The following is a 56,995-nucleotide window of genomic DNA, read 5'->3' as shown; positions in this document are numbered from 1 at the left end:
CAAGCCTTTCATAACTTTGCGAAAAATAACCGACTTTAACACGGTTGCCTGTTTGCGCTTTGCCTTTAAGCGGCGCTATTTCGCCAAGCACGGTTTTTAAAAGCGTTGATTTGCCGCTGCCGTTAGGCCCGATTAAAGCTGCTTTTTCGCCGCGGCGCAGCACAAGGCTGATATCCTTTACAAGCACATTATCCTTGTAGCCCACCGTTAAATCATCCAAAATCAGCACGCGCTCGGCCGATTCCGGAGCAGGCGGCAGTTTAAGCTCAAATTCTTCGTTATGCACCGGCGCTTCCATGCGTTCCAGCCTGTCAAGCTGCGACTGGCGACCACGTGCCATTTTGCTTTTTATGCCCGCCTTAAAACGGCGGATGTAGGCTTCCGTTCTGGCAATATAATCCTGCTGGGCAGCATAGGCAGCTTCCAGCGTCGCCGTCTGTATTTCTTTCTGCGCCATGTATTTGGTGTAATTGCCTTTAAACGACTGCAGATGCCCGCCTTCCATTTCCAAAATGCGGGTAGCGACATTATCCAAAAACTTTCTGTCATGGCTGACGATTAAAAGACCGCCCTTAAAATCCTGCAAATATTTTTCCAGCCATTCCGTCATTCGGATATCCAGATGGTTGGTCGGTTCGTCCAGAATCAGAAAATCCGGGCTTTTTACCAGCGCCGCAGCCAAAAGAATACGTGTTTTCTGCCCGCCGGAAAAATTCTGCGCCGGTTTATCCCATACTTCTTCCGTAAATCCAAGGCCGTTTAAAACTATTTTAATGCGTGTTTCGTAATTGTAACCGTCTATATATTCATAACGGCGCGTTACAGACGCATATTCATCAAGAACTTTATCAAGTTCTTCGCCCGGTTTTAAATCTGCGGCCTGTGCTTCCAGCTTTTGCAGGCGGCTGCGCATTTCAGGAATTTCAGGGCAGGAATTCATCATAAACTGCCACAGGCTGCCGCTGCCGATATTGCCGAAACCCTGCTCCACGTAACCGACGCGCGTGCCTGCTTCAAAGCGCACGCTGCCGCTGTCGCTGTATCCATTTTGCAGCAGGCAGTGCAAAAGTGTTGATTTGCCGCTGCCGTTAACACCGACAAGCCCGATTTTTTCACCTTTATCTATCATAAAGCTGACGTTTTTAAAAATTGTTTTTACGCCGAAGCTTTTTGCCAAATTATCAACAACAAGCTGCATAATACATCCTCTGTTTCCTTGTGTTCTCGAATTGCTATTATATCAAAAATTTACCTGCCTGCAAAGCAAAAAATAACACAAGCACCGTTAAGATGCCTGTGTTATGCAGGTAATTTTATTTAGCCGTTATAGCCGTACGGATGACTTTGATGCCACTTCCATGCCGATTTGATAATTTCTTCAACCGTGCTGTGCTGCGGCTGCCAGCCAAGTTCCGCTTTTATTTTGGCAGAACTTGCCACCAGAACGGCAGGGTCGCCGCTGCGGCGTGCTTCTTCAGTTACGGTAAAATCAACGCCGGTTACTTTTTTGGCAGTTTCAATAATCTCACGCACGCTGAAGCCTTCTTCGCTGCCAAGATTGTAAATTCTGCTTTCACCGCCGTTTACCAGATGCTTAAGCGCCAATACATGGGCAGTTGCCAAATCTTCCACATGAATGTAATCGCGCAGGCATGTTCCGTCCGGAGTCGGATAATCCGTGCCGAAAATCGCTACTTTGTCGCGCACACCCTGGGCAGTTTTTAAAATCAATGGAATTAAATGCGTTTCCGGATGATGGTCTTCGCCGATATCCGCCGTAAGCGATGCACCGGCAGCATTAAAATAACGCAGTGCAACGTAGCGCATATCATACGCCATGGCATAATCTTTCAGCATGCCTTCAATAACAAGTTTTGTGCGCCCGTAAACATTGGTAGGCTGAGTCGGAAAATCTTCGCAAATCGGCGTTTTTTCCGGTTCGCCGTACACCGCTGCCGTTGAAGAAAATACAATATAATCTACACCGGCTTCTTTCATGGCCTGCAATAAATGCAGCGAGCCTTCCACGTTGTTTACATAATATTTCGCCGGGTCGCTCATGCTTTCGCCAACAAGGCTGCTTGCCGCAAAATGAATAACGGCGTCAATTTCAAACTGCGCCATAATATGCTTTAAAAACTGCACATCACGGATATCGCCTTCCACAAGCTGCACGTCATCGCTTACGGCTTCCGGATGCCCGGTAGAAAAATTATCATATACTATGGGAGTAAACCCCTGTTCTTTTTTCAGTACATTAACAACATGCGAGCCGATATAACCGGCGCCGCCTGTAACCAAAACATTCATGCCGTTACTCCTTGTTTGCATCAACAATATGTTTTAAATATTCCAGCAGCTTGCCGCGCATTTCCGGGCGTTTAAGAGCATATTCAACAGTTGCTTCAATAAATCCCTGTTTGTCGCCTACATCATAACGGCGGCCCTCAAAATTATAAGCATACATCGGCTGCTGTTTTGCCAAAACGCGCAGTGCGTCCGTCAGCTGAATTTCATTTCCGCGTCCCGGAGGCGTATTTTCCAGAATGTCAAAAATTTCAGGAGTGATAATGTAACGCCCCAAAACCGCCAGGCGTGAAGGCGCTTCTTCCTGCGCAGGTTTTTCCACCATATCTTTTACGGTATAAGTGCGTGCTTCTTCCGTCGGCGCACCGTCAATAATGCCGTAGCTGGATACTTTTTCCGGCGCAACTTCCTGTACGCCCAAAACACTGAAGCCGCGGCGGTCATAAACATCTATAAGCTGTTTTAAGGCTGGTTTTTCGCTGTCAACAACATCGTCGCCCAAAAGCACCGCAAACGGCTCGTCGCCGATAAAACGGCGTGCGCATAAAATAGCGTGGCCAAGTCCGCGCGGCTCTTTCTGGCGGATATAATGCAGGTTAATTTCCGAAATACGGCGCACCATTTCCAGCTGTTCAAACTTGCCGGAGGCTTCAAGGCTCATTTCCAGTTCCATATTGCGGTCAAAATGGTCCTCAATGGCGCGTTTGCTCTTGCCGCTGATAATAATAATATCTTCAATGCCGGAAGCCAGTGCTTCTTCGATAATATACTGAATAGTCGGCTTATCAACTATCGGCAGCATTTCTTTCGGCGTGGCTTTGGTCGCCGGCAAAAAGCGTGTGCCAAGCCCGGCTGCCGGTATTACTGCCCTGCGTACAGGTTTAATTGTTGTCATTTTATTCGCTCCTTATGCTTCTTCTCCGCCGATAACGGCCAGAATTTCTTCGGTTTTTTCTTTCAAAAGCTCTTTGTCGCCGCGTGTTTCCACATTTAAGCGCATTACCGGTTCCGTGTTGGAAACCCTTACGTTAAAGCGCCAGTTGTCATATTCAATGCTGAGCCCGTCCAGTTTGTCAATTTTACCGTCGCCATATTTTTCTTCAATGGCGGCCAGTACGGCTTTGCTGTTTTCAACCTTGCGGTTAATTTCACCGCTGCACGGGAATTTTTCCATTCTCTCGCCGACAAGCTCCGAAAGTTTTTTGCCTTCGCAGCACATCAGCTCCGTTACCAGAAGCCACGGCAGCATGCCGCTGTCGCAGTACGAAAAATCACGGAAATAATGGTGGGCGCTCATTTCGCCGCCGTATACAACGTCATTTAAGCGCATGCACTCTTTCATAAAAGCATGCCCGCTCTTGCAGCGCACAGGCACGCCGCCTTTTTCGGCAATAATTTCTTCCGTGCTCCATGTCAGCCGCGGGTCATACATAATTTTGCTGCCCGGCAGTTTCTTCAAAAACGCCGCCGCCAAAAGGCCTACAATGTAATAGCCTTCTATAAATTCGCCCTTTTCGTCAAAAAAGAAGCAACGGTCAAAATCGCCGTCCCATGCAATGCCAAGGTCTGCTTTTTCTGCAACTACCTTATCGGCAGTAACGGCACGGTTATGCTCTAAAAGCGGGTTCGGCACGCCGTTGGGGAAACTTCCGTCCGGAGTTTCGTTTATTTTTATAAATTCAAACGGCAGATGTTCCGCCAGTTTGGCAAGCACCGGGCCAGCGCCGCCGTTGCCGGGATTGGCAACAATCTTTAACGGCTTAAGATTTTTTACATCAATATAGCTTAAAAGATGCTCAATATAATCGGGCATAATGTCTTTTTTTATCAGTTTGCCGCGTTCTTTGCCTGCAACAACAAGATGCGGAAACTCTCCTTCTTCCGTTGCCATTCTGCCGATATCCATCAGTCCGGTATCGGAAGAAACAGGCCTTGCTCCGCTGCGCACCAGCTTCATGCCGTTGTAATCAGCCGGGTTATGGCTGGCAGTTACCATAATACCGCCGTCGGTATTTAAATGCGCCGTAGCGTAATAAACCATCTCCGTACCGCACTCGCCGATATCATAAACGGTGCAGCCGCCGTCACGCAGACCATCTGCAACGGCATTGGCAAGCTCCGGCCCCGTCAGGCGGATGTCATGCCCAACAACGGCGGTTTCCGCAGCAAACATGGCTGCAAAAACACGGCCAACTCTGTAAGCCAGTTCGGCATTTACCTCACCCGGAACAATACCGCGTATATCATATGCTTTAAAAGCTTTTTTACTAAGTTCCATTTTATCTCTCCCCGTCAGCATATTTTCACGATTTATATATTTTCTATTTTTAAAACAAAAATCCTGCCTGTTGCAGCAGGATTTTATTAAATTGCATAACCGTATTTGCTTAAAACATTTTCCGCAGCCGGGCCTAAAAACCAGCGTATTAACGAAAAGAACGCCTGACAGTTGCCGCTATCGTCCGGCAGCAGGAAACTTTCTGCAAGCACATTTAAAAATTCTTCCATATCTTCGCCTGCCGCAAGGGCATTTTCTATTTCGTCCTCCAGCATCATTACGGCTTCGCGGCGCATACGCATTAAACGCGGTGCGTTAAGGTTCAGTTCGCGGATAGTATTTCGTGCCTTGCGCACCAGCTCCGGCGGGCAGGTATCTTCATCAACAATCATGCGCCCGGTATGCGCGGCATAACGGTAAATACGCACGTCCGCCGGTATTTCCAGCGGGTTTAAAATACGCTCGTTAATAGGCTTGCCGCCTTTCGGCACATCGCAGCTGCGGTCTATTTTGCGCTTCGAAAAACGTTCCTCCGCATCTTCCACATTCGGCTGGCTGCCGCCATGGCAAACCCCCAGCAAATTCTGCCAGTCAAGGTGGTAGTTATGCACGGCAAAATCCGTCTCGCTTTTGGGATAAAAATGCTCCACGCGGAAGTCGTCAACCTCGCCTTCCTCATCGGCAAAAGTAATATTAATTTCGCAGTAGGCGCAAAGCCCGTGCTGGTCTTTTAAAAGCTGTTTTTTTACTTCGCGGTAGCCGCGGCGGTTTGCACGGCGAAAGCGTTCCCATGTTTCATACGGGTTTTCTTCGGCAAACTTCCGCAGCCCTTCCGGTGCCTGCGGCGACTTAAATATTCTTTTCATGCTGCTTTCTCCTGAAGGAACGCATTCTTATATCCATATCCGCACGCAAAAGCGCCGGTTCGCGCCCTGCCGCCCATTTATCAAGGCTCTTGCGCAGTTCAAGCGCTTCGGGGCAGTCCCATTTGTCTTCCGACACCAAATCAAGATACCGTTTTAATTCTTTTACAACCGGCACGCACTGCGGCCTTGCATCTACATTCTGAATATCCTTCAGCAGCTGGTAGCTTGCCGCGCCAAGCGAAAAATCAGGCTGGTAAATATCTATCAAATCGTTGTTCCAGCGCAGCGCGCGGATTGATTGAGGCGGTACCGTTGTAAGCACCTGCGGGCTGTGCGTTGTAACAATGAACTGCACCAGCGGAAACGCCTTGCGCAAATCATATAAAACAGTCTGCTGCCAGGAAGGATGCAGGTGCATATCCACTTCGTCAATAAGCACGATGCCGGGAGTTTTTAAAACAGCATTAATGCCTAAATCAGGGTTCAGCCGCACCATGCGGTAGCTTAAATCGGCAACCATGCTGATAACGCTTCTTGCACCGTCGCTAAGTGCTTCTATCGGCAGAATGCCGCGCGTTTTATGTTTAAGCACCAGATTCTGCCTTACAAAGCTGTAGTCGATATCGGTCCAGCCCATGCTGCCTATACAGGTTACAATAGCCTGCTCTACGGCTTTAAAAACTTCGCGGTAAGGGTTTTTCTCCGTTAAATGTTTTTCGGCAATAATTCTTTCTATCTCTACCGCGCTCATAATGGCGTATTTTACCCAATGCCCAAAATTAGCGTAAGATGACGTCGATTCCAGGCAATCCATATAGCCGCTGCTGCGCTCCAAATCAATATTTTTAATAGTATTGCGCAGCTTGCTGTCCTTCCAGATACGCCCAGTTCCATAATAAGCAATTACCGGCAGCACAACTTCGTTGTCGTCTTTCGCGCGCAGGGCTTCCACCATACGTTTGCCATAACTGCTCAGCATTTTTGCATGCTGCATAGTGGTGCGCCCCTTGGCGTTGTTCAGCTCACGCTGCCATTTTATATGCCTGCCTTCAACATCGCCTTCTGCGCCAATAACAACCGGATACTGGCTTTTCATACGCAAAATTTCCAGCTGGCTTTTGCTTGCCGTTTCCACAGTCTGGCGCACGTCCGTTTCGTGAATATTACGCGCCTTACCGTCCGAAAAGCAGGACAAATACGGTCCCATAGCTATGGCAACCGCATCAAGAATAGCGGTTTTGCCCTGTCCGTTTTCGGCTACAATAACCGTAAGCTCTTTGTCAAAATCAATTTCAAATTTATCGTAACAGCGGAAATTTTCAAGATAAAGTTTGGTAATATACACTACTTTCACCCCGCAGCCTTTTATTATTTACTTTTATTGTACCACATCCGCGTAAAAAATTCCTTTTGGCAAAACAAATAAAAAATCCGCAGCTGCAAAGATTACAACTGCGGAAAACTTTAAGTTTTAATTTTTACCCGGTTTAACGGCCACACTGTACAAAATGCCAACCACCAGCCCGACAATTGAAGGAACAAACCAGCCAAAACCGGCGCTGTAAAACGGTATTACATCCTTAAAAAGCGCTTCTGCCGTTTTCATCGGCACACCTGCTGCATTCAGGCCGTCAATAATGGCAAAAACTATTGTAAACGCCAGCGTTGAACGGTACACGCAAGCACGCTTAACCGGCATAAAAGCCATCATTACCAGCACAATAACAATAGGATAAAGCAGGCACAGCACCGGCACCGACAAGGAAATTATTTTGGTTAAGCCAACATTGGATACCGCAAAGCTGAAGATGCAGATAATGGCAGCTATGCGCTGATACTGCATTTTGTATTTCAGCACCTGTTCCAGATAGGAACCTGCCGATACCGTAAGGCCAATGCTTGTTGTAAGGCAGGCAAAGAAAATCATCAGGCACAAAACCACATTGCCGGCAGTGCCCATATAATAATTGGCAATGCTCGAAAGCGCTATTGCGCCGTTATCGGATACGCCAAACACAGACACGCTTGTTGCGCCGGTATAAGTAAGCGAAACATAAATTGCCGCCAACAGCACAGCCGCAATAATGCCGGCCATAATGCAGGTACGGGTCAGCACGCTGCCTTCGGAAATGCCGCGCACCTTAATGGAATCAATAACAACCGTGCCGAACAGCATCGTTGCCAAAAGGTCCATTGTATAATAGCCTTCTTGGAAGCCCTTCAAGTACGGCATGGAAGCATAATAACCGCCGGCCTGCTGAGGTTCGCCCATAGGATTCATAAATACCTGCACAACCAGAATGGCAATGCTGATTAAAAGCAGCGGCGTTAAAATTTTGCCTACCCAGTCTACAATTTTGGAAGGATTAACGGAAAGAAAATACGTTACCACAAAAAAGAACAGAGAATATAATGCCAGTCCCAAATCATAATTTTCTGCGGAAATAAACGGCAAAATGCCTACATCAAAAGATACTGCGCCAGTACGCGGAATTGCAAAAAACGGTCCGATTGTAAGTACCGTTACAACAATAAGCGCCTTGGCAAATTTGGGATGTACCGGCAAAGCCAGTGCTTCCGGGTTAGAAGCGCGCAAAAGGCCAATGGCAATAATGCCCAAAAGCGGAATGCCTACGCCGGTTGTACAAAAACCGGCCGCTGCCGGCAAAAAGTTAACGCCTGCCGACTGTCCCAGCGCCGGCGGGAAAATTAAATTGCCGGCACCGAAGAACGAAGCAAAAAGCATCAGGCCGATTGGCAATATTTCCATAAAAGTAAGTTTTTGTTTCATAAGGTCTCCAAGTTTTCAAAAATTAAGGCTGCATTTTAAAGCAGCCTTAATTTATTTTATTGTCAAACTGCATCAATCAATAAGTAAACGGTAATATTTCTTTTTGCCTTTGCGTACCAAGAGGCTCTTATCGGCGTCAAACATTTCCGGGCTGAGCTGCATTTCCGCATCACTTACAGCAGTATCGCCAATATACAGGCCTCCCTGCTGCACCATCTGGCGTGCTTCGCGTTTGCTGGAAAATACCTTTGCTGCCGTAAGCACATCTATCAGTTTGGCATTTGCCTGTTCTGCCGTCAGGTTAACGGTAGGCACATCAGTCATGGCACCGCCGCCGCCGAACAACGCTTCAGCAGCCTGTTTGGCTTTTTCGGCTTCTTCTTCGCCATGAACAAGTTTGGTAACTTCATAAGCAAGAACTTTTTTAGCCTCGTTAATTGCAGAATCTTTCAGGCTGCCAAGGCGGCGTACTTCGTCCATGGGTAAAAATGTTAAAAGTGCGAGGCAGTTTTCCACGTCGCTGTCGTCAACATTACGCCAGTACTGGTAAAAATCATACGGAGATGTTTTTTCCGGGTCGAGCCATAAAGCGCCTTTTTCCGTTTTGCCCATTTTTCTGCCGTCGCTTGTAGTTAAAAGCTTGCAGGTCATGCAGAAAGCAGGTTTCTGTTCCTTGCGGCGGATAAGTTCCACACCGGCCAACATGTTGGACCACTGGTCATCGCCGCCCATTTCCATTATGCAGCCGTATTTTTTGTTCAGCGTCCAGAAATCATAAGCCTGCATAATCATATAGTTAAATTCAAAGAAGGACAACCCGCGCTCCAGGCGTTTTTTAAAACATTCTGCCGTCAGCATTCTGTTAACGGAAAAATGTACGCCAACTTCACGCAGAAGTTTAATGTAATTAAGGTCAAGCAGCCAGTCGGCATTATTAACCATTATTGCCTTATCATCCGAAAAATCAATAAAGCGTGACATTTGCTTTTTAAAGCAGGCAATGTTATGGGCAATAAATTCCGGCGTAAGCATTTTGCGCATTTCATCCTTACCGCTCGGGTCGCCAACCATGCCGGTACCGCCGCCCAAAAGCACAATCGGGCGGTGCCCTGCCTTCTGCATATGGCTCATTGCCATTAAAGCAATAAAGTGGCCGACATGCAGGCTGTCAGCTGTCGGGTCAAAGCCAATATAAAACGTGATTTTCTCCTTTTCAAGAAGTTCACGGATTTCTTCTTCATGCGAAACCTGTTTCAAAAAGCCGCGTTCAGCAAGAACGTCATAAACAGACATCAATCTACCTCCAGTCTAAATATATAAAAAATCGCATTAAGCCATAATATGTATTATACAACTTAATGCGGTTATTGGCAAATTTTATAAAGAAGAAGTACAGTGCGGGCAGCGGGTAGCGTCATCAGCCACGGGCTGGCGGCAGTATGGGCACAGGCGCGGAGCCGGTGACGGTGCGGCTTTGGGCCTGAAACGGTTAATTTGTTTTACAACGATGAAAACGGCCAAAGCAATTATTAAAAAGTTAATTACGGTATTAATAAATACACCGTACGAAAGAACGGCAGCGCCTGCGTCGGCCGCAGCTTTAAGCGAAGGATAATCCTTGCCGTCCAGCGCTATGAATAAATTGGAAAAATCTATCTTGCCGATAAGCATGCCGAGCGGCGGCATAATTATATTATTTACCAGCGAGGTGGTAATCTGCCCAAACGCTCCGCCTATTACAACACCTATTGCCATATCCATAACATTCCCGCGCATGGCAAAATCTTTAAACTCGTTCAAAAAACTCATTACATCAACTCCAGTTTTAAATTTTAGATGCAATATTTTATCTTGTTTCAGATAAATTTGTCAAATTCCATGCTCTTGACTACGTTAAAACAATAAACTATAATTAATTAGTAAAGCAAAAGGAGGAAGAACAATGAGAGATGATCTGGTAGTACCGGGCGAACATGAAGAAGATTTTGTTTTGGCAAGGGATGCCAAAGTTGTTACCGTTCCCTTTTCGCCTTTGGAATTACGTATGTCTAAAGAAAAACCGTACCTTATGGAAGGACTTGCCAAATTAAGGGAAAAGCTCGGCGAAGATGATTTTAAACGTCTTATCAGTAAGGTACACAATATAAACCTCAGCGGCGACAGAATTATGATTGTTGCCGAAAGCGAACTGCACCGCACGAACATTGAACGCGAATGCCTGCCGCATATTGCCGAAGCATTCAACGTAAAATTCATCCGCGTTGTAGTTGAAGGTTAAAAATTTTTAAAAAAAGTATTGACATTTTCTCACTTATTATCTATAATACATTTTGTTGCAGTAATTAGCACACTGTCGGGGCGTGGCGCAGTTTGGTAGCGCGCTTGTTTCGGGTACAAGAGGCCGTGAGTTCGAATCTCGCCGCCCCGACCAACTAAAAAATTTAGAGCCGTTTTATAACGGCTCTTTTTTATTTTATTAACTCTAATTATGTACTCATTCATTCTTCTTAATTACTTTATAAAATTAACATTTTAGACTTCAAATAATTTCACAAAAATATTGCATTAGCATACTTTAGTAGTATAATATTTTCAGGACTAAAAGTTTTTATTTAGGAGGGTCTTTTTTGAAGAATAAATTTAAAAAAATTGTTGCCGTACTGGCGGCGCTTGCAATTTTAACAAGCGGCTGGTATTTTTTTTACTGGCTGAAAACACCGCAGCATTCCATTGCGCTTATAGCCGATGCAGTACGCCAGCATGATTTAAAAACTTTTGAAAAGCATGTCGATATGGATAATCTGTACAGCAAAGCATATGACGATGTTGTTGCCGTTACCTTCGGTTCCGACAAAGATGCCAATCCTATTATCGTTGCCATTGTAAAGGGCATTAAAGGCCTGGCAGTTCCGCTTTTAACAAGCGAAACCCGCAGCTACATTATTCACGGCGACAAGCCTGAAGGCGACGCCGAAGTGCAGAAATCAATTCCCGCCGGCAACGAAAACGGAGCGGAAATTGTAGATAATTTAAAAAGCCGTACCGGTTTTGGCTCCTTAAAATATGAAGGTGTAGAAAATACCGATATCAACGACGGCAATGCCATTGTAAGCATTAAACTGCGCGATGAAAAATTAAGCAGGGATTTTATTTTAAAAATAAAAATGCAGCAGCTTGACGACGGTTTGTGGCGCTTGCAGGAAATAACCAATTTGCAAGATTTTATGAAAGAACGTGAAGAAGCCGTTAAGGCAAAGCTTGCAGAATTAAACAAGCCGATTGCCGGACAAATTGATGCCAACGTTAAACTTGATAAAAAACTGCTGCAAATTACTTCCGTACACTATTCAGCCATTATCCGCATGCTTGAAACCGAAGTAAACCTTACCAACACCTCCGACAAAAACGTTAATTATATAGCCGGTATGCTGGAGCTTTACGATGATGACGGCAAAATTTTTTACAGCGGCAGCTTTGCCAGCAATGCAGTTTTAAAAAACGGCAGCAGCAAATTATATAAATTCGATTTTGAACTTAACCCGTATGTAAAAGAAGACGCCACGGTTATCAGCAGCGATTTAAGCAAAGTAAAATGGAATGCTTATTTAACAAATGTAGCTTTTGACGACGGTTCATCGTTTGATTACTTAACTGAACTGCCAAAATAAACTAAAAACACGAAGCATTAATCTGCTTCGTGTTTTTTATTGCCTTTATTGCTTTATGCTTTTACTTCCGCAGGCATCGGTTCTCCGTTTAATCCTGCCAGAATATTTTCCGCTGCCAGCTTTGCCATAGCATCTCGCGTTTCAACTGTTGAACTTGCAATATGCGGCGTAACCGTAATATTATCAAGCGTCAGCAGTTTATGCGTACCGGGCAATGGTTCGGGGTCGGTAACGTCAAGCGCGGCATAAGCAATATGCCCGCTGCTCAGCGCATCATAAAGCGCTTCCGTATCCACAATTTTGCCTCTGGCAATATTAATAAAACGAGCACCCTGCTTCATGGCTTCAAACTGCTTTTTGCCAAACATGCCTTCCGTTTCCTTAGTAAGCGGCACGGTAACAAGTACAAAATCAGATGTTTGCAGCAGTTCTTCAAAGCTTACATATGCAGCCCCCAATGCGGCATCATCACTGCGGCGGTGCCGGTTATGGTAAATAACGCGCATATCGCTTGCCAAAGCACGTTTTACCACCCTGCTGCCTATATCGCCCATGCCTACAATACCCAAAGTTTTGCCTGCAAGGTCCACGCCAAAGCCAAGGCCCTTGCGCTCGCCCCATTTGCCGCTTGCAACATGCTGCCAACCGCGCGCTATTTTGCGCGCACTGTCAATTATAAGCCCGTAAGCCAAATCTGCCACGGCAGGAGAAAGAACGCGCGGAGTATTGCCAACACGTATGCCGCGGGCATTGCATTCCGCAACGTCAATATTATCGTAACCCACGGAAGCCTGTGCGATTACTTTTAAATTAGGCGCTTTGTCAAGCAATGCGCCGTTAATTTTTATATTGCCAATAGAATATAAAGCATCTGCCTGTGCCAGCCAGCCGTCAAAAACATCCGCCGGAGTGCGGCCGCTTTCCTTCCACGCCAAAAGATTGGTATTGGCGTCCAGCAGGTCATACGCCGTTTTACGCAGTTTGCCGCTGGTAACAACAGTCATGTTTTTTAATTCTGCCATACTTTCACGTCCCTTACTTATTTAAAGGCACAATCTCCAGCCAGTAGTTATCCGGGTCGGTAATAAAATAAATGCCCATTTCCGGATTTTCATAAACAATGCAGCCCATTTCTTTATGTTTGGCATGTGCAGCTTCGTAATCATCAACGCCAAAAGCGAGATGGAATTCGTTTTCGCCTAAGTTATAGGGTTCTTTGCGGTCACGCAGCCAGGTCAGTTCAAGCTGATGCGGAGTCTGCCCATCGCCAAGATACACAAGAATAAAGCTGCCGTCCTCTGCATTCATTCTTTTAACTTCTTTCAGCCCAAGCGCTTTTTCATAAAACTCCAGGCTTTTTTCTAAATCGAGCACGTTAAAATTATTGTGTATAAACTTAAAATTCATTATACCCTCCTTAAGTATTTAAAAAAATTTGTTTTACAAGCAGTATCGCCATTGCCGCTGCCGCAACAACCTTGCCTATAATCGCAATAAATTGCAGCTTTGCCGCCTTCCACGCCAGTTCAAACGCATCGTCGCAGTCCATCGTTTGCGAATACTCATAAACAAACGCCATTACAAACGAACCCATGGCGCCGCCAAGCACGCTGCCGAACACAGGGAATACGCCCGTGCCGAGCACTGCACCAATAAACGTGCCGATGCCGATAAGCCCTACCACGCTCCACGGCAATTTATGCCTGCGGATACCGAAAAACGATACTATAAATTCCCATAATTCACCAAAAACATAAATCAGCACCAATGCAGACAAAATACGTCCGTCAAAATATTTTGCTTCATCAAAACAGGCAAATCCTATCCCTGCCAAAAGCATCAGCGTATTGCCGGGCAGCCCAACCAGAGTTAAAAGCGGCCCCACGATAACGATAAAGGCTGCTGCCAATGCTTCCAAGAAATATTCCATACCCTGCCTCCTTATGTTAATTACTGCCAATATTATAACATAATCCGCACTGCTTTATTTGTAACTTTTGTGAATTATTGTTTTTAATCTGCCAAAATGATAAAATATTTATAAATAAACTTGTTAAAAGGAGCTTATATGGAACAAATTATTGAAATTTTAACGCCGTGGGCAAAGCCGTTTCTGGTTTTCTGCGGTTTTATGCTGATAAGATATCTTTACCGTACCGTAATTCTCCGTTTTTTGCAGCTTTTAAACAACAAAATGTCTTTTGAGTACGGCGGCGATATTTTAGACGCTTTCGCCAAACCAATACATATTTTTCTTTTTATCCTCGGCGTTTATGCTGCCTTAAACTGCTCGCCCATTACTTTTGTTACCGACCATCCTGCCATTGATAAATTCCTGCGCAGCAGCTTTATTATTGCCATCTTTTGGGGCATTTACAATATCAGCGACATTACGCACGGCATTGCACTGAAAATTTTAACACGCGCCGAAATTAATATCGAGGATTCTCTTGCCAACATTCTCTCCACAATGTTCCGCATTTTAATTGTTGTTATTGCCACCTTAATGATTGCCAAGGAATGGAATTACGACATGAGCGGCCTTCTGGCAAGTTTAAGTATCGGCTCTTTAGCACTTGCCTTTGCCGCCAAAGATGCTTTGGCAAACGTATTCGGCAGCTTTGTAATTATTGTTGACAAACCCTTTAAAGTAGGCGACTGGATTTCTGCCAACGGCGTGGAAGGCACCGTTGAAAAAATTACCTTCCGCAGCACCTGCATACGCACTTTTCCGCAGGAACTTGTGTATGTTCCAAACTCACTGCTTTCCAACACGCCAATTATTAACTACACCAAGCGCGAAAAACGCCGCATTGAGTTTTTGCTGGGTGTTACCTACGATACAACGCATGACCAGATGCAAAAACTGGTAGAAAATATACGCACCTACCTTACAAACAGTGAGCTTGTTTACAGCGACACGGTTATGGTTTACTTCCGCGATTATGCAGACAGCAGCCTGAACATTTTTATTGTATGTTACACCAAAGCCAGCGATACCAAAGGCTTTTTGGCTGCCCGCGAGCAGATTAACCTTGATATTATGAAAATACTGGAAGAAAACGGCGCTTCCTGTGCTTTCCCGAGCACCAGCGTTTATTTTGAAACGCCGCTTAAAACCGAAACCAAAAACAACTGAATACAAAAATAAAAAGGCAGCTTTTAAGGCTGCCTTTTTATTTTTGTGCGTCATTGCTTCTCTAAAACATTTAAAAATTATTTTAAGCGTATTTAAAATTAATTTTTATCGCTGAACAAGTCATTTTCATTTTGTTCCGGCATCTTCAAATCTGTTTCAAAACTTTCCGCTTCATAAAGTTTTTTATTAATTACACGGCTGCGGCGTTCAGCAGCTTCAATATGCCCGCTTGCTTCCTGCAATTTTTTGCGTGTTTTGTCAAGCAGCGCTGCAAACACGGCAAAATCCTGCTTAACTCCTGCAATAATGCGCCATACTTCACCGGTACGTTTTTCTATGGCCAAAGTGCGGAAACCAACCTGCAAGCTGTTTAAAAGTGCCGCCAGAGTTGTAGGCCCTGCAACACAGACACGGTATTTGCGCTGCAGTTCTTCCAGCAGCCCGGTAATGTTTACCGCTTCAGCAAAAAGCCCTTCTGTCGGCAGGTACATAACCGCAAAATCAGTGCTGTAAGGCGGGCAGATATATTTACTGTTAATATCGGCAGCTTCGCTTTTAAAGCGTTTTTCAAGCTGCTTTAACGCTGTTTCCGCCGCTGCGGCATCGGCATTTTCACGCGCCGCCAAAAGCCTCTGGTAATCTTCCTGCGGAAACTTGGCGTCTACCGGCAGCCATACGGTCTGTTCGCTTTTTCCCGGCAATTTAAGGGCAAATTCCACCCGCTCGGAAGCGCCCGGCTTTACGGCAACATTTTCGGCATACTGCTCCGGCGCCAGCATATCCTGCAAAAGTATTTTCAGCTGCATTTCGCCCCAGATGCCGCGGTTTTTAACATTGCTTAAAATGCGTTTTAAATCGCCTATTCCGCCGGCAAGGCTCTGCATTTCACCAAGCCCGCGGTGTACTTCTTCAAGCCTGCGGCTTACAAGGCTGAAACTTTCGCCAAGCCTGCGTTCCAAAGTAGAATTTAACTTTTCATCCACAATAATGCGTATCTGCTCTAAATTTTTTTCGGTACTCTCGCCTATTCTGTCAAACCGCTTGTCCAACTGTTCCGATAAGCGGTCTGCCGCAGACTGGTTTTCCATACGCGCTGCACGGGCAAGAGTTGCCTGTTCGCTGCGCAAATCGCGCAGGCCTTCATACATGCGCCGTTCGGTTGCTTCAAAATGCCGCACAAGTTCAGCAAGATCTTTTTCATCAACAGCACCGGCACGGCTGCGGTACAGCATAAAAATTATCGCCAGCTGTAAAATTATTATAAACACAAGTATTATTACAGTAAAATCCATAACGCACCTGCCTTTTTGCAATCTTAATTTATAATACACTATTTTATTACACTGTGCCAGCATAATTTCGCGGCCTGTTTTTACGCCAAAACTATTTTTTATCTTTTTTTACAAAATTTTATACTGTCCGGCAGGATTTTATATTTATTTAGCGAAGTTATAATCAATCAAACGATTGATTAATCTGATTCCATTTTCGGGAGGATTGTTATAAATGAAAAATTTTCTGGAAAACATGCACTTAACCAAAAAGCAGTGGTATTATCTTGGCGCAGTTTTGGGCATTTGTTTAATTTATTTTGCTTTTACCCATTTTAAAGGCAGCGAAGTTCCGCAAAAAACAATTCCTTATGTGCGCACAGTTACGGTAGGAACACAAACAGGCAGCAACTATGATGTTTACCCCGGAGAAGTACGCGGACGCTATGAAAGCAACCTTGCCTTTCAGGTTACCGGCAAAATAGTCAGGCGCCAGGCCAACCTTGGCGATACCGTAAAAGCCGGTGATGTTTTAATGGAAATCGACCCGCGCGACGTTAACGAAAGTGTTAATTCCGCAAGAGCTGCCGTAAGCGCCGCTTCGGCAAACTTTCTGCTTGCTTCTGATAACGCCCAGCGTTACAGAACTTTATATACGCAGGGCGCCGTAAGCAAAGCAACGCTTGACCAGTACAACACCCAGCTTGAAGCACAGCAGGCGGCGTTAAATCAGGCCAAAGCGCAATATCAGGCGGCACTGAACCAGCTTAATTACACGCGCTTAACAAGCGACCACGACGGTGTTGTATCCTCCGTTACCGGCGAAGTTGGGCAGGTTGCTGCTGCCGGTACGCCTGTAATAACCGTTGTGCAGTCCGGCGAAAAAGAAGTGCATATCTATATCCCCGAAAATAAACTTGCTTCAATTCACCCCGGCCAGAGCGCAGTTATAGATTTCTGGGCGCTGCAAAACATTACTGCCGAAGGGCAGATAAGAGAAATTGCGCCTATGGCAGACCCTGCCACCCGTACTTACGAAGTAAAAGTAAGCATTAACAATATGCCGCCGCAAGCAAAGCTTGGCATGACAGCCAAAGTAAGTTTCACCGGCGGCACATCTGATATTGTAACTCTCCCGAAATCTGCAATTTATCAAACCGAAAACACGCCTCAGGTATGGATAGTAAAAGATAACCACGTAACCCTTGTGCCGGTAGAAATTGCCGGTTACGAAAACAACAGCGTTAAAATTACAAACGGCCTGCAAAAAGGCGACATAGTAGTAACAGGCGGTACAACAAAATTATCTGCCAATCAGGAAGTGCGGCTGGAAGGTGAGGAATAATGAAAAACGGCAATCTCGCTTCATGGTCTATTGAACATAAACAGATAATTTATTTTTTCATGTTTCTTTGCCTTGTTGCCGGTATTTATTCCTATAACATTCTCGGCCGCTCGGAAGACCCGGTATATACAGTTAAGCAAATGGTTATATCGGCTGCATGGCCCGGCGCAACAGCCAAAGAAATGGAAATGCAGGTTACAGATAAAATTGAAAAAGAAGCCCAGACCCTGCCGGATATTGATTTTATTACAAGTTATTCGCGCCCAGGGCAGTGCGTTGTTAACGTTTACCTTAAAGAGCATGTTCCAACCGATAAGGTACGCAGCCACTGGCTGGAACTGCGCAATATTGTAAACGATATTAAAACCGACCTGCCGGAAGGCGTTTACGGGCCTTATTTTAACGACCGTTTCGACGATGTATACGGCAATATATACGCAATCACCTCCGAAAGCTTCGGCTACGAAGATATGCGTAAAGAAGCCGAAGAAATTAAACGCATTTTTTATACCGTGCCCGATGTAAAAAAAGTTGAACTTATCGGCGTGCAGCCGGAAAAAATTTATCTGGAAGTATCCAACGATAAACTTTCACAGCTTGGCATTTCGCTTGATACGCTTGCAAGCGCCATAAAATCGCAGTCCGCAGTTGTGCCTGCCGGTATGGCAGAAAGCACGGACAACAATGTTTACATGCGCCTTACCGGCTTGCCGGATACACTGAAAGAAATCGGCAGCATCCCGGTTAATGCCAACGGGCGCATTTTCCGCCTTGATGACATTGCCAAAGTTACCCGCGGTTATGCCGACCCTCCCGAGCCCAAAATTTATTTTAACGGACAGCCTGCCATCGGCATTTCCATTTCCATGGAAGACGGCGGCAACAATATCCGCCTGGGCGAAAACCTTGCCAAAACCGTAGCGCAAATAGAAAGCAGGCTGCCGCTGGGCTTTGAACTGCACCAGGTAGCCAATCAGCCGGAAGTTGTTAAAAACTCTATAGATGAATTTACCCAGAGCTTAAAGGAAGCCGTTATTATAGTTCTGGCAGTAAGCCTGTTCAGCCTTGGCAAACGCTGCGGCTATGTTATTTCCGTATGTATTCCGCTTGTACTGCTCGGCACTTTTATCGGCATGTATGCACTTGGCATTGACCTGCACAAAGTATCGCTTGGGGCTTTAATTGTGGCCCTTGGCATGCTGGTTGATGATGCCATTGTTGTTGTGGAACTGATGGAAATAAAACTTGCCGAAGGCTGGGAACGCAAACGCGCGGCGGCTTATGCTTTTGAAACCTGCGCGTTTCCGCTTTTGACCGGTACAATTATAACCTGCGTAGGTTTTACGCCGATATATTTTTCGCGCGGCAGCGTTGGCGAATTTGCAGGCAGCCTGTTTACCGTTATCAGCCTGGCGCTGATGCTTTCATGGGTTGTATCGGCAACGGTAGCGCCTGTATTGGGTTACGAATGGGTTCACCCGAAAAAAATTGCCGAAGGCAGCGCATATACAACTCCGTTTTACCAAAAATTCCGCAGCCTGCTTACATGGTCGCTGGCACACCGTTTAACGGTAATTGCCGTAACTATAGGCATTTTCTTCGGCTCGCTCTTTTTAAGCAAATTCATCAACAAAGAGTTCTTTCCTCCTTCCGTACGTCCGGAACTTTTAACCGAACTTAACCTGCCGGAAGGCACGAGCATTAAAACAACCGAAGAAATTGCCCTTAAAATTACATCAGAAATTAAAGATGACCCCGATATTGCAAGTGTAGCTACCTATATCGGCGAAAGCGCACCGCGTTTTGTGCTTGTTGCAGAGCCAGTACAGCCGCGCGAAAATTACGCACAGCTTGTCATTCTGGCAAAAGACGTAAAAGCCAAAGAACGTGTTTCGCAAAAGGTTTCCGCACTTATTAACCAAAAATATCCGGAGGTTTTAACTTACAGCAAATCCATCTCCCTTGGGCCTCCGTCCGAATATCCGGTTATGCTGCGCGTTTCCGCACCGACGGATGAACTTGCCAAAAGGTATGCACAAAAAGTACGCGAAGAAATGGAAAAACATCCTGCTGTTATCATGACCAGATTTAACTGGATGGAAAAAACGGGCGCGTTAAAAGTAGAAATTGACAACGACAAGCTGCGCCAGATGGGTATTGACCGCCAGACTGTATCCATGGCTTTGCAGGCAGAACTTTCCGGCTATACCGTAGCACAGTATTACGAAGGCGACCAGGCTATTGATATCGTTTTCCGACTGCCTGAAAGCGACCGCGAAAAACTTTCAGATTTAAGGATGCTGACCATACCGACTCCGGGCGGCAGCGTATCATTGGAACAGGTGGCAAACATCAGCTACGAAGCCGAAGACAATATGATCTGGCGGCGTAACCTTCTGCCGACAGTTACTGTTAATGCAGGTATCAGCGAAGGCTATACCGATAACGATGTTGCACAGCAAATTTATGATTCCCTTGCGCCTCTGCGCGAAGAACTTCCGCCGGGTGTTGCCATTGATATCGGCGGACCTTTGGAAAACAGCAATAAAGCACTTAACTATTTAATAGAGCCTGTGCCTGCCATGTTTATCGTTATGATAATCCTGCTGATTATGCAGCTTAAAGATGTGCGCAAAATGATTGTAATTGCCTGCACGGCGCCAATGGGCGTTATAGGCGTTATGATTGGCCTTTTGCTGTTCGGTTCATCTCTTGGTTTTTTAGCGGAACTTGGTATTTTGGCACTGACGGGCATTATCATACGCAATTCGGTTGTGCTGCTCGACCAGATTGACCAGCATCTCGAAGCAGGCATGCCGCCTTATGAAGCTGTTTTGGAATCCGCCATAGTGCGTTTCCGCCCCATTATGCTCGCGGCTCTTACAACGGTGCTTGGCCTTGTGCCAATGTTTACCAATCCGTTTTGGGAATCCATGGCAATAGCAATTGCCTGCGGGTTGACTGGTGCAACCCTGCTGACGCTTGTTGTACTGCCTGTAATTTATTCTTTAATGTTTAAAATAACAAAGCCCTGAAATTATAAAGGAGCACTGTACTTATAAGGTATAGTGCTCCTGTTTTATTATCAGTCTTACAAAAAGCAAAACAGCCTGTACTGTAAAGCAATAAACAAAAACTGCGGCGGCTAAAATAATTACGCTTTATGCCGCAAGGTCAGCTGCGAAGCCTGACCGTTAGCGGAGGAGCCGCAGCATTTTTGTATTGCTGAAACAGTATTGGCTGTTTTGCTGCTGTTCAGTTATTAAATAATTAACCTGTCATTTATTTTCCAACAAAGCAGCCAGTGCACGCATGGCAAGGGCATAACCCATAAAGCCAAGCCCGCAAATCTGCCCCAGGCAGGCTGGAGCTGTTACAGATTTATGGCGGAACTCCTCACGCGCATGCACATTGCTTAAATGCACCTCAATAGCGGGCAGCGCCACGCCTTTTAAGGCATCCAAAATTGCCACGCTGTAATGGGTATATGCGGCAGGATTAATAACAATGCCGTCATATTTTCCGTATGCGTCCTGAATAAAACCTACCAGCTCACCTTCGTAATTGCTCTGGCAGATTTTAACATTAACCCCAATTTCTTCTGCCTGCTGCAAAATAAAAGCACACAAATCGGCGTAATCTTTGGCGCCATATACGTTTTTTTCGCGGATACCCAGCAAATTTATGTTAGGCCCGTTAATTACCAAAATATTTTTCATTTTTTCATCTCCCCGGCAATTTTTACAAGCTGGCTCAACACATTTTCTATGCTGTCTGCATTTTTTACAATGTAAGCGGCATATTTTCTGTAAAGTTCTATTCTTTCATCATAAAGCTCATAAACCCGCTGCGTTCCGGCAGCCAAAAGCGGCCGCGTTTTAATTTCAACATCATTTACAATAGCGTCCGCCGGGCGGTCTATAAAAACTATAATGCCGTTTTTGCCATAAGCAGCCATACTTGCCTCTTTTTTTACAACTCCGCCGCCTGCCGCAATAACGCAGTTTTCTTTACACGCCAAAAATTCAGCAGTCCTCTGCTCAGCTTCGCGGAAAACTTCTTCACCCTGGGCAAAAAACTCTTTAATGCTGTAAGGCTCCCGCTGCTCCAAAACGTCGTCGGCGTCATAAAATTCCATTTTAAGCTTTGCTGCCAAAAGTTTGCCCAGCGTTGTTTTTCCGCAGCCGGGCATACCAATTAAAACTATATTTTTCATTATTTTTCTGCCAGCCTCTGCATAATTTTCACTGCCAAATCAGTACCCAGTTTGCGCTGCTGCCAAATTTCCTGCGCTGCCACGGCCTGCGCCGCCAGCATTAAAAGCCCGTTTACGGCTGTTTTTCCGCAGGCACGTGCCATACGCAAAAATTCGGTTTCGGCAGGATTATAAATTAAATCTGCCGCCGCGCCGAAATTTTTAATAACGGCTTCCGTTACGGGGCTTACCCCTGTTTTGGGGTACATCCCTACCGGCGTACAGTTAATAATAATATCGCCCGTTTCTCCGGCAAGTTCCTCATAACTCAAACAGCGTGTTTTGATATTACCGCAGATTTCTACAACCTGCTGCGGAATTGCCTGCGGATTTCTTGACACCAGCAAAATTTCCTTTGCCCTGCTTTTTGCAAGGTACTGCACCACTGCGCGCGAAGCGCCGCCAATGCCGAGTACGGCTGCTTTTTTGCCTTCTGTTTTAATGCCGTAATATTCCAGCATCATGCCAAAACCGAGCCAGTCGGTATTATATCCGCAGCTTTTGCCGTTATTAAAGCTAATGGTATTTACGGCGCCAATAGCTGCTGCTTCAGCAGATATACTATCCAGAAACGGCATGACTTCTATTTTATGCGGAATAGTTACATTAACGCCTGTATATCTTTGCGCTAGTTCCGGCACAGCTGTTTTTAATGCTTCTGCCGGAAGTTCCAGCAGCTTATAATCCGCAGCAATATCCAGTTCTTCAAAAATCATTCCGTGTATTTGCGGCGACAGGCTGTGCCCAAGTTTTGCTCCCAATAAGCCAAAATGCTGCATCACTATCTCTCCCGTCCCATATCGCTGCGGTAGTTGCCTAAAATTTTAAAATACGCGCAGTTATCTTTCAGCATACGCACTGTTTCCTGCACATTGGTATCGGCAAGGTTGCCCACCAAATCAATATGGAAAAAATATTCCCACGACTTACCCTCAATCGGGCGCGATTCCAAATTGGTAAGGTTTAAGCCGCTGTGGTAAAAATACCCCAATACACGGTACAGCGAACCGGGCTCATGCTTAACTGCTATTACAAGTGTAATTTTATCGGCATCGGCACTGTGTTCCGCTTCATTGGCAATAATAATAAAACGTGTGGTGTTATTGCCGTTATAGTTAATATTGGCAGCTAAAATCTGCAAGCCGTACAACTCGGCAGCCTGTTTGCCTGCAACGGCTGCTTTATGAAGGCTGCCGCTTTCTTTAACGGCTTCTGCACTTTTAGACGTGCTGTAATACGGAATTAATTTCATCTGCGGATATTCCGTAAAAAAATCCTTGCACTGGGCAAACCCCTGCGGGTGCGAATATACCTCGGTAATTCCGCTGAGAACAGCCCCCGGCAGAGCCATTAAATTATGCTCTATCTTTACGCATTTTTCACCGGTAATATGGCAGTTATAGCGGCGCACAAGGTCATAAACTTCCGTAATGCCGCCGGTAGAAGAATTTTCAACCGGCAGAACGCCATAACGGATTTCACCGTTTTTTACGGCTTTTACCACGTCTTCAAACACGGAATAGTAATGCCTGTTAATATTCTTTCCCGCAAAATATTCTTCCATAGCTTTATGGCTGTAAGAACCCTCCACGCCAAAACAGCCTACTTCAAGCGGTACTGTTTCTACCGGTTCAGCACTTATCTGCTGTTCTTCCATTTTGCGGGCAATGGCCATAATTTCTTCCATCAATCCGGCTACTGCCGGAGCGTAATTTTTGTTGCGGAGCTTGCCCTGTGCTTTTTCTATTACCTTCAGCTCTCTTGCCCTGTCGCGCACAGGCAGGTTATTTTGCTTTTTGTATTCGGCAACCCGCAGCACTGCCTGCAAACGCCGTTCAAAAGCGTTTATTAAATTACTGTCGGCTTCGTCTATTTCCCGGCGGATGGCTTCCAAATCAAGTTTTTCTGTCATTTTATTTCTCTCCTGCCAGCAGCATATCCAAAATCACCCAGGCGGCAACACCTTCAATTACAGGCACGGCGCGCTGCACAATACAGGGGTCGTGCCTTCCTGTAATTACCAGTTCCGTATTGCTTTCCGTACTTAAATCAACCGTTTTCTGCACTTTGGCAATGCTCGGCGTAGGCTTTACGGCCGCCTTAAACAGCACCGGCATGCCGTTGGTAATACCGCCGGTAATGCCGCCGTTATTATTGGTGTAGGTTTTTACCATGCCGTTATCATAATACATCTGGTCATTGGCTTCGCTGCCCGGCATCTGTGCCAGCGCAAAACCTTTGCCAAATTCTATGCCTTTAACAGCAGGCACACTGAACAAGGCATGTGCCAAGCGGCTTTCCAGCGAATCGAAAAACGGCGCACCGATACCGGCAGGCAAGTTTATTGCCATGCACTCAATTACGCCGCCAACCGAATCACAGCTTTGTTTGGCAGCTAAAATCAGCTGCTGCATTTCGTTTCCGGCAGCGTCATCCAGCACCGGAAAAGTTTTCTGCGCCAATTCCGAAAAAGTATCCGCTCTTTCGCCAAGCGGATTAAACGGCGTATCTTTTACGCCTGCAACTGCTACTATATGCGCGCCAACGTAAATGCCACGCTTCGCCAGAATTTGCTTGGCTACGGCACCCATAAAAACCAAAGGAGCGGTCAATCTTCCGGAAAAATGCCCCCCGCCGCGGTAATCATTAAAGCCGTTATATTTTACTTTGCCGCTGTAATCGGCATGCCCCGGCCGCATCACATTTTTAAGTTTACTGTAATCGCCGCTGTGCTGGTCGCTGTTGGGTATTAAAACGCATAACGGCGTGCCTGTTGTTCTGCCTTCAAAAAAACCGCTTTCAATTATAAAAGCGTCTTTCTCATTCCGCGCTGTTGCAAGCGGGCTTTTTCCCGGTGCACGGCGCTGCATTTCTTTTTTTACAGCGTCAAGGTCTATTGCAAATCCCGGCGGCAAACCGTCTATTACACAGCCTATGCCAAGCCCGTGCGATTCACCGAAAATAGTAAGTTTTATTTTTTCACCCAAAGTTGCCGTCATAAATTTTCTCCCTGCTCATATTTGCCGCCCAAGCAGGAAAAATCCTGCCAAAAGGTGGGATATGATTTTTTTACGCTTTCGCTGCCTTCAATAATTACCGGCTCACGGCAGACAAGGCTTGCCACTGCCATGCTCATGGCTATGCGGTGGTCATTCCATGCAGAAACAACGCCGCCGCGCAACCCTTCCGGCTTGCCGTGAACGATAAGGCTTTCGGCTTTTTCTTCAATATCTGCGCCTAACTTATTAAGTTCTTCACTAATGGCGTGCAGGCGGTCACATTCTTTAATGCGCAAACGCCCGGCGTTAATAATTTCCGTAGTTTCTTTCGCCACAGCAGCAGCCACGGTCAGCACCGGAATTATGTCCGGGCAGTCAGCGGCATCAATAACAGTGCCGTGCAGGCGGCTTGTTTCTGCCAAAAGCCCGCCGTCAGCTGCGGATATTTTGCCGCCCATCGCCTGCAAAATATCTTTTACTGCCCTGTCGCCCTGCAAAGAAGCTGCTTCCGCACCAGCGCAGATAATATTTCCGTTAAGGCACCCGGCAGCAAGCCAGAACGCAGCCTGCGACCAGTCGCCTTCTACAACGGCGCTGCGGCATTGATATTTTTGCCCGCCGGGCACGGTAAATGTTTTATAATTATTGTTTACAACCTTTATGCCGTATTTTTTTAATGCGGAAAGCGTTAAATCAACATAACTCTGGGATTCCAGCGGCGTGGTAATAATAATTTCCGAATCGCCTTCAAGCAGCGGCAGCGCAAACAGCAAACCGCTGATAAACTGCGAACTTACATTGCCGGGCAAAGTAAATTTGCCGCTGTGCAGCCTGCCCTCAACTGTTACTGGCAGCCCCTGTGCCGGTGCGTATTTAACGCCCTGTATATCAAAAATATCGTAATACGGTTTCAGAGGGCGTTCTCCCAAGCGCCCCGCGCCTGTAAAAGTAACAGGCGCCCCGCACAACGCGCCAAGCGGCAGCAAAAAGCGCAGGGTAGACCCCGATTCACCGCAGTCACATTCATCACCAGTAGCTCTTACCGTGCCTTCACCGTAAATTTTAACGGCACTGCGCCCTTTAAACCGGCTTGCTGTAAGTTCCGACTGTACACCAAGCGCTTTTAAACAGCGCAGTGTTGCCTTTATATCATCCGACATGCTTATATTGTCTATAACGCTTATGCCCTGTGCCAGCGCGGCACAGATAATTTCGCGGTGCCCCATGCTTTTGGAAGAAGGCACATTTACAATTCCGCTTAACGCCCCCGGATATATTTTAACCTTAGCCATCTTTAACCCCGTTTAATATATTCAGGCAAATCCTGCCAGTTTGTTTTCTGCAAAAAACTCGTGCCGATATTTTTTAAAATAACCAGTGTAATGCTGCTGCCGCTTTTCTTTTTATCCATACCCGCAGCCTTCAAAAGTTCTTCATTACCGTAATCAGCATCAACAGGCAAATTATATTTTTTCAGCACATCATAAATTGCCGCCGCAGTTTCTCTTTCCGTCAAGCCAAACAGTTCCGTCTGCCTTGTTAACAGCAGCATGCCTATGCCAACGGCTTCGCCATGGGTAAAGCTTTCGTAATTACTGCATTTTTCCACCGCATGCCCTATGGTATGCCCAAAATTAAGTACCATACGCTCACCGGTATCAAACTCGTCATGCTCAACAATTTCTGCTTTTATTGCGCAGCAGCGTTCCACAATGCCGCCGATGTTTTCCAAAAGTTCATCATCGTCACGCATAGCGGCAATTTTTTCAAACAAAGCCCTGTCGCGTATGCAGCCATACTTAATTGCTTCCGCAAGCCCGTCGTGCAAAAAGCGCACCGGCAAAGTTTTTAAAAGCATAGTATCAATAAGCACCAGCTTAGGCTGATAAAAATTACCTACAAGGTTCTTGCCGGCAGGCAAATCAACCGCTACTTTGCCGCCCACACTGCTGTCAATCTGTGCCAGCAGCGATGTAGGAATCTGCACATAATCAACGCCGCGCAGAAATGTTGCCGCAGCAAAGCCGCCAAGGTCACCCGTAACACCGCCGCCAAGCGCAACTACAAGGTCGCTGCGGGTAATGCCTGCTTCCGCAAGCCTGTCATAAATTTTGGCAAGTTCAGCCAAGCATTTGCTTTTTTCCCCGGCAGGAAAAACAATGCGCGTTACTTTAAAGCCGCTGCCTGCAAGCGCCGCCTGCAAGCGTTTTCCATAAAGCGCATCAACATTGCTGTCGCTGATAACGGCAGCGCGCTGCGCCTTGCTGATGCTGCGGATTTTTTCTCCGGCAGTGTCCAAAAGCCCTGCGGCAATTTCTATATTATAGGATTTTGCACCCAAATTCACCCTGATAATGCTCATAAAACAATTTCCTTCCTGTGGCAGGCTGCCTTTTGCAAAAACTCCTGCAAACCTTCACGGTTATTTTCGTTAATCAGCTTCTGCAGCGTTTCAATTTGCGTTCTAAAATTTTCCAGTTCGCTTAAAACATTTTCGCGGTTTTCCAAAAACAAATCGCTCCACAAGTTTGCGTTAATATCGGCAATGCGCGTTACATCACGGAAACCGCCGCCAATAAACCAGCAGCTCTGCCCGCTGAACCTGTCGCTGTTAATAAGCGCCGCCGCAGCTGCATGCGGCAGATTGCTGGTATAGGCAATAATTTTATCGTGGCTTTCAGGCGTTATTTCTTCCACATGGCCGCAGCCAAGGCAAAGCGCAAAATTTTTCAGCCAGTTAACTGCCGCTTTACTGTTTGCAGGGGTAGGAACAACAATGTAATTGGCCCCGTTAAAAATTTCCGCCTGCGACATATCATAACCATTGCCCTGGCGCCCCGCCATCGGATGGCCGGAAATAAATTCCGCACCCTCCGGCACAAGCTGCTGCGCCTCATAAGGCAGGCTGCCCTTTCTGCCCGATACATCCGTTATTACTGCGCCCTTTTTTATAAACGGCGCTGCCTGCCGCAAAAATTCCGTAACCGCCTTGGGGTAGATGCAGCAGATTATTACATCTGCCTCAGCCAGATAAGCCCCGGCATTTTCATAAGCGCGGTCTATAACTCCGTCTGCCAGTGCCTGCTGCAAAACATTTTTATTAACATCAACGCCGGTAATGTTTTTTACACCCAGCCGCCTTAACGCTTTGGCATAAGAACCTCCTATCAGTCCCATGCCGATAATGGCAAAGCATTGTTCCTGCAATCTGCTGCAAAAGCCTGCGTCCACTAAAGTCACTCCTTCTATCCTTCTATCCTTCCATACTACCAATTATACTGCATTTTACAGTTCTCTGCCCACAATCTTGGCAATGCCGCTCAGTTCGCCCATCAAACGTGCGAAACGTTCCGGTTTAAGCGACTGCGCACCATCGCACAAAGCGTGTTCCGGGTCATTGTGTACTTCAATTATTAAACCGTCTGCGCCTGCTGCAACAGCAGCTTTTGCCATTGGCTCAACCATCCACCACAAACCTGCTGCATGGCTCGGGTCTACAATAACCGGCAGATGGCTTAATTTTTTAACTGCCGGAATTGCGCTCAAATCAAGCGTATTGCGGGTGTAGGTTTCAAATGTGCGGATGCCGCGCTCGCACAAAATTACGTTGTCGTTGCCGCCTGCCATAATGTATTCTGCCGCCATCAGCCATTCTTCAATAGTTGCGGAAAGGCCGCGTTTTAACAGCACCGGCACGTTGGTTCTGCCAAGTTCTTTTAAAAGCTCAAAGTTCTGCATATTGCGTGCGCCAACCTGAATCAAATCAACGTCTTCAACAAAGCGTTCCAGCATTCTGGCGGACATAATTTCCGTTACAATCGGCAGCCCGGTTTCTTTACGTGCTATTTTTAAAAGGTCAAGCCCTTCTTCTTTTAATCCCTGGAAAGAGTATGGCGATGTACGCGGTTTGAAAGCACCGCCGCGCAGCAATGTTGCACCGGCAAGTTTTACGGATTTGGCAACGCCGACAATCTGCTTTTCATTTTCAACTGAACACGGGCCGGCAATAACCGCCAGCTTGCGCCCGCCTATTTTTACGCCGCTAACGTCAATAACGCTGTCTTCCGGGTGGAAGCTGCGGTTGGCACGTTTAAAAGGTTCCTGAACGCGCATTACCTTATCGACGCATTCGTTAACCTTCAACATGTTCATATCCAGCGCGCTGGTATCGCCGATAACGCCTAAAATAGTCTGGCCGCTGCCGACGATTTCATTAATCTGATAGCCTCTGCCTTCAAGGTTTTCCTTAATTTTTTTCCATTCTTGTTCCGGCGTGCCGGGTTTCATTACAATTACCATATTTCTCTCCCCTTTAATAATATTTGAATTTTTGATTAAACCTATAAAAAAAATCAGGCCTCGTAAGAGAGCCTGATTACAAAAACTTGTTTAATTTACAGCCAACTGCTGAAGTCAAGGCATCTGTTTACGGTATAACTTCTATGAGATTTTGAGCATGCAAAACGGCCAGCGCTAAAGTAAAAATAGCCCTGGCTAAAGCCGAAAAAGTATGCACTTTTAGCATTTTGCTGCCAAATCTGTTCCATAAATACACACACCTTAAAGTTATTTGATGTTGTAATTTTAACCTGCCGGAATAAAGCCGTCAAGCAAAAATACAAATTTTGGCAAAAATATTTTTTGCGCAAATTATTTTGTAAACAATGTTACAGCAATTTACATAAGCGCCGTTATGCCGCGGTATAATGCCGTGCAGGCACCGATAACGACAAAGCCTTTGCTGAGCCGTATAAATAAACGCTGGTTAATTTTATGAAAGCAGCGCTCACCCAGCCACATGCCTAAAAGCAGCGGCAGTGCAGCATAAACTGCAAGCAGCATTAAATCCGCACTGATGAAACTTCCTGCTGCCAACAGCGATGCCATTGTACCAAGACTGCCAAAGGCAAAAATCCAGCACATATTGGCGCGCGTTACCGTTTTATCACGCCCTTCTGCCAAAAAGTACAGCGCCACCGGCGGGCCGCTGATACTCGTCATTGCCGCCGAAAAACCGCTTATAAACCCTGCGGCAATGCGCCCGGCAGTTTTATTCTGTATGTTAATTTTAAATTTTCTGCCCATTAAAAGCATTACGGCAAGCAGCATTATGCCCAGTAAAATTTGTAAATACGCCGCCGGTATGGCATTTAAAACGTAACCGCCGGGAATGCTGCCCATAATACTGCCGAAAACGGTTACCAAAACCGTATGCCACTCAAAATCGCGGCGCGTATTCCACAGCGCCACAACTTTGGCAAGAAACGTACCAAAAATAATAAACACCACGGTTTCTTTAGGCCCTAAAACCGGCATTAAAAACGGCACTGCCACCAAAGAAAGCGTAAAGCCTGTAACGGCAAAAAACAAAGAAGCTATAAAAACACTTACAGAAATATATAAAACAAACAATATATCCGTAATTTTCAGCCTCCTTCTTTTGCCTTTTATTATGCGTAAATTTTACAATAAAGCCGTTATGCCGCGGTATAACGCCGTGCAGGCGCCGATAACAATAAAAATCTGCGTAAGCCTTATAAACAAATGCTGATTGATTTTATAAAAACAGCGTTCACCAATCCATGTGCCCAAAAGCATAGGCAAAGTAAAATAAGCCGCCAGCAGCATTAAATCGCCGCTGATGCTGCTGCCCGAAAGAGCCAGTGAAAACATGGTACCAATATTGCCGAAGGCAAAAATCCAGCACATGTTGGCACGCGTTACAAGCTTATCACGCCCTTCGGTTAAAAAATACAAGGCAACCGGCGGGCCGCTGATGCTTGTTGTTGCAGCGGAAAAACCGCTTAAAAAGCCTGCCGTTATACGCCCAACAGTTTTATTTTTAACGCTTAAATCAAAGTGCATGCCCATCATAAAAAGTACAATTACAAGCACGGTTCCCAGCAAAATCTGCAAATATGCCGGTGATATGGCATTTAACAAATAACTTCCCGGCAGGCTGCCGAGCACACTGCCTGCAACGGTTACTGCCACAGTATGCCATTCAAAATGTTTGCGCGTATTCCACAGCACAATCATTTTTACAAGGCAGGTGCCAAAAATTATAAATACAACCGTTTCATGCGCACCCAAAACAGGCATTAAAAATGGCACTGCCACCAGAGCAAAACCGAACCCGGTAACAGTGCTGAATAAAGACGCCATAAATACACTTATTGAAACAAAAACAATAAGCAGTATGTCTGTCATTTTTTATTTTCCTCAGGATTTTCCAGCAAAATCGTCCAGCCTTCTTCCTGACGGATCAGCCCCTGACGCAAAAGACGCCCCAGGGCACGTTTAAACGCAGCCTTGCTGATGCCGAACTTTTCTTTAATAATTTCCATTGGCGTATCGTCGCAGTAAGGCATTTTGCCGCCGCGTTTCTTTAAAAAGCTTAAAATATCTTCCGCATCGGCAACCATGGCATGTTCCTTCTGCTGGCGCATGGAAAGGTTCAGCCTGCCGTCGGCACGGACATAAGCCACACGGGCGGTAATTTCCTGCCCGAAATCAAGCCTGCCGCCGGGCACTTCGCTGCGGTGCAGGAAGCCTAAAAAGCGCTGGTTGGTAAATATAAAAAATCCTTCCGGCAAAATATTATAAATCGTGCCTGTTACGGTATCGCCGACTTTAATGCCGGAGGCCGGTTTGGATGCCTTCTGCATTTCCTTGTCCACGCGCATGCTTACAGCCTGACGGCCTGTTTTATCGCGGTACAGCTTAACCCATACAAGCTGCCCCGGCGACACATGCCCGCGCATCTGGCTGTACGGCAAAAATACGCCGCGCTCTGCTCCGATATCGACAAAACCACCGTCGCGCGTAACGCTTAAAACTTTAACATAGCCAAGCTGCCCTTCACGCATTTTGGGCAGTTTCATGCTGGCGGTAAGGCGTCCGTGCGGGTCGAGATACAGGTAAACCTTAACGGAATCGCCAACCTTTACCTCGGTTTCCTGCTGCAATTTATGCAGTAAAATATCGTCGTCGGTATTGCCGGTGCCTGCGTCCAAAAATACACCCATTTCAGAAGCACGCACCGCTTTTAAAGTTACTACATCACCGGGACGGTATTTGGCATGCGGCTGCACTTTATTCATTTTCTTCCTCCGCAAAAGATTCCGAAGGAGCGTCTGCCCACAACTGTTCCAAATTATAAAAATCGCGGTCTTCTTCTAAAAAGATATGCGCCACGCAGTCGCCGTAATCCATTAAAATCCAGCGGCCTTCGGCATATCCTTCTGTATGGGAAGGCAGAATACCTTCTTCTGCCAGTTTTTCTTCAATATTGTCGGCAACAGCTTTAACAAGCGTTACGTTATCTGCGCTGGCAATAATAAAATAATCTGTCAAGGGCGAAAGGTTTTCCATGTTTAAAAGCAAAATATCCCTTGCCTTTTTGTCAGATGCTGCGGCAGCGATTTTGCGTGCTACCTGCTGAGGGGTTAAATTCATTGTTCAGCCTCCTTTGCTGTGTTGTCATTATTTTTTATGTTTTCTTCTGCCGGTCCGGCATTATCTGCTGTACGGCTTTCGGTTTCCCCTTCGTCTTTCATATAGGGAATACCAAGTTCATCCAAAGTTCTTTCAACCTGCTGCTGCGAAGTACGCCAATAGCTTATACCGTCGGGCGCATCATAAAAATCGCCGTAAAGCATGCAGCTTTTTAAATTCTGGTCGCCAAAAAGTTTAAAGGTGTTGGCAGCCTTAATCATCGTTATGGTATCCATATCGGTTTCCACATGGCGGTCTACCGTAGAAAACAGCGCCGGTATTTTGGTAACGGTATCAATATTAAAAATCTGCGCCGCCAGTGCCATCATAAATTTCTGCTGGCGCTGCACGCGTCCGATATCGCCAAGCTCATCCTTTCGGAAACGCACATACTGCCCGGCAAGCTCACCGTTTAAATGCTGGTAGCCGTGCTTGATGTCAATTACAAGGTCGGCGTAAGGGTCTTCGTAGTACATATCCTTGTCAACGTATAAATCAACGCCGCCGATAATGTCGATTGATTCTTTAAACGCGCGCCAGTCTACAAGCACATAATAGTGAATAGGCACGCGCAAAAGATTGGCAACGGTTTGCTTGGCAAGCATTACGCCGCCGTAAGCATACGCTGCGTTGATTTTATCATACCCTTTGTGCCCGGGTATCTGCACCATGGTATCGCGCGGCATGGATACAAGCGCCACCTCGTTGCCTTCGGGGTCGAAACTTGCCAGCATCATGGCGTCTGTACGCTTCGGTTCGCTTTCTGCCGCTTCGCTGTCGCCGTCGTCAATGCCCAGAAGCAATACGTTAATGCGGCTGTTAAGCGTTTCATCCGCCGTTATTTTGCTGTCGGCACCAACAACATCCACCTTGGGCGGTGCAATAAGATTATCATAGCACCATACCGCGCCCCAAAAACCTGCTGTTACAACAGCGGCCAGCAGCACTATAAAAAATACCAGCCTTCCCCATCTCAGCCTGCGTTTGCGGTGCGGGCGCTGCGGAAGGTTATCTTCTTCTAAAGCCATAAAAATCTCCTAACAGCAAGTTTACTTTTTTAATTTTACAATCAGCTGGTTATATCCAAAAATGCAGTCCGGGTGAATTAAAAGTTTATTGTCCAGCAAATATTCAATGGTATTGGCGTAAGATTTAACCATGGCTTTTTCCAGATTTTCAAAGCAAACCTTACGCAGTTTTTCCACGCCGTCAAAATCCCTGCCCGGCTCAATCAGGTCTGCCAGGTATACAACCATATCCAGCTCCGTCATATCGGGAGCACCGGTGCTGTGCAGCCTGATTGCTTCCAAAATTTCCGGGTCGGTTATGCCGTATTTATGTTCCGCAAAATAAGCGCCCATTTTTGCATGCAGCAAAATCGGCTGGCGGCGTTCCACATAATCAACTTCCATGCCAAGTTCTTCGGCTTTTTCAACCTGTTTATCGGTCGGCACTTCACGCCCGCAATCATGCAAAAGTGCGGCAACGGCAACTTTTTCCTGCGGCATGCCGTAATGCTCTGCCATTTTCAGCGCCGTTTCGTAAACGCCGAGCGAATGTTTAAAACGTTTGGGCGGCAATGCTTTTTCCAGCATATCCTTCATTTCCTGAATTGTAAGCATTTATTGTTTCCTTCCTTCCGCTTAACGGTATAAACCCTTCTCTAAAATATAGTCACGCACCGCTTCCGGCACCATGCCGTCAATGCTTTCGCCGTTTTTTATGCACTCGCGTATTTCCGTTGACGATACGGGTTGCTCAGGCATTTTTAAAAGCATAATTTTTTCTTCGCCAAGCCCGCCGAAATATTCACGCGCACGGGCAAAGGCTTTGGCATAACCCGGCCTTGCCACGGCAACAAACGTAACTTCATTCAGTAATTCATAAATATGGTTCCATGTATTAAGCTGAGGCACGGAATCCGCACCAACAATAAAATACAGCTCATATCCCGGATACTGCTTTTTTAATTCCAGCACCGTATCATAAGTATAGGAAATGCCGCTGCGTTTTAACTCTACATCGCTGACATCAAAATAAGGGTAATCCTGTACTGCCAGTTCCGTCATGCGGTAACGGTCTGCTGCCGGAGCAAACTCCAGCCCTATTTTATGCGGTGCAATAAAGGCCGGCACAAAAATTACCTTATCCAGATTAAGGGTCTGGTACACAAATTCCGCGCTGCTCAAATGCCCTTTATGAACAGGGTCAAAAGACCCGCCGATAATGCCCAGCTTTTTTACTGTCACAGCTGCTTTCCTCCAAAATAAAACATATCTATCAAGTAATTATATCACATCTTGGCAAAAAATTGAGCAATTTCTTCTAATATCCAGATAATTATTGCAAAAAAAATTAAAGCTTTCAGCCGGTCTTTAATATCAAAAACAGTTTTAGGCCTTCTAAGATATTCATAGAAGGCCATTAAAACTTCTTTATATGTAGTTTTATGCTTTTTATCTTTGCCGTTATTCATAGCGCAGTGCCTCAATCGGGTCGAGCAGCGCAGCCTTGCGCGCCGGGTAAATGCCAAAGAACAGGCCTATGCCGACCGAAAACAGTACCGCTATTAAAATTACAGGTACGGAAATTATCGTCATCCACCCCGCAAAATAACTGATGGCATAAGAAGCGCCTACGCCAAGCAGTACGCCCAGCGTACCGCCGACAATACCTATAACCATCGCTTCAATTAAAAACTGCAGCAAAATATTATCATACGTTGCGCCTAACGCCTTGCGGATACCGATTTCACGAGTACGCTCCGTAACCGAAACCAGCATAATATTCATAATGCCAATGCCGCCTACCAGAAGGCTGATTGCCGCTATGCAGCCCAAAAGCATGGTAATGGTATTTGCCGTTTCCATCATGGTATCCATTAACGCCGCCAGATTGCGCACCGTAAAATCATCATACTCATCATCCTGAATTTTATGGCGTACGCGCAGGAGCGCTTCCACATCCGCCTGAACCTGGTCAACAACATTTTCATTCTCTGCCTGAATGGTAATGCGGCTGATGTAAGTAATGCCCATCATACGGTTCTGCGCCGTTGTAAGCGGAATAAATACCACATCATCCTGGTCCTGTCCGCTGGAGGACTGGCCTTTCGTCTGCAAAACGCCGACAACCTTAAACGGCGCCTTATTAATGCGCACGGTTTTGCCAACAGCGTCGCCGTCCGGGAATAAATTATCTACAATAGTCTGCCCAATAACGCAGACACGGTCACGGCTCGTAATATCACGCTGGTTTAAATTGCGCCCGTCCTCAAGCTGATAGTTGCGGATATCGAGAATATTTGGCGTAGTGCCTTCAACACTTGTCGTCCAGTTCTGGTTGCCGGCAACAAGCTGGTAAGAACGCGAAACCGCAGGAGCTACGTGCGCAATGCCGTCAATCTGCTTTTCTATTGCCTCGGCGTCTTCGGCAGTAAGCCTGGCGCCTTCGCCCATCGGCAAACGTGCGCCGCTCGGCGTGCGCCCACCGCTCATTACAATTAAAAGGTTGCTGCCAAGGCTGGAAATATTGCTTTTTATCTGTTCCTTCACGCCAAAGCCAAGGCTTACCATGGCTATAACAGCACCGACGCCGATAATAATGCCCAAAAGCGTTAAAAATGTACGCAGTTTGTTGGTAAGCATACCGTCAAGCGCCATTTTAATGGATTCGTTAAACATCTGCCGTCACCTCCACTCGTCACTGACGAGTTTGCCGTCGCGCATAACCAAAATACGTTTGGTCTGCTGGGCAATATCCGGTTCGTGCGTAACCATAACAATGGTTTTGCCCTCATCATTCATAGCTTTAAAAATATCCATAATTTCATAACTTGATTTCGTATCAAGGTTGCCGGTAGGTTCGTCCGCCATAATAATGGCCGGATTATTAACCAGCGCACGGGCAATAGCCACACGCTGGCGCTGACCGCCGCTCATTTCATTGGGTTTATGGTCAAGCCTGTTGCCAAGCCCAACCGATTCCAGAGCGCGGGCAGCACGCACCATACGTTCTTCTTCGTTTATACCGGCATAAACCAGCGGCAGCGCCACATTAACCTGTGCCGTAAGTTTGGGCAGCAAATTAAAATTCTGAAATACAAAGCCTATTTCCGCATTGCGCGTATGCGCCAGTTCATCATCATTGTAACCGGCAATATCGCGCCCGCGCAGAAAATAATGCCCGCTGGTAGGCCTGTCAAGGCAGCCGAGAATATTCATCATTGTTGATTTCCCGCTGCCGCTCGGCCCCATGATAGAGGTAAATTCGCCTTCACCTATCTGCACGTTAACGTGGTCAAGCGCATGCACAACGCTGTCGCCCATTATATAAGATTTTACTATATCTACAAGCCTGATTACTTCTGCCATGTCCTGCCTCTTTCACGGCCTGTTAAATCGGCCCTCTCATATTGTTCTGCTGGGTGGCACGCTGTTTAACCAAAAGCACGTCGCCCTCTTTTATATCGCCGGTAACGGCTATGCTGTCCTCGCCCGTCAAACCGACTGTTACATCAACATCACGCGAAGTTTTAGATGCCTCGTCATATACCTTTACATAACGGCGGTCACCGTCATAATAAATGCAGTTAGGAGGAACCATTAAAGTATTATCCTGCTGCTGAATAATAATATTCGTCCTTGCCGTCATTGTAGGCAAAAGTTTGCCTTCCGGGTTGGCAACATCAACATAAACGGTGTAATAAATAACATTATCTTCCGTAACGGCAGAGCGGGAAATAAGGCGTACCGTGCCGGTAAAGGTTTCTTCCGGATAAGCGTCAACCGTAAATTCAACAGTCTGCCCTACTTTTACACGCCCTATGTCAGATTCGTCAACCAAAGTGTCAATCTGCATATCGTCAAGGTTAGCCACCGACATAATTACCTGCGGTTCACTGATACCGGAGCTGATAGTCTGGCCGACAGGAGTAGGCTCGCCAATGATGTAACCGGCAATAGGAGAAGTAATAACGGTATCGTTAACATCGGAAACTGCCTGGTCATAATTAGCTTTGGCCACGATATAATCGGATTCCGCCAAATCATAATCGCTGCGCGAAATTGCGCCCTGAGCCAAAAGTGCCGTATAACGGTTATAAGTAAGTTCGGCATTGTCAAGGCGTGCCTTCATCTGGCGCGCGGTAGCTTCCAAAGCCGTGGCATCCAGTTTTACCAGCACCTGACCTGCTTCTACGTGCTGATTTTCTTCTACCAGCACTTCCACAATTCTGCCGGTAATTTTAGAACTGATATCGACATTGTCAACAGCGCTTAAGCTGCCGGTTGCCGAAATACTGTCCTTCAAAGTGCCGTATTCAACTTTAGCTGTTTTTACGGTTGTTTCAACCTGCGTAATGCTCTGGTAATACGAATAACCGGCATAACAAATTGCCAAAAGAATAACCAAAAATCCTATTACATATTTATTGTTTCTGATAAACTTCATTCCAGCACCCCTCCTTATAATTTTCAATTAGCTTTCACTAATTAAATTATAACATTTTCAGCTTTGTTCTTAAATATATATTAAACGCAAACTATGGCAAATTTATGTCAGTTTTTATTTTCTTTTGCGGCACAAAAGTGATATACTAAAACCATAAAGCAACACTAAAGGAGGCATCCATTATGAAAAAATCGTCATGGCTCATACTGCTCGTTTTAGCCTTTATTGCTTACTGCCTGCTGCGCAAAAAACGCAGGGAAAATCAAAGTGTTAATGAAAACTGACCGTTATCATTTAATAGATACTCTGCGCGGCTTTGCGCTGATTAATATGTTTGTTTACCATACTCTGTGGAGCATGGCGAATATTTTTCATTATAAAATCAGCTGGTTTCCGTCATTTCATACTTATTTATGGCAGCAAAGTGGCGCATCACTGTTTATTATTCTTTCCGGATTATGCTGGGCATTATCCAAAAAACATTTAAAGCGCAGCCTGGTTGTTTTAAGCTGCGCTCTTCTTATTTTTATATGTACATATTTTTTCAGCAAAAGCAGCATTATTACTTTTGGCATACTGTCCTTTATCGGTTCAGCAATGCTTATTATGCTGCCGCTTGCTAAAATATTGCGGTTCATTCCGCCAGTTGCAGGTTTTATTATAAGCATTGGGATGTTTTTTGCCACCAAAAACATTATTCACGGCACTATTGGTATCGGCAGCTGGCAATATATTTTGCCAACGGATTTTTATGCCAATAATTTTACTGCTTATATCGGCTTGCCTCCGCAGAGCTTTCATTCAGCAGATTACTTTCCGCTGCTGCCGTGGATTTTTATGTACACCGCCGGATATTTTATTTATTACTGCGTACAAAAATCTATAAGCAAAAATAATATTTTCAAATTCAACTGCAAACCACTATCACTTTTAGGCCGCCACTCTTTAGCGGCATATCTGATTCATCAGCCTATAATTATTGTTTTATTATGGATTTATTTTAGGTTATAAATTAAACGAATTATTGTAATTTATAATCGAAATTTATAACTGTACATTTTGGAGAATTAAAAACAAAAATCCTGAAATCCGAGTTTTATCTCATGTGCCAAAATTTATAAAAAAACGATTTTATTAAAAAATTTTACTCAAGGATCAAAAATCATAAACCTTAAGAACGATACTTTGCACAATACTGCAAAGCATGACAAAAAGCGGATGGCATAAGCCATCCGCTTTAAATATTCTAATATTAAGCTGCTGTAAGGTTGATATTAGAAAGTGAATACAACTTCAGACCACAAAGTCTGAGCATCTTTGCTTCCTTCACGTTCTTCCAAATCGAAATATTTAACAGCTGCTACAATGTTTTTAGCAAGTGTAACGTTTGCACCTACTTCAAAGCCTTTATAACCGTCAGCTGCTGCGGCATCATTTACAGAATAAGTTCCATCAGCATTGTAAGCATACGGAGCATCCGCATAACCGCTCAGGTTTGTCGGCAGCAGATAGGTTGCAAACGGACGGTCGCTATAGTTAGCGTATACGCCCCAAGAACCTACTTCAGAAGCTTTAGCACCGCCATAAGCAAGACCTACCAGATAGCCATTGGTATCAACATCTTTTTGGGCTAAAGTTTCTGCTTTGTCATCAGCTGTACCATTGAACCAGGATGCTCTCAAAACAAGATCTTTGGCAACTTCTCCAGAAAGAGCAACTTCCACAATTTCGTTATCGAATTCAGTATCTGCTCTGTAATATCTTACAGCAGTATCAACTGCACCAAAAGAAGTTTCTACACCTGCTACATATACACGGTCATCAGACAACATATCAATATCACTATTGCCTTTAAATACCCAGCCGGTAACTTTTACATCATCACCATAAGCAAGCTTAACACCGTCGCCGCGTACATCGACTACATCAGCATAGGTAAAATCCATACGGCCTGCATCCATTTTAACGCCGCCAACACGACCGGATACAAATGCCCAGTTAAAATCAAGGTCATCTTCAGCTGCAGAACCTTTGCCATCATTACCGTTTACATACTGTTCATTATGGAAACGTCCGGTATAAGTCCAATCATCATTAATTGTACCGTTTACAAACAAACGGGAACGCAGACGCATATTATTGTCTTTCTTATCACCACTTACATCTTTGTAAGAAGCACGGATCTGACCGGTAATTTTTACGTTGTCAGCTTTCTTTTCAAGGTTAGCTACGCGTACGCCGAGGCTGTCCAGTTCGTCAGCAAATTCTGCTGCCAGTTTGTCTACGTTTGCGCCTTTAGCCATAGCTTTTGCTACAATCTGTGCCATTTCATAACGGGTCATCAGTTTGTCGCCGCCGTAGGTGCCGTCAGGATAACCGTCTACTACGCCTTCTGCTGCCAGTTTGTTTACTGCGTCATAAGCCCAGTGGCCAGCCGGTACATCGCTGAACGGGTTAGCTGCATATGCGGATGCAGTTACGCCAAGAGCCATAGCCATTGCAAGTACTAAAGATTTTTTCATTTTTTATTCCTCCTCAGGAACATTTTATTTTTATAAAACGCCTGCGGATAAATTCTGTATTTTTGGCAACTGCTTCGTGCGAGTATCCTGGTTTCCTCTACTCCAAAAGTTGCCTCCTCAAACAGCATTTATCGGCAAGGTATTATAAACTTATGTAAATTATTGTCCTCAATATGTGTTGCATTATACACTATGTTCACAATTATGACAATAATTTTTAATGAAAAAATCTAAAAAATTTTAGAGCTGACTCTAAGTGTTAAAATAGTTACAAAGACAAACTTACTCTTTGAATAAATCACTATGCGTACCGGTTCTTGCCAGAGTCAATACCAAAACATCATTTTCAGTATAATATATTAATAACCAATCTGGCTGTATATGACATTCTCTATAACCAACCCAATTTCCACTTAATTCATGGTCTCTGTTAACAGGCGGCAATTCTTCTCCATTAGCTAATTTATATACAATTTCTTTTAATAATTCAATTTTATATCCGCGTTTTATGGCAAGCTTTAAATCTTTCTTAAATTTAGCAGTATTTTTAACAGTGTATTTTAAATTTGCACAAGTTTCATCATTATAAATTTTATTCACTTTTCAAGCTCCGCAAAAAGTTCATTAATATCAGTATATCCTTTTACAGAAGGGTCATTTGCAATTCGTTTAGCTTCTTCCATAGCGGCAATAGTTTCGGCATTCGGCCTTTCAAGATGAATTTTAAAAGGAATAGCCCCTTCACGCAGAGATTGACGGACAAAAATATTAAATGCAGTGCTTAAATTCATACCAAGCTCATTAAATAAAGCTTCTGCCTGTACTTTTAAATTTGCATCCATACGAATAGTAATATTAGTTGTACTTCCATTCATTTCAAACACCTCCTTGAATATATTTTAATGCATTTGCACATTTTATGCAATATATTGCACATAAAACACAAGTTGATTTATCTGTTACTTCGCATAAATGCAGAAAAGCGGATGGCATAAGCCATCCGCTTTAGTTATTCTAATATTAAGCTGTTGTAAGGCTAAGATTAGAAAGTGAATACAACTTCGGACCAGATTGCCTGATCGTCGCCGCCTTTATCGCGAGCTTCGAGGTCATAGTATTTAACAGCTGCTACAATGTTTTTAGCAAGAGTTACGTTAGCACCTACTTCATAACCTTGGAAACCATCAGCAGCATCATTATGCCAAGCTTTCATCAAACCATTGGTATAGGTGTTGTTGGTGTTATCAAGGTAGGTAAGTGCAGGCATATCATAGTAGTTAGCATAAATGCCCCAGCTACCAACTTTAGAAGCTTTAGCGCCTTTATATGCCAAACCTGCTACATAACCGCTGTTATCCAGTCCTTCATCTTCGTCAGCAGAACCATACATATATTCAGCAACGAGTTTCAAATCTTTAACAACAGGGAATGCTACACCTACGTTCCAAAGATCCTGATCCCAACCATTATCAACTTTATAGTAAGTTGCATAAGCATCAACTACACCGATTTTGCCGGTAACGTCAACAGCATACAGACGGTCTTCGGAATCATACAGACCGAAGTCGCTCTTGCCATCGCCAGCACTCCAATCGGGATCAGTAGCTTTCTCAAATTCATCTTTGGTATAAACATCGCTACCATCAGCTTTGCCTACAAAGCCGGTGATTTTAACTTTATCGCCATAAGCAAGTTTTGCACCGTCAAATTCAGCATCAAGAACTTGACCGGTATGGGGTTTAAAGTTCAAACGGCCAGCATCAAGTTTAACGCCACCAACACGACCGGATACATATGCCCAGTTCAGGTTTACATCATCATCTTCTGCTGCATTGTTAGTATAATCCTGTTCATTCTGCAAACGGGCAGTGTAGCTCCAATCTTCGTTTACCTGGCCATTGATGAACAGACGGGTACGGAGTTTACCATAGTTACCGCGTTCTTCAGAATCGCCATAGGAAGCACGGATCTGACCGGTGATTTTTACGTTGTCAGCTTTCTTTTCAAGGTTAGCTACGCGAACACCAAGGCTGTCCAGTTCATCAGCAAATTCTGCTGCCAGTTTGTCTACGTTTGCGCCTTTTGCCATAGCTTTTGCTACAATCTGTGCCATTTCATAACGGGTCATCAGTTTGTCGCCGCCGTAGGTGCCATCAGGATAACCGTCTACTACGCCTTCTGCTGCCAGTTTGTTAACTGCGTCATAAGCCCAGTGGCCAGCCGGTACATCGCTGAACGGGTTAGCTGCATATGCGGATGCAGTTACACCGAGAGCCATAGCCATTGCAAGTACTAAAGATTTTTTCATTTTTTATTCCTCCTCAGGAACATTTTATTTTTATAAAACGCCTGCGGATAAATCCTGTCTTTTTGGCAACTGCTTCGTGCGAGTCTCCTGGTTTCCTCTACTCTGCTCATTGCTTACTTCAACATTTTTCATCCTCAGCGGTTTATAAACAATAAACACCGATTGAGCGACTCCTCAGTCTCACTCAACTTAATATTATTTTAACTCATAAATCTCAAAAGCGCAAGTTATAAATGTTTAAATTTTACAAAAATTTAGCCAATTTTATTTTTTCTTCACTCCGGCACGTTAATCTGCGCCGTTAAAATATTTTCAATCGCAAGGGCTACACCATCGTTATCGTTGCTTGCCGTAACCATTTTGGCATATTTCTGCACCTGCGGTTTGGCATTTGCAACGGCCACACCAATGCCGGCGTTTTTAATCATGCTTAAATCGTTATTGCTGTCGCCGATGCACATAATTTCTTCCGGCTTAATGCCGAAACTTTCCGCCAGGCTTTTTACCGCCTGCCATTTATTAACGCCCGGTTCCATAAGTTCAAGGTAATTATCTTTGGAACTTGTTACGTCTACACGCCCTTTAAACTTTTCTTCCACGTCTTTCCATGTCGCTTCAAAATTTTCGGCTGCCGTCATTAAAAGCAGTTTGTTCGGAGCTTCTTTAATGCTGTAAATTTCTTCGCCTATCGCTACAGCCTGAATACCGGAAATTTTAGCGTACATACGCGAATATTCGTTTTCTTCTTTTACATATAATTTATCGCCCATATAAACCTGTACATAATGCCCGTTTTCTTTAACGTACTGCAATAAATCGAGCGCCGTCTGCAATTTAAGCGGACTATTTACATAAACCTTTCCGCTGAGCGCACCTTTAACCAGTGCGCCGTTATACGATACCAGCGGCACATCAAGGCCAAGTTTCTGCGCATACGGCTGCATTGAGCAATACATACGCCCGGAAGCAAGCGTAAAAACAATTCCGCTTTCGATAGCTTTTTTTATGGCAGCTTCATTGCGCGGAGAAATTTCTCTGTTATTATTTAAAAGTGTATCATCCATATCACTGGCAATAAGTTTTATTTTCATAACTGTAAGTTCCTTTCGTATTTAAGTTTAATTTTATTATAACATACTTATGATAATAAAAAACTTTGCTTTTAGCGGCTGCTCAAGTATAATAATTATAAAATACTTTTAAGGCGGTAACATTATGTTTGAAGATTTTTTTAAACGCATGACCAAAGGTTTTGGAGCAACGATGTTTTTAATAACGCTGCCGGTTGTAATGCTGGTGGTTGGTTTATTATGCTATACTATTTTAGATATGTTCGGATTTGACAATTACGCTTTGCGCTTATCATGCGGTTTTGCAGTTATAGGCGGGGGAATTTTTGCTTATAACTGGAATAACTTTTTAAACCCGAAAGACAAGCAGTAAAAAATACCGGCATCTGCATTAAAGCAGGTGCCGGTATTTTTTATTCGCATCCATCCAAAAGTTTTGCCGCTTTAATTAAATCGCCAAGGGTGTAATTTTCTATTCCGCCGTTTTTAACAACACCTGCAAGGCTTGTATCCGAATGGGTCCCGGGGGTACCATATAAAAGTGCATCGGTTTCTACTTCAAAAATGTTTGTCAGTTCGTTAAGCATAGTTACAGTAATGCCGCAGCGTCCGCGTTCCAGATTACTCATATGTGTCTGTGTTACACCAAGAAGTTTTGCAAGTTCGGACTGGCTCATCATTTTTTTTACACGCGCCAGCCTGATATTGGCACCGATTTTTTTGTTGTCTATAACTCTCTTTACAGACATAACAAATCCCCCTTTGTATCCATTGACTTTTTTGTAACAACCCGGCAGATTTTGTTAAAACTACAAAAATCTAAACTCCGTTTTTAACTGTATAAATATTATACACTATTTTTGTCCATTTATCTATTAAATTTTTATATTTTATGCAAAATAAAGTAATTTTTGCGAAACATCCTTTTCTTTTAATATTTAATATAATTTTTATTATATTAAATATAATAAATCCGCTGCGTAAAAAATAACAGCCTGCCGTTTTTAATAATGACAAGCTGTTATTTTTTATTATTTGTTAAAAAATTTTCTTAAATTCTGCCGTTATATCGCTTATTTCTTCAATATTTTTTATATATGCGCTCAATTTTTCGGCTTTCCGGCATCCGCAAACAGGTTCTGCAAGTGCAATAAATTTAGCATTGCTTTCATCCCATGTCATAGGGTTATCCGGGTCACCTTTTGGGTAATCAACCTGCATTTGGTATTTTGCACCGTCTTTCATTTTTATAATAATTTCCGAAGCAAGTTTTGCAGGATTTTCCCTGTTCAGCAGTTCCTGTTTTTCATCTTTTACTACTGAAATTTTATCCATTATTTTCTGCATAACAGTACTGCTGCGCGCCTGTGCATTAAATTCGTCAACGCCTGCCTTGCCGTAAACAAGCGCCGCCGCCACACAATACTGTATGCTGAATTTACATCCGTAAACATTCTGCGGCGCAGGATTATTAATAAGAAAATCGGTTATATTATTTACTCTGATTTCCACGCAGCCAATATCTTCCGGCTTTATGCCGTGACTGCTGCGCAAGGTTTGCGCACCGTAAACCGCCGCATGAGCATGTTTGCAGCAGGCGTAGGGCTTAAAGGAATTGTGCTGAATTTTTAAGTCACCGTAAGAAAGGTTCTGCGTAATTTTTTCTATTCTAGGCGCTTCGGAAAGAGCCGGGCAGAAGCCCTTTTCACCCTCTAGAATTTTGCTGGCAGCTGTAAATCCGCTCTGCGCAAGATATGCCGAAAAAACACCGGCACTGGCGGCACGCCCGGCGTGAAGGGCTTTGCTCATTGCCCCTTCTTTTAAAAATTCCCACAAGCCTGCGGCCTGCGTTCCGGCACTGCCGAGACACATATTTGTCTGCTGTGCATCAAGTCCCAAAAGTGATGCTGACGCCGCGGCACTGCCGAAAATTCCTGCAGTGCCTGTTGTATGCCAGTAAAAATAAGATTCCGGTATAATGGCTTCACCGGCACGCGCCCCGGCTTCATACCCGGCACAGATTGCCGTAAGCAGGGCTTTGCCGCTTTTATGGCAGGCTTCCGCCACGGCAACGGCTGCCGGTATTACAACCGTTGCCAAGTGTATAATAGAAGGATTGTGCAAATCGTCAAAATCAAGCGTATGTGAGGCAGCGCCATTAACAAGGGCGGCGCTTACGGGGTCAACACGCCTGCTGCCGCCATCAAACACCGTGCTTTCCCCTGTGCCGCACATTTTTAAAGCAGTTTCGCGCAAAATGCGGGCAGGTTCTTCGTGCGCTCCGCGCAGCGCAACACCAAGCCAGTCCAGCAGGCATTGTTTAGCCATCAGTACTGCCTGCGGAGGCAATTTGTCAAATTCCATTTCCGCCGTAAATTTTGCAAGCTGAGCAGTTTCATTCATCGCTGTTCACCCGCCTTGTTTAAAACATACTGCCGCTTTGTTTATATTCTCCGAATTCTTCGCGCAGCACGCCGCAAATTTCACCCAGTGTTGCATAAGTTTTAACGGCATCAATTAAGTAAGGCATTAAATTTTCCGTGCCTTTGGCTGCTTCGCGCAGTTTTTCAAGCGCTGCTTTAACGGCTTCGTTATCGCGCGCGGCTTTCATCTTTTCAAGACGTGCAATCTGCCGTTCGCCAACGCTTAAATCTGCCGTAAGCACATCCTGTTCCGCAAGTTTTTTTCTGTCATTAAATTTATTAACGCCGATAACGGTGCGTTTGCCAAGCTCTACCTCATGCTGGTATTCGTAAGCATGTGCCGCCATTTCCTGCTGCATATAGCCCTGCTCGATAGCAGCAACGGCACCGCCCATACGGTCTATTTTATCAATGTAGTCATAAGCTTCTTTTTCAATTTTATCGGTTAAAGTTTCAATGTAGTAGGAACCAGCCAGCGGGTCAATGGTATCGGTAACTCCGCTTTCGTAAGCCAGAAGCTGCTGCGTGCGCAAGGCAAGCGTTGCGCTTTCTTCCGTAGGCAGCGCAATTGCTTCGTCATAAGCGCAGCATGCCATGGACTGTATGCCGCCAAGCACTGCGCTAAGCGCCTGCCAGGTAATGCGCACCACGTTGTTTAAAGGCTGCTGCGCCGTAAGCACGCTGCCGGCCGTATGCACATGTACGCGCAGCATCTGGGCTTTCGGCACGGATGCCCCATAACGTTCCTTCATAATGCGTGCCCACAGGCGGCGCGCTGCGCGGAATTTGGCAACTTCGCCGAAGAAATCAAGCCCGGCTGTAAAAATCCAGCTGATGCCGGGCGCAAAATCATCAACCTTTTGCCCTGCTTTAATAGCCGCGTCAATATACGCCATGGCGTTAGCAAACGCAAAAGCAATTTCCTGCACTTCTGAAGCACCGGCCTCGCGGATGTGGTAAGCACCGACGCTGATTGTATTCCATTTGGGAATATTTTTAGAGCAGTATTCAAAAGTATCGGTAATAAGGCGCATGGAAGGGCGCGGTGGGAAAATATAAGTGCCGCGGGCAATGTATTCTTTCAGAATATCGTTTTGGATTGTGCCCTTTAATGCTTCCGGCTTAACGCCCTGTTTTTCCGCAACGGCAACATACATTGCCAAAAGCACTGCCGCAGGCCCGTTAATCGTCATGGATGTGCTTACCTTATCCAGGGGAATACCGTCAAACAGTGCTTCCATATCGGCAAGCGAATCAATGGCTACGCCAACTTTGCCTACTTCGCCGTGGCTGAGCTCGTGGTCACTGTCAAGGCCAATCTGCGTCGGCAGGTCCATGGCAACAGAAAGCCCTGTCTGCCCGGCCTCCAGCAAATATTTATAACGCGCGTTGGTTTCTTCGGCCGTGGCAAAACCGGCGTAGGCACGCATGGTCCACAGGCGGCCGCGGTACATTGTAGGCTGTACGCCGCGTGTAAACGGATATTGCCCGGGAAAACCAAGTTTTTCGCCATAATCAAAATCTTCTATATCAAGAGGCGTGTACAAACGCTGCGCTTCAAAATTTTTGCGTTCCGGAAATTTTGCCGTAGCTTTGGCAACCTTAGCTTCATATTCATTTAATCCCTGCTGCAATTTTTCTTTATCCATGGTAATCCTCCTTATATTTTCATTGTTCCGTATTTTTCGTAATGAGCCTGCATATCAAACGCATGCGTTAAATCCACAGGCATATGGGCGTTTTTTCTTTGCGCCTGCTGCAAATATTCCAAAAGCTGCGCCCGATAATCGGGATGGGCACATTTTTCAATAATCAGTTTGGCGCGTTTAACAGGCGGCAGGCCGCGGATATCGGCAATGCCCTGTTCGGTAATAAACACCATGGTGTCATGCTCGGTATGGTCGGCATGCGTTACCATTGGCACAACGCTAGAAATACTGCCTTTTTTGGCCGTTGACGGTGTACAGAAAATGGTTAAATAACCGTTGCGCATGTAATCGCCGCTGCCGCCGATGCCGTTCATCATACTGGCACCCATAACATGTGTGGAATTTGCCTGCCCGTAAATATCAAATTCAAGCGGAGTATTAATGGAAATAACGCCCAAACGGCGGATAATTTCCGGGTTATTGCTTATATCAAGAGGGCGCAGCACTATGCTTTTACGATATAAATCAGGATTTTCCTTATACATCTGCCATACATTAGGCGACGGCGTAAAAGCGCAGCCTGATGCCTGTGATACCTTGCCTATTTTGATAAGGCTGAATACCGCGTCCTGCAAAATTTCGGAATACATTTTCAAATTTTCGTATTTTGACTGGGACAGCCCCATTAAAACAGCATTGGCAATACTGCCTACGCCGGACTGTATGGGCAGCATCTCCTGCGGCAGACGCCCGTATTTTTGTTCGTGTTCCAAAAATTCAACCAGAAAGCCTGCTATTTTTATACTGTTTTCATCAGGCGGATTCAAATTGCGTACATGGTCAACAATATCCGATTCAACAATGCAGGCAATTTTATCAAGGCCGCATTCCAAATACGGTGAGCCGATTCTGTCACCGACATGGTAAATCGGTATTTCCGTTCTGTGCGGCGGTTTGGCGCAAATATAAATATCGTGCATGCCTTCCATGCTTAAAGGAATTGTTGTGTTAACTTCAACGATTACTTTTTTGGCATGCTTTACAAACATGGGTATGTTGCCAACGCCCGGGCCGAGCACAATGCTTCCGTCGGCGTTTACAGCGGCTGCTTCAACAATTGCCACATCAACATTACCGAAAAAGCCGTAATCTACCTGCTGGGCAAAATGGCTTAAATGTAAATCTACATAATCAATCTGTCCGCCGTTAATACCTGCCCGCATAGATTTATTGGAAGCCGCATAGTAGGGCATTCTACTTTTAACGCCGCCCACAGCAGCAAGTTCTTCTTCAATTTCCGGGCCTACCGAAGCGCCGCTCCAGATATTAATGCGGCATTTTTTGCCGTTTTTTATGGCTTTTGCCAGCGCCATTGTTGTTTTTTTAGGATAACCCGATGGCGTAAAACCGCCGACACCGACATTCATGCCATCTTCAATAAGCGCAGCTGCCTGTTCCGGCGTTGTAATTTTTTCAAACAATGCTGTGCTGCGCAGCCTGTCTGTACCTAACATTTTACCCCCTTCTTTCGTAACAACTTATACCTTAATTATAGTGTAAGCGTAAAAGCATATAATGTAAAATACCGTTTTATTGCAATAAATATAATTTTTATTTATATGTTTTCCTGGCTTTTAATAAAAAACACTTTAATAAAAGGCTTTTAAAAGCCGAAAGCCACTAAACTATCGCAAACATATAAAATTTTATTATATAACTTAGCTGATTTTATCATATCTTTATATATTTTTAGATTTGTAGTATAATCTAAACAGACAAAATTTAAAGGAGTTTTTATGAATATAGAATATTACCGCAACTTTATCGCCATAGTAGAAGCCGGCAGCATATCCGCCGCAGCAAAACGTGTTGCAGTGGCCCAGCCTGCATTAAGCAACCAGCTTAAAACACTGCAAAAAAAATTCGGCACACCGCTGCTTAATTTAAAGCGCGGAGGCCATACGGTTGAACTTACCGAAGCAGGCTGCATTTTATACAACAAGGCAAAATATATCTGCTCCACAGAAGATAATATTATTAAAGAAATTGCCGACTGCGCTGGCGGTTTTTCGGGCACACTGCGCCTCAGCCTGTCGCCGTCAATGTCAATTTCCTTCATTAAAAATTATTTAAGCCGTTTTTCACGCCAGTACCCGCAAATAAATTACGAGTTGTACGAAGTGCCTATTGACGAACAAACGCAGCAGCTTTTGGACGGCAAAACAGAAATAGGCATTGCCAACGCACCGCTTTTGCAGATTAACCGTTTTGAAACCATTTACCGCAAGCGTGACCGTTTAATTGCACTTTTTCATAAGGACAGCCCATACCTTAACGGCAATAAGCCGCATATTCTGCTTGACGATTTGGAAGATGTGCCGTTATGCCTGTCGCGCGGGTGCAGCACGCTGTTTTTAAACACCTGCAGCGATTCGCGCCTTTTGCCGCAGGTATTAAGCATTAATACAACCAAACTTTCTACCATTGCCTGGGCAACTCAAAATATCGGCGTCGCCATAGTCCCCGCCGAAAAATATGAATTGTTTGACCCCTGCCTGGTGCCGAAACAAATTGAGGACGAGCGTTTATTTGTTGAAAAGACACTCTCTGTTGTTAAAGGCAGGCCTCTTTCAACCGTTGCCAAAACTTTTGTTAATTTCTTTTTAGAGAATTTTTGACATAAGGAGCATTTGCCATGCAGAAAGACAAAATAAAAAGCCCGTTTTACTACTTCTTTTATCCATTTGTCTACATAATGGCCGGCTTAATTTTACTTTTTCATTTCTGCCTTACTGCCCTGGAGTTAACCAAAACATACGGCCTGATGTACGGCAGCCTATACTCTCTGCTGATTCTTGCCGCCATAGCAGCCTATAGCCTGCTGCTTTACGCAACCGGCAGGCTGATAAGCTCCAAACTGAAGAAAAATCCTGCCATCAAAAAGATGGCCGCTTATGCCGTACAATGGGGCATTTCGTTTATTATCCAAAGCTATTACTTTGATTTTTCGGTATTTGCCCAAAGCAACGAATTAGCTGTAATAAAAGTAGGCTCTTTTCTTTGGGTTTTTCTTTCGATATATATTTTTCTTAATTTTTGGCTGCTTACTATATCCGCCATAAGATATTACATTTTTTCCGACAAATAATAAAATGACCTTTTTTCCTATATAAAATTTTAATAAAAAGAAGGTGTTTACATGCTCAAACTAATTTCCAAACACGATTGCTGTGGCTGTACAGCGTGCGCATCTATCTGCCCTAAAGGCTGCATTGCCATGACAGCAGACAGCGAAGGTTTTTATTACCCTGAAATAAATGAAAACCTTTGCATTAACTGCGGTTTGTGTGAAAAGGTTTGCCCTTTGCTGCATAAACCGGCCCAGCATACAATTTTAAATGTTTACGGAGCCAAAAATTGTGATGACGGCATACGTTACACCAGTTCCAGCGGCGGCATGTTTACGCTGTTTGCCAACGCTGTCTTACAAAGCGGCGGTACGGTTTTCGGGGCAGAGCTCGACGATGCTTTTCAGGTTTGCCATACCAGCATTACAAATACCGGCGAACTTTTCAAACTGCGCGGCTCCAAATATGTGCAAAGCAATATGAACGGTATTTTTAAGCAGGTACGCACATTACTTGCCGGCGGCAAAAAAGTTCTGTTCAGCGGCACGCCCTGCCAGATTGCCGGACTGAAAGGATTTTTACTGAAAGATTACACAAATTTACTGACGGTTGACGTTGTGTGCCATGGCGTACCAAGCGCCAAAGTGTATAACAAATACCTGACAGAAATTGCCGCAGATACCGGCGAAGCCGTAACGCAGGTTAAATTCCGCGATAAAGCCGATGGCTGGAAACGGGGCAAAACTTTATTTTTAACGGAAAATCACTGTATGGGTTCATCCAAACGCCGCGAAACATATATGCGCCTGTTTTTAAACAACGTCAGCATCCGCCCAAGCTGCGCCGACTGCGCATTTAACAATAAACGCAGCCTTGCAGATATAACCATTGCCGATTATTGGGGCGTTGACAAACAATTTCCGGAATTTGATGATGACAAAGGCATTACGCTGGTGCTTATTAATACAACCAATGGGCAGCATCTTTTCGATAGTATAAAAGACAAAACAACTTATATTTCAACAGATTTTGAAAAAGGCGCGCAGTATAATCTTGCTGTCAGCAAATCATTAGGGCTGCATCCCAAACGGCAGTATTTTTTTGATAATCTTGAAAAGAAAACCTTAAAAGAACTAGAAGCAGAAATTCTGCCGCCGGTATAATAAAAAACAGGGTTCACTGCATTATTTTACGTTTGCAGCAAACCCTGTTTTTATTTTTTAATATTTTTATTTTAATGTTTTTATCTCACATCCGGCATTTTTAGCACAATGCTCGTCAATAATAATTTTGCCAATCCGTCCGGCATGTATATACCCGCTGAGCGGATTTTTTACGCTTTCCACCGTTCCTTTAATGCTGGCTTTTACGTCACTGTATTCAAAAGCCAAATCACAATCCTGCATTTCACAATCTTCCATAACCAGCCCTTTGGCATAGCATAAAGGCTGTGTGCCAATTATTTTGCAGCGTATAAGATGCAGATTCTCTGAATACCAGGCAAGGTATTCGCCTTTAATAATGCTGTCGGTAACGGTTACGTTTTTGCTGTGCCAGAAGGCGTCTTTAGTATCGAGTACGGAATTTTTTATAGTTACGTTTTCTGCATACTGAAAAGAATATTTGCCCTGCATCTTCAGTCCGATAATTTCCAGATTGCGGCATTGCAAAAACGGATAAACGGAAACAAGTCCGCAGTTTTCAATCTTCATTCTGCGGCAGAACCAGCCGAACTCTTCAGAATTTATTTTACAGTCTTTTATCGTTACATCATCACATTCGCGTACGGCTTTAATGCCGTTTATTTCCGTGCTTTCAATAACAAAATTTTTGTCATACCACATTGCAGCACGGCAGGTTTCCGTCATTAACGAATTTTCCATACTGCCGCCGTTTAAGTGCCATAAAGGATAGCGCAGCAAAAACCGGCAGTTTTTTATGTTAATATTACCGCATTCTTTCAATGCAGATTCCCCATCAAGCGGTCCGGAAAATTCGCAGTTCACTACGTCTGCATTATGTAAGCCATATAACGCACGTTCTTCATCCATTGTGCGGTTTTGAATAATATTCATTTTTACCCCCTGCTATAAACTAAATTCAATTTTTGCACTGCTGCTGCCTGCGGCTTTCGCCAGATGTTCCGTATTTTCTATTCTGCCAATTCTGGTATAACTATAACTGGTATTAAAGCTTTTATAAAACACAACCAGGCAGTCATTGCCGAAAAGCATAATATCCCCGGCATTAATTTTTCCCGGCTTTTGTGCATTTGTTGGCAAAGCCGTGTCAAGATAGCAATACTTTTCATTACTGTTTAACTCTTTCATGGTTAAACTTAACGGCAGCAGCTGCATAAATTTTTGTGCAGCCTCATTATCATATAATTCTGCCGTAAATTTTTGCCCATTAATCGTTATTTTTAACGGTTTCATTTCTTCCCCTCCGGCAGCGGCATGTGCCGCCGAACAATCAGCCGGGCTATTGCCTGCTGATGCATTAAACGCACACCCTGTAATAACAAAAGCCAGCAAAACTAAAAGTAAAATTATTTTCTTCATTTTATTTGCCTTAAGCCTGTTTACCAAGCATGTACGCTTCATTCATGGCTGGCATACTTTTTACATCGCCCGGTTTTTCCGCGCCAAGCCCGCAAACTACTCCTTTTAAGCCTGCATTTTCAAAGCAGTCAATCCATCCCTGCATACCTTTAAGCGGCCCTTCGGAAGCAGATTGTTCAGTATCGGCAGCAGTAATTAAAAAGTAAATATCCGTAAAATTATATTCTGCCGGAAAAAGCGGATTGGTACGGTCTAAAAATGTTTTAAGCTGCCCGCACATATCATAAAAATACACAGGTGAAGCAAAACAGATAACATCTGCCTGCTGCATTTTGGGCAAAATTTCTGCCATATCATCGTTAATAACGCATTTGCCTGTTTTCTGGCAGGCAAGGCAGCCTTTGCAAAAATTAATGCATTTGCCGCGCAAGGTAATTTTTTCTGCTTTATTGCCGCTTTCCAACGCTCCGCGCATAAATTCATCCGCCAGCATATCAGAATTGCTGCCGTTTCTTAAACTTGCCGAAATTACCAAAATATTTTTAGACATCTTTAAGTCCACCCTGTTTCAGTTTAAAAATTACATAATCCAAAATATCAAGTTTTTGTTGTTCTCCATGAATTTTTTGCAAAAGGCGGTAACGTTCTTGCTGCAAAACAGGCAAAATTTCCTGTTCGCCATATTTTTCCTTAATTTGCAGGCAGGAAGCTATAATTTCTTTGGCACAGCCGCAGTCTTTTAAAATGCTTTCCAAAATAACTCTTTCGTCTTTTTTCAAAGCACCCGCCTCCTTTGTTTATAAGTATAATCTTTCTGCAATTCGCTATCAAATACCTATATTGAATCGAGATTCATGCTTGACGGGCATATAATATCAACTTATAATTTTTATAATGGGAGGTGTTTTAAATGGAATTAAGGGTTCTGCGCTATTTCCTTGCCGTCGCCCGCGAAGAACGCATTTCCGATGCGGCAGACTTTCTGCATATTACCCAGCCAACCTTATCGCGCCAGCTAATGGATTTAGAAGAAGAACTTGGCAAACAGCTTTTAATCCGCGGTAAGCGCAACCGCAAAATTGCTTTAACGGAAGACGGTATGAGGCTGCGCAAACGCGCTGAAGAAATTATAGCGCTTGCCGATAAAACCGAAGCCGAATTTTTAGCGGAAGGGCAGGACATCAGCGGCGATGTTTACATTGGCTGCGGGGAAAGCGACGCCATGCGGATAATAGCGAGAACGGCAGTGCGCTTAAAGGAAGATTACCCCGATATCCGTTTCCATTTATACAGCGGCAATGCCGAAGATGTTTCCGAGCGCATGGAAAAAGGCTTGCTTGATTTCGGCATTTTTATTACCGCAGGCGATATTGATAAATACGATTATTTAAAACTTCCGGCTTATGATACCTGGGGTGTTATTATGCCTAAAAACGCACCGCTGGCGGCAAAAGATTATATTACGCCCTCCGATTTGGCAGGTTTGCCGCTGATTGTATCGCGCCAGGCAGTTAACCAGGAATTTACATCATGGGGGCAGCAGCATAATATACATTTTGATATTGCCTGTACCTATAACCTTGTTTTTAACGCCGCTATTATGGCAGAAGAAGGTTTTGGGTATGTATTATCGTTAGATAAACTTGTTAACACCGGCGAAGGAAGCGGCCTGTGCTTCCTTCCGTTAAAACCGGATTTAAAAGTAAATTTAAGCATTGCCTGGAAAAAATACCAGATTTTTTCCAAAGCCTCTCAAAAATTTCTGGAATACCTGAAAAAAGAAATAAATGCATAAAAAAGAGGATAGCAGCCTGTAACAGACTGTTATCCTCTTTTATCAGTTTTAAATTATACAATAGCTTTATCCGGTTTAACAAAAAGCCACAATACAGCACCGGCAATGCCGGAAACAGCGGTTACTGCCAAAGCTGCCTGCCAACCATAAGTAGTTGCAACCCATGCCGTTACGCTCGGTGCCAAAACACCGCCTATATTACCCCAAAAGTTCATCCAGCCGGAAACGGAACCGGCAAAGCGGCCGCCCATAGAAATTACGCTCGACCAGGAAGCACTCATTGTTAAGCCCAAAGAACCTAACGCAACCGAAAGCCAGAAAACATTCATCATCGGGTCTGCCGTTCTTGTTGCGATAAATAAAGTGCAGGCACAAAGCAAAATGCCTACAGCACCGGTAGAAGTTTTAACAAGATTTTGAGAAAATCCGGCGGCAATAGCTTTATCGGACAGATATCCGCAGCAGGAAACCACAGCCATCAGCGAAAGCCACGGAGCAGCAGCCCACAGTCCCATTTTAGAAAGGGAAAAACCGTGTACTTCCATTAAATAAAGCGGCAGCCATGCCAAGAATACATACATAATGTAGTCAGTTATCATAAACTGCAAACCAAGGGACCAAAACTGAGAAGATTTTAATAATTTGCCCCATGGAGCAATTTCTTTTGCTTCAACAGTATTTTCGCGTCCGTCATTAATATGTTCAAGTTCAGCTTCATTAACATACGGGCTTTGTTTAGGATTATCGGGTACAAACTTAAACCACAATACGCCAAGCAGAACACCTATAACACCGAACAGCCAAAATACGGCTTTCCAACCTAAAGCAGCCATTAAAGCTACCGTAACGGCCGGCCCTACAACTGGGCCAAAAAAGCAGCCATTTAAAATGAAAGAACTTACTTTGCCTTTTTCGCCTTTATTAAACCAGCGGTGACCGGCAATAGCCGCAGCAGGATAAATAGGCGCTTCACCAACGCCGAATAATAAACGAACGGTTGCAAAGGAAAATTTACCGCTTGCAACGGCTGTAAGTGCTGTAAAAACAGACCACCAAACAACTGCCAGAGAACCGGTTAAGCGATGTCCAAAGCGTTCAGCCATCATTCCGCCCGGAACCTGAAATAAAGCATACCCTGCAAAAAAGAAGGACTGGATTAAACCCATATCAATTTTAGTAAAACCAAATTCCTGCATAATTACAGGTGTTGCAACTGACAAATTTACTCTGTCCATATAAGATACAAAGCTGATTGCAAAAATAAGCCAGGCAACCTTCCAACGAAAATTTGTCATAGTCTTTCTTTCCATCTTTCCCTTAACTCCTTTACAATAAAATAAAAATTACCGCACCCTTTAATTTAATATGTATACAAGGGTTATTGGTATTTATATTAAATGGATAAAAGTAGTAAGTCAAGCGAATTAAGGAAATTTGCGAAAAATTTATGTCAACTTCACTTTTTAGCCACAATATTTGCAACAAAATTTACAGTTGTTTTATGCTAACAAAATAGCATTTTAATATACTGCAAAACGCTTTAGAAAGATTAAATGAATAAAAATAAAGCTCATGTTTATATATGAGCCCTACAGGATATGTAAATTAGAATAATATTAAAAAAGTTATAAAAAATAAAACACCCATACCATAACGGTACAGGTGCTTTGCC

The 56,995-nt window shown here is 44.6% G+C and carries 58 protein-coding genes and 1 tRNA gene (1 of these 59 cut by a window edge); 12 read left to right on the top strand and 47 right to left on the bottom strand.

The genetic code is table 11. The features are described 5' to 3' along the window. The 9 genes from M3079_RS08810 to mscL form a co-directional block, all read right to left on the bottom strand. On the bottom strand, positions 1-1,198 hold the 5' portion of the coding sequence (locus M3079_RS08810) for an ATP-binding cassette domain-containing protein (protein WP_249078789.1). The gene continues 755 nt to the left of window position 1, outside the view; the window shows 1,198 of its 1,953 coding nt (coding positions 1-1,198); the start codon lies at positions 1,196-1,198; the stop codon falls past the left edge of the window. 119 nt (positions 1,199-1,317) lie between these two features. Continuing rightward, the gene (galE, locus tag M3079_RS08805; protein ID WP_249078787.1) at positions 1,318-2,310 is read right to left on the bottom strand and encodes a UDP-glucose 4-epimerase GalE; all 993 of its coding nucleotides are present in this window, start codon (positions 2,308-2,310) and stop codon (positions 1,318-1,320) included. A gap of 4 nt (positions 2,311-2,314) precedes the next feature. Next, positions 2,315-3,202 carry a UTP--glucose-1-phosphate uridylyltransferase GalU gene (galU, locus tag M3079_RS08800; protein ID WP_283162472.1) on the bottom strand — a complete coding sequence of 296 codons (888 nt, stop codon included), beginning with the start codon at positions 3,200-3,202 and terminating at the stop codon, positions 2,315-2,317. 12 nt (positions 3,203-3,214) lie between these two features. Beyond that, positions 3,215-4,585 (bottom strand): phosphomannomutase, encoded by a 1,371-nt coding sequence (locus tag M3079_RS08795; protein ID WP_249078785.1) that lies wholly within the window; start codon positions 4,583-4,585, stop codon positions 3,215-3,217. A gap of 86 nt (positions 4,586-4,671) precedes the next feature. Further along, the gene (locus M3079_RS08790) at positions 4,672-5,451 is read right to left on the bottom strand and encodes a retron system putative HNH endonuclease (protein ID WP_249078783.1); all 780 of its coding nucleotides are present in this window, start codon (positions 5,449-5,451) and stop codon (positions 4,672-4,674) included. After that, on the bottom strand, positions 5,435-6,805 hold the full coding sequence (locus tag M3079_RS08785; protein ID WP_021716493.1) for an AAA family ATPase: 1,371 nt from the start codon (positions 6,803-6,805) through the stop codon (positions 5,435-5,437). The genes M3079_RS08790 and M3079_RS08785 overlap by 17 nt, the downstream gene beginning before the upstream one ends. Positions 6,806-6,922: 117 nt before the next feature. Then, the gene (brnQ, locus tag M3079_RS08780) at positions 6,923-8,242 is read right to left on the bottom strand and encodes a branched-chain amino acid transport system II carrier protein (protein WP_249078781.1); all 1,320 of its coding nucleotides are present in this window, start codon (positions 8,240-8,242) and stop codon (positions 6,923-6,925) included. 72 nt (positions 8,243-8,314) lie between these two features. After that, complete coding sequence (gene tyrS / locus M3079_RS08775) at positions 8,315-9,535, bottom strand: tyrosine--tRNA ligase (protein WP_021716495.1); 1,221 nt, start codon at positions 9,533-9,535, stop codon at positions 8,315-8,317. Positions 9,536-9,619: 84 nt separating this feature from the next. Beyond that, positions 9,620-10,051 (bottom strand): large-conductance mechanosensitive channel protein MscL, encoded by a 432-nt coding sequence (mscL, locus tag M3079_RS08770; protein ID WP_249078780.1) that lies wholly within the window; start codon positions 10,049-10,051, stop codon positions 9,620-9,622. A gap of 133 nt (positions 10,052-10,184) precedes the next feature. Here mscL and M3079_RS08765 point away from each other — a divergent pair, with 133 nt between their 5' ends. The 3 genes from M3079_RS08765 to M3079_RS08755 all read left to right on the top strand — a co-directional run bounded on the left by M3079_RS08765 (position 10,185) and on the right by M3079_RS08755 (position 11,910). Further along, on the top strand, positions 10,185-10,520 hold the full coding sequence (locus M3079_RS08765) for a hypothetical protein (RefSeq protein WP_021716497.1): 336 nt from the start codon (positions 10,185-10,187) through the stop codon (positions 10,518-10,520). Positions 10,521-10,596: 76 nt separating this feature from the next. Further along, positions 10,597-10,673: transfer RNA gene (locus tag M3079_RS08760), tRNA-Pro, on the top strand. 196 nt (positions 10,674-10,869) lie between these two features. After that, positions 10,870-11,910 carry a hypothetical protein gene (locus tag M3079_RS08755; RefSeq protein ID WP_249078778.1) on the top strand — a complete coding sequence of 347 codons (1,041 nt, stop codon included), beginning with the start codon at positions 10,870-10,872 and terminating at the stop codon, positions 11,908-11,910. 53 nt (positions 11,911-11,963) lie between these two features. Here the strand turns inward: M3079_RS08755 and M3079_RS08750 are convergent, their stop codons facing one another. The 3 genes from M3079_RS08750 to M3079_RS08740 are packed head-to-tail and all read right to left on the bottom strand — an operon-like array spanning position 11,964 to position 13,840. Continuing rightward, positions 11,964-12,932, bottom strand: coding sequence for a D-glycerate dehydrogenase (locus tag M3079_RS08750; RefSeq protein ID WP_249078776.1), 969 nt, complete (start codon positions 12,930-12,932; stop codon positions 11,964-11,966). A 13-nt stretch (positions 12,933-12,945) separates the two neighbouring features. Continuing rightward, positions 12,946-13,317 carry a VOC family protein gene (locus M3079_RS08745; RefSeq protein WP_249078775.1) on the bottom strand — a complete coding sequence of 124 codons (372 nt, stop codon included), beginning with the start codon at positions 13,315-13,317 and terminating at the stop codon, positions 12,946-12,948. A 10-nt stretch (positions 13,318-13,327) separates the two neighbouring features. Beyond that, positions 13,328-13,840, bottom strand: a complete 513-nt coding sequence (locus M3079_RS08740; protein WP_021716525.1) for a DUF456 family protein — start codon at positions 13,838-13,840, stop codon at positions 13,328-13,330. 138 nt (positions 13,841-13,978) lie between these two features. On the opposite strand from M3079_RS08740, the gene M3079_RS08735 reads away from it, so the two are divergent. Next, the gene (locus M3079_RS08735) at positions 13,979-15,049 is read left to right on the top strand and encodes a mechanosensitive ion channel family protein (protein WP_021716526.1); all 1,071 of its coding nucleotides are present in this window, start codon (positions 13,979-13,981) and stop codon (positions 15,047-15,049) included. A gap of 98 nt (positions 15,050-15,147) precedes the next feature. Here M3079_RS08735 and rmuC read toward each other — a convergent pair whose 3' ends face one another. After that, entirely contained in the window at positions 15,148-16,341 is a 1,194-nt protein-coding gene (gene rmuC / locus M3079_RS08730) for a DNA recombination protein RmuC (RefSeq protein ID WP_249078773.1), read from the bottom strand. Positions 16,342-16,555: 214 nt separating this feature from the next. Here rmuC and M3079_RS08725 point away from each other — a divergent pair, with 214 nt between their 5' ends. After that, a complete protein-coding gene (locus tag M3079_RS08725; protein WP_249078771.1) occupies positions 16,556-17,665 on the top strand; it encodes an efflux RND transporter periplasmic adaptor subunit in 1,110 nt (369 codons plus the stop codon). After that, positions 17,665-20,700, top strand: a complete 3,036-nt coding sequence (locus tag M3079_RS08720) for an efflux RND transporter permease subunit (protein ID WP_249078770.1) — start codon at positions 17,665-17,667, stop codon at positions 20,698-20,700. The genes M3079_RS08725 and M3079_RS08720 overlap by 1 nt, the downstream gene beginning before the upstream one ends. A gap of 243 nt (positions 20,701-20,943) precedes the next feature. On the opposite strand, the gene aroQ is transcribed toward M3079_RS08720, so the two are convergent. The 20 genes from aroQ to M3079_RS08620 all read right to left on the bottom strand — a co-directional run bounded on the left by aroQ (position 20,944) and on the right by M3079_RS08620 (position 37,867). Then, positions 20,944-21,384 (bottom strand): type II 3-dehydroquinate dehydratase, encoded by a 441-nt coding sequence (gene aroQ, locus M3079_RS08715; protein ID WP_249078769.1) that lies wholly within the window; start codon positions 21,382-21,384, stop codon positions 20,944-20,946. Then, positions 21,381-21,881, bottom strand: coding sequence for a shikimate kinase (locus M3079_RS08710; RefSeq protein ID WP_021716531.1), 501 nt, complete (start codon positions 21,879-21,881; stop codon positions 21,381-21,383). Before M3079_RS08710 ends, aroQ begins: the two co-directional genes overlap by 4 nt. Further along, the gene (locus M3079_RS08705) at positions 21,881-22,699 is read right to left on the bottom strand and encodes a shikimate dehydrogenase (RefSeq protein ID WP_249078766.1); all 819 of its coding nucleotides are present in this window, start codon (positions 22,697-22,699) and stop codon (positions 21,881-21,883) included. The genes M3079_RS08710 and M3079_RS08705 overlap by 1 nt, the downstream gene beginning before the upstream one ends. A gap of 2 nt (positions 22,700-22,701) precedes the next feature. After that, positions 22,702-23,832: a prephenate dehydratase gene (gene pheA, locus M3079_RS08700; RefSeq protein WP_249078765.1), complete on the bottom strand. Its 1,131-nt coding sequence runs from the start codon at positions 23,830-23,832 to the stop codon at positions 22,702-22,704. A gap of 1 nt (position 23,833) precedes the next feature. Then, positions 23,834-24,919: a chorismate synthase gene (aroC, locus tag M3079_RS08695; protein WP_249078762.1), complete on the bottom strand. Its 1,086-nt coding sequence runs from the start codon at positions 24,917-24,919 to the stop codon at positions 23,834-23,836. Continuing rightward, positions 24,916-26,211, bottom strand: a complete 1,296-nt coding sequence (gene aroA / locus M3079_RS08690) for a 3-phosphoshikimate 1-carboxyvinyltransferase (RefSeq protein ID WP_249078760.1) — start codon at positions 26,209-26,211, stop codon at positions 24,916-24,918. Before aroA ends, aroC begins: the two co-directional genes overlap by 4 nt. A gap of 2 nt (positions 26,212-26,213) precedes the next feature. Beyond that, complete coding sequence (aroB, locus tag M3079_RS08685) at positions 26,214-27,281, bottom strand: 3-dehydroquinate synthase (RefSeq protein ID WP_249078758.1); 1,068 nt, start codon at positions 27,279-27,281, stop codon at positions 26,214-26,216. Then, a complete protein-coding gene (locus M3079_RS08680) occupies positions 27,278-28,159 on the bottom strand; it encodes a prephenate dehydrogenase (RefSeq protein ID WP_249078756.1) in 882 nt (293 codons plus the stop codon). Before M3079_RS08680 ends, aroB begins: the two co-directional genes overlap by 4 nt. A 45-nt stretch (positions 28,160-28,204) precedes the next feature. Next, on the bottom strand, positions 28,205-29,218 hold the full coding sequence (gene aroF, locus M3079_RS08675) for a 3-deoxy-7-phosphoheptulonate synthase (protein ID WP_021716538.1): 1,014 nt from the start codon (positions 29,216-29,218) through the stop codon (positions 28,205-28,207). A 378-nt stretch (positions 29,219-29,596) separates the two neighbouring features. Then, positions 29,597-30,331 carry a sulfite exporter TauE/SafE family protein gene (locus tag M3079_RS08670; RefSeq protein ID WP_249078754.1) on the bottom strand — a complete coding sequence of 245 codons (735 nt, stop codon included), beginning with the start codon at positions 30,329-30,331 and terminating at the stop codon, positions 29,597-29,599. Positions 30,332-30,382: 51 nt separating this feature from the next. Further along, positions 30,383-31,129, bottom strand: coding sequence for a sulfite exporter TauE/SafE family protein (locus M3079_RS08665; RefSeq protein WP_249078752.1), 747 nt, complete (start codon positions 31,127-31,129; stop codon positions 30,383-30,385). After that, the gene (locus M3079_RS08660) at positions 31,126-32,022 is read right to left on the bottom strand and encodes a S1-like domain-containing RNA-binding protein (protein ID WP_249078750.1); all 897 of its coding nucleotides are present in this window, start codon (positions 32,020-32,022) and stop codon (positions 31,126-31,128) included. The genes M3079_RS08665 and M3079_RS08660 overlap by 4 nt, the downstream gene beginning before the upstream one ends. Next, positions 32,015-32,377, bottom strand: a complete 363-nt coding sequence (gene rsfS / locus M3079_RS08655; RefSeq protein ID WP_249078748.1) for a ribosome silencing factor — start codon at positions 32,375-32,377, stop codon at positions 32,015-32,017. Before rsfS ends, M3079_RS08660 begins: the two co-directional genes overlap by 8 nt. Then, positions 32,374-33,444 (bottom strand): LCP family protein, encoded by a 1,071-nt coding sequence (locus tag M3079_RS08650; RefSeq protein ID WP_249078746.1) that lies wholly within the window; start codon positions 33,442-33,444, stop codon positions 32,374-32,376. Before M3079_RS08650 ends, rsfS begins: the two co-directional genes overlap by 4 nt. A 21-nt stretch (positions 33,445-33,465) precedes the next feature. Then, positions 33,466-34,038, bottom strand: coding sequence for a bis(5'-nucleosyl)-tetraphosphatase (symmetrical) YqeK (gene yqeK / locus M3079_RS08645; protein WP_021716544.1), 573 nt, complete (start codon positions 34,036-34,038; stop codon positions 33,466-33,468). Positions 34,039-34,059: 21 nt separating this feature from the next. Further along, a complete protein-coding gene (gene nadD / locus M3079_RS08640; RefSeq protein ID WP_249078744.1) occupies positions 34,060-34,665 on the bottom strand; it encodes a nicotinate-nucleotide adenylyltransferase in 606 nt (201 codons plus the stop codon). 44 nt (positions 34,666-34,709) lie between these two features. Further along, positions 34,710-34,892, bottom strand: coding sequence for a hypothetical protein (locus tag M3079_RS08635; protein ID WP_021716546.1), 183 nt, complete (start codon positions 34,890-34,892; stop codon positions 34,710-34,712). Then, positions 34,885-36,099: an ABC transporter permease gene (locus M3079_RS08630; protein ID WP_249078742.1), complete on the bottom strand. Its 1,215-nt coding sequence runs from the start codon at positions 36,097-36,099 to the stop codon at positions 34,885-34,887. Before M3079_RS08630 ends, M3079_RS08635 begins: the two co-directional genes overlap by 8 nt. Before the next feature lie 6 nt (positions 36,100-36,105). Continuing rightward, complete coding sequence (locus M3079_RS08625; protein ID WP_249078740.1) at positions 36,106-36,789, bottom strand: ABC transporter ATP-binding protein; 684 nt, start codon at positions 36,787-36,789, stop codon at positions 36,106-36,108. 22 nt (positions 36,790-36,811) lie between these two features. Next, on the bottom strand, positions 36,812-37,867 hold the full coding sequence (locus M3079_RS08620; protein WP_249078738.1) for an efflux RND transporter periplasmic adaptor subunit: 1,056 nt from the start codon (positions 37,865-37,867) through the stop codon (positions 36,812-36,814). Between the two features lie 273 nt (positions 37,868-38,140). Between M3079_RS08620 and M3079_RS08615 the strand changes: the two genes are divergently transcribed. Then, positions 38,141-38,878 (top strand): heparan-alpha-glucosaminide N-acetyltransferase, encoded by a 738-nt coding sequence (locus M3079_RS08615; RefSeq protein WP_249078830.1) that lies wholly within the window; start codon positions 38,141-38,143, stop codon positions 38,876-38,878. 263 nt (positions 38,879-39,141) lie between these two features. Here M3079_RS08615 and M3079_RS08610 read toward each other — a convergent pair whose 3' ends face one another. From M3079_RS08610 to M3079_RS08590, 5 genes are all read right to left on the bottom strand, one after another. After that, a complete protein-coding gene (locus M3079_RS08610) occupies positions 39,142-40,389 on the bottom strand; it encodes an S-layer homology domain-containing protein (protein WP_249078736.1) in 1,248 nt (415 codons plus the stop codon). Positions 40,390-40,671: 282 nt separating this feature from the next. Then, positions 40,672-40,980, bottom strand: a complete 309-nt coding sequence (locus tag M3079_RS08605) for a type II toxin-antitoxin system YafQ family toxin (protein WP_249078828.1) — start codon at positions 40,978-40,980, stop codon at positions 40,672-40,674. Positions 40,981-40,985: 5 nt separating this feature from the next. Next, positions 40,986-41,264, bottom strand: a complete 279-nt coding sequence (locus M3079_RS08600; RefSeq protein WP_249078735.1) for a type II toxin-antitoxin system RelB/DinJ family antitoxin — start codon at positions 41,262-41,264, stop codon at positions 40,986-40,988. Between the two features lie 167 nt (positions 41,265-41,431). After that, positions 41,432-42,697: an S-layer homology domain-containing protein gene (locus tag M3079_RS08595; RefSeq protein ID WP_249078733.1), complete on the bottom strand. Its 1,266-nt coding sequence runs from the start codon at positions 42,695-42,697 to the stop codon at positions 41,432-41,434. 275 nt (positions 42,698-42,972) lie between these two features. Continuing rightward, positions 42,973-43,788, bottom strand: coding sequence for a Cof-type HAD-IIB family hydrolase (locus tag M3079_RS08590; RefSeq protein WP_249078732.1), 816 nt, complete (start codon positions 43,786-43,788; stop codon positions 42,973-42,975). A gap of 124 nt (positions 43,789-43,912) precedes the next feature. On the opposite strand from M3079_RS08590, the gene M3079_RS08585 reads away from it, so the two are divergent. Then, entirely contained in the window at positions 43,913-44,140 is a 228-nt protein-coding gene (locus M3079_RS08585) for a hypothetical protein (protein ID WP_249078730.1), read from the top strand. A gap of 40 nt (positions 44,141-44,180) precedes the next feature. Here M3079_RS08585 and M3079_RS08580 read toward each other — a convergent pair whose 3' ends face one another. From M3079_RS08580 to M3079_RS08565, 4 genes are all read right to left on the bottom strand, one after another. After that, positions 44,181-44,516 carry a helix-turn-helix transcriptional regulator gene (locus M3079_RS08580; RefSeq protein WP_249078728.1) on the bottom strand — a complete coding sequence of 112 codons (336 nt, stop codon included), beginning with the start codon at positions 44,514-44,516 and terminating at the stop codon, positions 44,181-44,183. Between the two features lie 289 nt (positions 44,517-44,805). Beyond that, complete coding sequence (locus M3079_RS08575) at positions 44,806-46,170, bottom strand: MmgE/PrpD family protein (RefSeq protein ID WP_249078726.1); 1,365 nt, start codon at positions 46,168-46,170, stop codon at positions 44,806-44,808. A 19-nt stretch (positions 46,171-46,189) separates the two neighbouring features. Continuing rightward, complete coding sequence (locus M3079_RS08570) at positions 46,190-47,839, bottom strand: methylmalonyl-CoA mutase family protein (protein WP_249078724.1); 1,650 nt, start codon at positions 47,837-47,839, stop codon at positions 46,190-46,192. A gap of 11 nt (positions 47,840-47,850) precedes the next feature. Next, positions 47,851-49,353, bottom strand: coding sequence for a succinate CoA transferase (locus tag M3079_RS08565; RefSeq protein ID WP_249078722.1), 1,503 nt, complete (start codon positions 49,351-49,353; stop codon positions 47,851-47,853). A 282-nt stretch (positions 49,354-49,635) separates the two neighbouring features. On the opposite strand from M3079_RS08565, the gene M3079_RS08560 reads away from it, so the two are divergent. Genes M3079_RS08560 through M3079_RS08550 form a run of 3 tightly spaced genes read left to right on the top strand, consistent with a single transcriptional unit; the run spans position 49,636 to position 52,130 of the window. After that, positions 49,636-50,517, top strand: coding sequence for a LysR family transcriptional regulator (locus M3079_RS08560; protein WP_021716559.1), 882 nt, complete (start codon positions 49,636-49,638; stop codon positions 50,515-50,517). A 17-nt stretch (positions 50,518-50,534) separates the two neighbouring features. Continuing rightward, a complete protein-coding gene (locus M3079_RS08555; protein WP_249078719.1) occupies positions 50,535-50,987 on the top strand; it encodes a hypothetical protein in 453 nt (150 codons plus the stop codon). 51 nt (positions 50,988-51,038) lie between these two features. Then, positions 51,039-52,130 (top strand): Coenzyme F420 hydrogenase/dehydrogenase, beta subunit C-terminal domain, encoded by a 1,092-nt coding sequence (locus M3079_RS08550; RefSeq protein ID WP_249078717.1) that lies wholly within the window; start codon positions 51,039-51,041, stop codon positions 52,128-52,130. A 66-nt stretch (positions 52,131-52,196) separates the two neighbouring features. Here M3079_RS08550 and M3079_RS08545 read toward each other — a convergent pair whose 3' ends face one another. The 4 genes from M3079_RS08545 to M3079_RS08530 form a co-directional block, all read right to left on the bottom strand. Continuing rightward, on the bottom strand, positions 52,197-53,042 hold the full coding sequence (locus M3079_RS08545; RefSeq protein ID WP_249078714.1) for a DUF3737 family protein: 846 nt from the start codon (positions 53,040-53,042) through the stop codon (positions 52,197-52,199). A 12-nt stretch (positions 53,043-53,054) separates the two neighbouring features. Then, the gene (locus M3079_RS08540) at positions 53,055-53,402 is read right to left on the bottom strand and encodes a cyclophilin-like fold protein (RefSeq protein ID WP_021716562.1); all 348 of its coding nucleotides are present in this window, start codon (positions 53,400-53,402) and stop codon (positions 53,055-53,057) included. A gap of 136 nt (positions 53,403-53,538) precedes the next feature. Continuing rightward, entirely contained in the window at positions 53,539-54,078 is a 540-nt protein-coding gene (locus M3079_RS08535) for a flavodoxin family protein (protein WP_249078713.1), read from the bottom strand. Continuing rightward, the gene (locus M3079_RS08530; protein WP_021716564.1) at positions 54,071-54,307 is read right to left on the bottom strand and encodes a hypothetical protein; all 237 of its coding nucleotides are present in this window, start codon (positions 54,305-54,307) and stop codon (positions 54,071-54,073) included. The genes M3079_RS08535 and M3079_RS08530 overlap by 8 nt, the downstream gene beginning before the upstream one ends. A 131-nt stretch (positions 54,308-54,438) precedes the next feature. On the opposite strand from M3079_RS08530, the gene M3079_RS08525 reads away from it, so the two are divergent. Next, positions 54,439-55,323 carry a LysR family transcriptional regulator gene (locus M3079_RS08525; RefSeq protein WP_249078711.1) on the top strand — a complete coding sequence of 295 codons (885 nt, stop codon included), beginning with the start codon at positions 54,439-54,441 and terminating at the stop codon, positions 55,321-55,323. A 53-nt stretch (positions 55,324-55,376) separates the two neighbouring features. On the opposite strand, the gene M3079_RS08520 is transcribed toward M3079_RS08525, so the two are convergent. Continuing rightward, positions 55,377-56,633, bottom strand: coding sequence for an MFS transporter (locus tag M3079_RS08520; protein WP_249078709.1), 1,257 nt, complete (start codon positions 56,631-56,633; stop codon positions 55,377-55,379). Between the last annotated feature and the right edge of the window lie 362 nt (positions 56,634-56,995).

The sequence above is a fragment of the Phascolarctobacterium sp. ET69 genome, assembly GCF_023336935.1.
In the GTDB taxonomy this organism is placed as follows: domain Bacteria; phylum Bacillota; class Negativicutes; order Acidaminococcales; family Acidaminococcaceae; genus Fusicatenibacter_A; species Fusicatenibacter_A intestinipullorum.
This window is presented reverse-complemented; position numbering and strand designations above follow the sequence as displayed.

Excerpts from the sequence above, each read along its gene's own strand:
- galE (WP_249078787.1), bottom strand. The coding sequence starts at position 2,310 with ATGAATGTTTTGGTTACAGGCGGCGCCGGTTATATCGGCTCGCATGTT.
- galU (WP_283162472.1), bottom strand. The coding sequence starts at position 3,202 with ATGACAACAATTAAACCTGTACGCAGGGCAGTAATACCGGCAGCCGGG.
- M3079_RS08795 (WP_249078785.1), bottom strand. The coding sequence starts at position 4,585 with ATGGAACTTAGTAAAAAAGCTTTTAAAGCATATGATATACGCGGTATT.
- M3079_RS08790 (WP_249078783.1), bottom strand. The coding sequence starts at position 5,451 with ATGAAAAGAATATTTAAGTCGCCGCAGGCACCGGAAGGGCTGCGGAAG.
- brnQ (WP_249078781.1), bottom strand. The coding sequence starts at position 8,242 with ATGAAACAAAAACTTACTTTTATGGAAATATTGCCAATCGGCCTGATG.
- tyrS (WP_021716495.1), bottom strand. The coding sequence starts at position 9,535 with ATGTCTGTTTATGACGTTCTTGCTGAACGCGGCTTTTTGAAACAGGTT.
- mscL (WP_249078780.1), bottom strand. The coding sequence starts at position 10,051 with ATGAGTTTTTTGAACGAGTTTAAAGATTTTGCCATGCGCGGGAATGTT.
- M3079_RS08765 (WP_021716497.1), top strand. The coding sequence starts at position 10,185 with ATGAGAGATGATCTGGTAGTACCGGGCGAACATGAAGAAGATTTTGTT.
- M3079_RS08750 (WP_249078776.1), bottom strand. The coding sequence starts at position 12,932 with ATGGCAGAATTAAAAAACATGACTGTTGTTACCAGCGGCAAACTGCGT.
- M3079_RS08745 (WP_249078775.1), bottom strand. The coding sequence starts at position 13,317 with ATGAATTTTAAGTTTATACACAATAATTTTAACGTGCTCGATTTAGAA.
- M3079_RS08740 (WP_021716525.1), bottom strand. The coding sequence starts at position 13,840 with ATGGAATATTTCTTGGAAGCATTGGCAGCAGCCTTTATCGTTATCGTG.
- M3079_RS08735 (WP_021716526.1), top strand. The coding sequence starts at position 13,979 with ATGGAACAAATTATTGAAATTTTAACGCCGTGGGCAAAGCCGTTTCTG.
- rmuC (WP_249078773.1), bottom strand. The coding sequence starts at position 16,341 with ATGGATTTTACTGTAATAATACTTGTGTTTATAATAATTTTACAGCTG.
- M3079_RS08725 (WP_249078771.1), top strand. The coding sequence starts at position 16,556 with ATGAAAAATTTTCTGGAAAACATGCACTTAACCAAAAAGCAGTGGTAT.
- M3079_RS08720 (WP_249078770.1), top strand. The coding sequence starts at position 17,665 with ATGAAAAACGGCAATCTCGCTTCATGGTCTATTGAACATAAACAGATA.
- aroQ (WP_249078769.1), bottom strand. The coding sequence starts at position 21,384 with ATGAAAAATATTTTGGTAATTAACGGGCCTAACATAAATTTGCTGGGT.
- M3079_RS08710 (WP_021716531.1), bottom strand. The coding sequence starts at position 21,881 with ATGAAAAATATAGTTTTAATTGGTATGCCCGGCTGCGGAAAAACAACG.
- M3079_RS08705 (WP_249078766.1), bottom strand. The coding sequence starts at position 22,699 with ATGCAGCATTTTGGCTTATTGGGAGCAAAACTTGGGCACAGCCTGTCG.
- pheA (WP_249078765.1), bottom strand. The coding sequence starts at position 23,832 with ATGACAGAAAAACTTGATTTGGAAGCCATCCGCCGGGAAATAGACGAA.
- aroC (WP_249078762.1), bottom strand. The coding sequence starts at position 24,919 with ATGACGGCAACTTTGGGTGAAAAAATAAAACTTACTATTTTCGGTGAA.
- aroA (WP_249078760.1), bottom strand. The coding sequence starts at position 26,211 with ATGGCTAAGGTTAAAATATATCCGGGGGCGTTAAGCGGAATTGTAAAT.
- aroB (WP_249078758.1), bottom strand. The coding sequence starts at position 27,281 with ATGAGCATTATCAGGGTGAATTTGGGTGCAAAATCCTATAATATAGAA.
- aroF (WP_021716538.1), bottom strand. The coding sequence starts at position 29,218 with ATGGTAATTGTAATGAAACCCGGCACGCCGGAACAAGAATGGAAAAAA.
- M3079_RS08665 (WP_249078752.1), bottom strand. The coding sequence starts at position 31,129 with ATGACAGACATACTGCTTATTGTTTTTGTTTCAATAAGTGTATTTATG.
- M3079_RS08660 (WP_249078750.1), bottom strand. The coding sequence starts at position 32,022 with ATGAATAAAGTGCAGCCGCATGCCAAATACCGTCCCGGTGATGTAGTA.
- rsfS (WP_249078748.1), bottom strand. The coding sequence starts at position 32,377 with ATGAATTTAACCCCTCAGCAGGTAGCACGCAAAATCGCTGCCGCAGCA.
- M3079_RS08650 (WP_249078746.1), bottom strand. The coding sequence starts at position 33,444 with ATGGCTTTAGAAGAAGATAACCTTCCGCAGCGCCCGCACCGCAAACGC.
- yqeK (WP_021716544.1), bottom strand. The coding sequence starts at position 34,038 with ATGCTTACAATTCAGGAAATGAAGGATATGCTGGAAAAAGCATTGCCG.
- M3079_RS08635 (WP_021716546.1), bottom strand. The coding sequence starts at position 34,892 with ATGAATAACGGCAAAGATAAAAAGCATAAAACTACATATAAAGAAGTT.
- M3079_RS08630 (WP_249078742.1), bottom strand. The coding sequence starts at position 36,099 with ATGTTTAACGAATCCATTAAAATGGCGCTTGACGGTATGCTTACCAAC.
- M3079_RS08625 (WP_249078740.1), bottom strand. The coding sequence starts at position 36,789 with ATGGCAGAAGTAATCAGGCTTGTAGATATAGTAAAATCTTATATAATG.
- M3079_RS08620 (WP_249078738.1), bottom strand. The coding sequence starts at position 37,867 with ATGAAGTTTATCAGAAACAATAAATATGTAATAGGATTTTTGGTTATT.
- M3079_RS08615 (WP_249078830.1), top strand. The coding sequence starts at position 38,141 with ATGAAAACTGACCGTTATCATTTAATAGATACTCTGCGCGGCTTTGCG.
- M3079_RS08610 (WP_249078736.1), bottom strand. The coding sequence starts at position 40,389 with ATGAAAAAATCTTTAGTACTTGCAATGGCTATGGCTCTTGGCGTAACT.
- M3079_RS08600 (WP_249078735.1), bottom strand. The coding sequence starts at position 41,264 with ATGAATGGAAGTACAACTAATATTACTATTCGTATGGATGCAAATTTA.
- M3079_RS08595 (WP_249078733.1), bottom strand. The coding sequence starts at position 42,697 with ATGAAAAAATCTTTAGTACTTGCAATGGCTATGGCTCTCGGTGTAACT.
- M3079_RS08590 (WP_249078732.1), bottom strand. The coding sequence starts at position 43,788 with ATGAAAATAAAACTTATTGCCAGTGATATGGATGATACACTTTTAAAT.
- M3079_RS08585 (WP_249078730.1), top strand. The coding sequence starts at position 43,913 with ATGTTTGAAGATTTTTTTAAACGCATGACCAAAGGTTTTGGAGCAACG.
- M3079_RS08580 (WP_249078728.1), bottom strand. The coding sequence starts at position 44,516 with ATGTCTGTAAAGAGAGTTATAGACAACAAAAAAATCGGTGCCAATATC.
- M3079_RS08575 (WP_249078726.1), bottom strand. The coding sequence starts at position 46,170 with ATGAATGAAACTGCTCAGCTTGCAAAATTTACGGCGGAAATGGAATTT.
- M3079_RS08570 (WP_249078724.1), bottom strand. The coding sequence starts at position 47,839 with ATGGATAAAGAAAAATTGCAGCAGGGATTAAATGAATATGAAGCTAAG.
- M3079_RS08565 (WP_249078722.1), bottom strand. The coding sequence starts at position 49,353 with ATGTTAGGTACAGACAGGCTGCGCAGCACAGCATTGTTTGAAAAAATT.
- M3079_RS08560 (WP_021716559.1), top strand. The coding sequence starts at position 49,636 with ATGAATATAGAATATTACCGCAACTTTATCGCCATAGTAGAAGCCGGC.
- M3079_RS08555 (WP_249078719.1), top strand. The coding sequence starts at position 50,535 with ATGCAGAAAGACAAAATAAAAAGCCCGTTTTACTACTTCTTTTATCCA.
- M3079_RS08550 (WP_249078717.1), top strand. The coding sequence starts at position 51,039 with ATGCTCAAACTAATTTCCAAACACGATTGCTGTGGCTGTACAGCGTGC.
- M3079_RS08545 (WP_249078714.1), bottom strand. The coding sequence starts at position 53,042 with ATGAATATTATTCAAAACCGCACAATGGATGAAGAACGTGCGTTATAT.
- M3079_RS08540 (WP_021716562.1), bottom strand. The coding sequence starts at position 53,402 with ATGAAACCGTTAAAAATAACGATTAATGGGCAAAAATTTACGGCAGAA.
- M3079_RS08535 (WP_249078713.1), bottom strand. The coding sequence starts at position 54,078 with ATGTCTAAAAATATTTTGGTAATTTCGGCAAGTTTAAGAAACGGCAGC.
- M3079_RS08525 (WP_249078711.1), top strand. The coding sequence starts at position 54,439 with ATGGAATTAAGGGTTCTGCGCTATTTCCTTGCCGTCGCCCGCGAAGAA.
- M3079_RS08520 (WP_249078709.1), bottom strand. The coding sequence starts at position 56,633 with ATGGAAAGAAAGACTATGACAAATTTTCGTTGGAAGGTTGCCTGGCTT.